The 57,111-nt window shown below is 63.6% G+C and carries 51 protein-coding genes, 1 other RNA gene and 1 pseudogene (2 of these 53 cut by a window edge); 19 read left to right on the top strand and 34 right to left on the bottom strand.

Going from position 1 to position 57,111, the window contains the following annotated elements; genetic code table 11:
* On the bottom strand, window positions 1-1,004 hold the 5' portion of the coding sequence (locus EV687_RS12725; protein ID WP_122228044.1) for an acyl-CoA dehydrogenase. 184 nt of this gene lie to the left of the window's left edge; 1,004 of the gene's 1,188 nt are visible here — the first part of the coding sequence; the start codon lies at window positions 1,002-1,004; the stop codon falls past the left edge of the window.
* A 145-nt stretch (window positions 1,005-1,149) separates the two neighbouring features.
* Here EV687_RS12725 and EV687_RS12720 point away from each other — a divergent pair, with 145 nt between their 5' ends.
* The gene (locus EV687_RS12720) at window positions 1,150-2,166 is read left to right on the top strand and encodes a LysR family transcriptional regulator (protein WP_122228961.1); all 1,017 of its coding nucleotides are present in this window, start codon (window positions 1,150-1,152) and stop codon (window positions 2,164-2,166) included.
* On the opposite strand, the gene EV687_RS12715 is transcribed toward EV687_RS12720, so the two are convergent.
* Together EV687_RS12715 and EV687_RS12710 are read right to left on the bottom strand one after the other, a co-directional pair.
* Window positions 2,097-2,924 carry an aspartate/glutamate racemase family protein gene (locus EV687_RS12715; protein WP_122228047.1) on the bottom strand — a complete coding sequence of 276 codons (828 nt, stop codon included), beginning with the start codon at window positions 2,922-2,924 and terminating at the stop codon, window positions 2,097-2,099. The two genes, EV687_RS12720 and EV687_RS12715, sit on opposite strands and share 70 nt — an antisense overlap.
* 278 nt (window positions 2,925-3,202) lie before the next feature.
* Entirely contained in the window at window positions 3,203-4,087 is an 885-nt protein-coding gene (locus EV687_RS12710; protein WP_122228050.1) for a transporter substrate-binding domain-containing protein, read from the bottom strand.
* 195 nt (window positions 4,088-4,282) lie between these two features.
* On the opposite strand from EV687_RS12710, the gene EV687_RS12705 reads away from it, so the two are divergent.
* On the top strand, window positions 4,283-5,506 hold the full coding sequence (locus tag EV687_RS12705; RefSeq protein WP_122228053.1) for a D-amino acid dehydrogenase: 1,224 nt from the start codon (window positions 4,283-4,285) through the stop codon (window positions 5,504-5,506).
* Between the two features lie 162 nt (window positions 5,507-5,668).
* Here EV687_RS12705 and EV687_RS12700 read toward each other — a convergent pair whose 3' ends face one another.
* The 7 genes from EV687_RS12700 to EV687_RS12670 form a co-directional block, all read right to left on the bottom strand.
* Entirely contained in the window at window positions 5,669-7,651 is a 1,983-nt protein-coding gene (locus EV687_RS12700) for a choice-of-anchor I family protein (RefSeq protein WP_122228055.1), read from the bottom strand.
* Window positions 7,652-7,859: 208 nt separating this feature from the next.
* Window positions 7,860-9,467, bottom strand: coding sequence for a bifunctional aspartate transaminase/aspartate 4-decarboxylase (locus EV687_RS12695; protein WP_122228058.1), 1,608 nt, complete (start codon window positions 9,465-9,467; stop codon window positions 7,860-7,862).
* A gap of 113 nt (window positions 9,468-9,580) precedes the next feature.
* Window positions 9,581-11,278: an aspartate-alanine antiporter gene (aspT, locus tag EV687_RS12690; RefSeq protein WP_122228061.1), complete on the bottom strand. Its 1,698-nt coding sequence runs from the start codon at window positions 11,276-11,278 to the stop codon at window positions 9,581-9,583.
* A 293-nt stretch (window positions 11,279-11,571) separates the two neighbouring features.
* Window positions 11,572-12,252, bottom strand: a complete 681-nt coding sequence (locus EV687_RS12685) for a LysE family transporter (protein ID WP_122228065.1) — start codon at window positions 12,250-12,252, stop codon at window positions 11,572-11,574.
* Between the two features lie 3 nt (window positions 12,253-12,255).
* Complete coding sequence (locus EV687_RS12680) at window positions 12,256-12,711, bottom strand: hypothetical protein (protein WP_122228067.1); 456 nt, start codon at window positions 12,709-12,711, stop codon at window positions 12,256-12,258.
* Window positions 12,712-12,719: 8 nt separating this feature from the next.
* Window positions 12,720-14,066 (bottom strand): amino-acid N-acetyltransferase, encoded by a 1,347-nt coding sequence (argA, locus tag EV687_RS12675; RefSeq protein WP_122228070.1) that lies wholly within the window; start codon window positions 14,064-14,066, stop codon window positions 12,720-12,722.
* 184 nt (window positions 14,067-14,250) lie between these two features.
* Window positions 14,251-15,411, bottom strand: a complete 1,161-nt coding sequence (locus tag EV687_RS12670; protein ID WP_165392826.1) for a hypothetical protein — start codon at window positions 15,409-15,411, stop codon at window positions 14,251-14,253.
* A gap of 44 nt (window positions 15,412-15,455) precedes the next feature.
* On the opposite strand from EV687_RS12670, the gene EV687_RS12665 reads away from it, so the two are divergent.
* Window positions 15,456-15,998: an MgtC/SapB family protein gene (locus EV687_RS12665; RefSeq protein WP_122228963.1), complete on the top strand. Its 543-nt coding sequence runs from the start codon at window positions 15,456-15,458 to the stop codon at window positions 15,996-15,998.
* 72 nt (window positions 15,999-16,070) lie between these two features.
* Here the strand turns inward: EV687_RS12665 and zapE are convergent, their stop codons facing one another.
* The 5 genes from zapE to EV687_RS12640 all read right to left on the bottom strand — a co-directional run bounded on the left by zapE (window position 16,071) and on the right by EV687_RS12640 (window position 23,665).
* Window positions 16,071-17,168 (bottom strand): cell division protein ZapE, encoded by a 1,098-nt coding sequence (zapE, locus tag EV687_RS12660; protein WP_122228073.1) that lies wholly within the window; start codon window positions 17,166-17,168, stop codon window positions 16,071-16,073.
* A 51-nt stretch (window positions 17,169-17,219) separates the two neighbouring features.
* Window positions 17,220-17,666, bottom strand: coding sequence for a hypothetical protein (locus tag EV687_RS12655; protein WP_130466509.1), 447 nt, complete (start codon window positions 17,664-17,666; stop codon window positions 17,220-17,222).
* 226 nt (window positions 17,667-17,892) lie between these two features.
* On the bottom strand, window positions 17,893-19,320 hold the full coding sequence (gene lpdA / locus EV687_RS12650; RefSeq protein ID WP_122228079.1) for a dihydrolipoyl dehydrogenase: 1,428 nt from the start codon (window positions 19,318-19,320) through the stop codon (window positions 17,893-17,895).
* A 142-nt stretch (window positions 19,321-19,462) separates the two neighbouring features.
* Window positions 19,463-20,677, bottom strand: coding sequence for a 2-oxoglutarate dehydrogenase complex dihydrolipoyllysine-residue succinyltransferase (odhB, locus tag EV687_RS12645; RefSeq protein ID WP_122228082.1), 1,215 nt, complete (start codon window positions 20,675-20,677; stop codon window positions 19,463-19,465).
* Window positions 20,678-20,782: 105 nt separating this feature from the next.
* Window positions 20,783-23,665, bottom strand: coding sequence for a 2-oxoglutarate dehydrogenase E1 component (locus EV687_RS12640; protein ID WP_122228085.1), 2,883 nt, complete (start codon window positions 23,663-23,665; stop codon window positions 20,783-20,785).
* Window positions 23,666-24,128: 463 nt separating this feature from the next.
* On the opposite strand from EV687_RS12640, the gene EV687_RS12635 reads away from it, so the two are divergent.
* The gene (locus tag EV687_RS12635; protein ID WP_122228088.1) at window positions 24,129-25,229 is read left to right on the top strand and encodes an AI-2E family transporter; all 1,101 of its coding nucleotides are present in this window, start codon (window positions 24,129-24,131) and stop codon (window positions 25,227-25,229) included.
* A gap of 103 nt (window positions 25,230-25,332) precedes the next feature.
* On the opposite strand, the gene EV687_RS12630 is transcribed toward EV687_RS12635, so the two are convergent.
* Both EV687_RS12630 and EV687_RS12625 read right to left on the bottom strand, forming a co-directional pair.
* On the bottom strand, window positions 25,333-25,974 hold the full coding sequence (locus EV687_RS12630; RefSeq protein ID WP_122228091.1) for a CoA transferase subunit B: 642 nt from the start codon (window positions 25,972-25,974) through the stop codon (window positions 25,333-25,335).
* 5 nt (window positions 25,975-25,979) lie between these two features.
* A complete protein-coding gene (locus EV687_RS12625) occupies window positions 25,980-26,687 on the bottom strand; it encodes a CoA transferase subunit A (RefSeq protein WP_122228094.1) in 708 nt (235 codons plus the stop codon).
* 174 nt (window positions 26,688-26,861) lie between these two features.
* Between EV687_RS12625 and EV687_RS12620 the strand changes: the two genes are divergently transcribed.
* The gene (locus tag EV687_RS12620; RefSeq protein WP_122228097.1) at window positions 26,862-27,464 is read left to right on the top strand and encodes a PAS and helix-turn-helix domain-containing protein; all 603 of its coding nucleotides are present in this window, start codon (window positions 26,862-26,864) and stop codon (window positions 27,462-27,464) included.
* A 30-nt stretch (window positions 27,465-27,494) separates the two neighbouring features.
* On the opposite strand, the gene lapB is transcribed toward EV687_RS12620, so the two are convergent.
* The 11 genes from lapB to gyrA form a co-directional block, all read right to left on the bottom strand.
* Complete coding sequence (gene lapB / locus EV687_RS12615; RefSeq protein WP_122228099.1) at window positions 27,495-28,643, bottom strand: lipopolysaccharide assembly protein LapB; 1,149 nt, start codon at window positions 28,641-28,643, stop codon at window positions 27,495-27,497.
* A gap of 2 nt (window positions 28,644-28,645) precedes the next feature.
* Window positions 28,646-28,915: a LapA family protein gene (locus tag EV687_RS12610; RefSeq protein ID WP_122228102.1), complete on the bottom strand. Its 270-nt coding sequence runs from the start codon at window positions 28,913-28,915 to the stop codon at window positions 28,646-28,648.
* A 125-nt stretch (window positions 28,916-29,040) separates the two neighbouring features.
* Window positions 29,041-29,340: an integration host factor subunit beta gene (locus tag EV687_RS12605; RefSeq protein ID WP_122228105.1), complete on the bottom strand. Its 300-nt coding sequence runs from the start codon at window positions 29,338-29,340 to the stop codon at window positions 29,041-29,043.
* 182 nt (window positions 29,341-29,522) lie between these two features.
* Window positions 29,523-31,253, bottom strand: coding sequence for a 30S ribosomal protein S1 (gene rpsA / locus EV687_RS12600; protein WP_122228108.1), 1,731 nt, complete (start codon window positions 31,251-31,253; stop codon window positions 29,523-29,525).
* Window positions 31,254-31,491: 238 nt separating this feature from the next.
* Window positions 31,492-33,558: a bifunctional 3-phosphoshikimate 1-carboxyvinyltransferase/cytidylate kinase gene (locus tag EV687_RS12595; RefSeq protein ID WP_122228111.1), complete on the bottom strand. Its 2,067-nt coding sequence runs from the start codon at window positions 33,556-33,558 to the stop codon at window positions 31,492-31,494.
* A gap of 37 nt (window positions 33,559-33,595) precedes the next feature.
* The gene (locus tag EV687_RS12590; protein ID WP_122228115.1) at window positions 33,596-34,468 is read right to left on the bottom strand and encodes a prephenate dehydrogenase; all 873 of its coding nucleotides are present in this window, start codon (window positions 34,466-34,468) and stop codon (window positions 33,596-33,598) included.
* Window positions 34,469-34,495: 27 nt separating this feature from the next.
* Complete coding sequence (gene pheA, locus EV687_RS12585; protein WP_122228118.1) at window positions 34,496-35,605, bottom strand: prephenate dehydratase; 1,110 nt, start codon at window positions 35,603-35,605, stop codon at window positions 34,496-34,498.
* Window positions 35,606-35,698: 93 nt separating this feature from the next.
* The gene (serC, locus tag EV687_RS12580) at window positions 35,699-36,817 is read right to left on the bottom strand and encodes a 3-phosphoserine/phosphohydroxythreonine transaminase (protein ID WP_122228121.1); all 1,119 of its coding nucleotides are present in this window, start codon (window positions 36,815-36,817) and stop codon (window positions 35,699-35,701) included.
* A gap of 9 nt (window positions 36,818-36,826) precedes the next feature.
* Window positions 36,827-37,624, bottom strand: a complete 798-nt coding sequence (locus tag EV687_RS12575) for an alpha/beta fold hydrolase (RefSeq protein ID WP_122228124.1) — start codon at window positions 37,622-37,624, stop codon at window positions 36,827-36,829.
* A 1-nt stretch (window position 37,625) separates the two neighbouring features.
* Window positions 37,626-38,249: an FMN-binding negative transcriptional regulator gene (locus EV687_RS12570; protein ID WP_122228126.1), complete on the bottom strand. Its 624-nt coding sequence runs from the start codon at window positions 38,247-38,249 to the stop codon at window positions 37,626-37,628.
* A gap of 16 nt (window positions 38,250-38,265) precedes the next feature.
* Entirely contained in the window at window positions 38,266-40,956 is a 2,691-nt protein-coding gene (gyrA, locus tag EV687_RS12565) for a DNA gyrase subunit A (protein ID WP_122228965.1), read from the bottom strand.
* 247 nt (window positions 40,957-41,203) lie between these two features.
* Here gyrA and ompA point away from each other — a divergent pair, with 247 nt between their 5' ends.
* The 4 genes from ompA (at window position 41,204) to ssrA (ending at window position 43,723) form a co-directional block, all read left to right on the top strand.
* Window positions 41,204-41,845, top strand: a complete 642-nt coding sequence (gene ompA, locus EV687_RS12560) for an outer membrane protein OmpA (RefSeq protein ID WP_122228129.1) — start codon at window positions 41,204-41,206, stop codon at window positions 41,843-41,845.
* Window positions 41,846-41,950: 105 nt separating this feature from the next.
* A complete protein-coding gene (gene ubiG, locus EV687_RS12555; protein WP_122228132.1) occupies window positions 41,951-42,661 on the top strand; it encodes a bifunctional 2-polyprenyl-6-hydroxyphenol methylase/3-demethylubiquinol 3-O-methyltransferase UbiG in 711 nt (236 codons plus the stop codon).
* Window positions 42,658-43,332, top strand: coding sequence for a phosphoglycolate phosphatase (gene gph / locus EV687_RS12550; RefSeq protein WP_122228135.1), 675 nt, complete (start codon window positions 42,658-42,660; stop codon window positions 43,330-43,332). Before ubiG ends, gph begins: the two co-directional genes overlap by 4 nt.
* Window positions 43,333-43,346: 14 nt before the next feature.
* Window positions 43,347-43,723, top strand: a transfer-messenger RNA (tmRNA) gene (ssrA, locus tag EV687_RS12545).
* A gap of 307 nt (window positions 43,724-44,030) precedes the next feature.
* Here ssrA and EV687_RS12540 read toward each other — a convergent pair.
* The 5 genes and pseudogenes from EV687_RS12540 to EV687_RS12520 form a co-directional block, all read right to left on the bottom strand.
* Window positions 44,031-44,504, bottom strand: coding sequence for a hypothetical protein (locus EV687_RS12540; protein WP_122228138.1), 474 nt, complete (start codon window positions 44,502-44,504; stop codon window positions 44,031-44,033).
* A complete protein-coding gene (locus EV687_RS12535) occupies window positions 44,501-44,872 on the bottom strand; it encodes a site-specific recombinase resolvase (RefSeq protein WP_122228141.1) in 372 nt (123 codons plus the stop codon). Before EV687_RS12535 ends, EV687_RS12540 begins: the two co-directional genes overlap by 4 nt.
* Window positions 44,872-46,250, bottom strand: a pseudogene (locus EV687_RS12530) (recombinase family protein). The gene EV687_RS12535 and the pseudogene EV687_RS12530 overlap by 1 nt, the downstream one beginning before the upstream one ends.
* On the bottom strand, window positions 46,247-46,696 hold the full coding sequence (locus tag EV687_RS12525) for a DUF2924 domain-containing protein (protein WP_049246955.1): 450 nt from the start codon (window positions 46,694-46,696) through the stop codon (window positions 46,247-46,249). The pseudogene EV687_RS12530 and the gene EV687_RS12525 overlap by 4 nt, the downstream one beginning before the upstream one ends.
* A complete protein-coding gene (locus EV687_RS12520; RefSeq protein WP_122228144.1) occupies window positions 46,696-46,887 on the bottom strand; it encodes a hypothetical protein in 192 nt (63 codons plus the stop codon). The genes EV687_RS12525 and EV687_RS12520 overlap by 1 nt, the downstream gene beginning before the upstream one ends.
* Window positions 46,888-47,066: 179 nt before the next feature.
* On the opposite strand from EV687_RS12520, the gene EV687_RS12515 reads away from it, so the two are divergent.
* The 10 genes from EV687_RS12515 to EV687_RS12470 all read left to right on the top strand — a co-directional run bounded on the left by EV687_RS12515 (window position 47,067) and on the right by EV687_RS12470 (window position 55,793).
* Window positions 47,067-47,345: a helix-turn-helix domain-containing protein gene (locus tag EV687_RS12515; RefSeq protein WP_122228147.1), complete on the top strand. Its 279-nt coding sequence runs from the start codon at window positions 47,067-47,069 to the stop codon at window positions 47,343-47,345.
* The gene (locus EV687_RS12510) at window positions 47,346-48,158 is read left to right on the top strand and encodes a M78 family metallopeptidase domain-containing protein (protein ID WP_122228150.1); all 813 of its coding nucleotides are present in this window, start codon (window positions 47,346-47,348) and stop codon (window positions 48,156-48,158) included.
* Window positions 48,159-48,260: 102 nt separating this feature from the next.
* Window positions 48,261-49,685, top strand: a complete 1,425-nt coding sequence (locus tag EV687_RS12505; RefSeq protein WP_122228153.1) for a hypothetical protein — start codon at window positions 48,261-48,263, stop codon at window positions 49,683-49,685.
* 11 nt (window positions 49,686-49,696) lie between these two features.
* Entirely contained in the window at window positions 49,697-50,629 is a 933-nt protein-coding gene (locus tag EV687_RS12500) for a hypothetical protein (protein ID WP_122228156.1), read from the top strand.
* The gene (locus EV687_RS12495) at window positions 50,626-52,848 is read left to right on the top strand and encodes a phage tail protein (protein WP_122228159.1); all 2,223 of its coding nucleotides are present in this window, start codon (window positions 50,626-50,628) and stop codon (window positions 52,846-52,848) included. The genes EV687_RS12500 and EV687_RS12495 overlap by 4 nt, the downstream gene beginning before the upstream one ends.
* A gap of 1 nt (window position 52,849) precedes the next feature.
* Window positions 52,850-53,203, top strand: a complete 354-nt coding sequence (locus EV687_RS12490; protein WP_122228162.1) for a DUF2793 domain-containing protein — start codon at window positions 52,850-52,852, stop codon at window positions 53,201-53,203.
* A 66-nt stretch (window positions 53,204-53,269) separates the two neighbouring features.
* Complete coding sequence (locus EV687_RS12485) at window positions 53,270-53,569, top strand: DUF6127 family protein (protein ID WP_122228165.1); 300 nt, start codon at window positions 53,270-53,272, stop codon at window positions 53,567-53,569.
* Window positions 53,566-54,042: a hypothetical protein gene (locus tag EV687_RS12480; protein ID WP_122228168.1), complete on the top strand. Its 477-nt coding sequence runs from the start codon at window positions 53,566-53,568 to the stop codon at window positions 54,040-54,042. The genes EV687_RS12485 and EV687_RS12480 overlap by 4 nt, the downstream gene beginning before the upstream one ends.
* Complete coding sequence (locus tag EV687_RS12475) at window positions 54,039-54,506, top strand: lysozyme (RefSeq protein ID WP_122228171.1); 468 nt, start codon at window positions 54,039-54,041, stop codon at window positions 54,504-54,506. The genes EV687_RS12480 and EV687_RS12475 overlap by 4 nt, the downstream gene beginning before the upstream one ends.
* A gap of 72 nt (window positions 54,507-54,578) precedes the next feature.
* Complete coding sequence (locus tag EV687_RS12470) at window positions 54,579-55,793, top strand: hypothetical protein (protein WP_130466508.1); 1,215 nt, start codon at window positions 54,579-54,581, stop codon at window positions 55,791-55,793.
* On the opposite strand, the gene EV687_RS12465 is transcribed toward EV687_RS12470, so the two are convergent.
* On the bottom strand, window positions 55,688-57,111 hold the 3' portion of the coding sequence (locus EV687_RS12465) for an Eco57I restriction-modification methylase domain-containing protein (RefSeq protein WP_130466507.1). It continues 1,180 nt past the right edge of the window; only the last 1,424 of its 2,604 coding nucleotides appear in the window; the start codon falls outside the window, past its right edge; it ends in the stop codon at window positions 55,688-55,690. The genes EV687_RS12470 and EV687_RS12465 overlap by 106 nt on opposite strands.

Below are 57,111 nucleotides of genomic sequence, written 5' to 3'. Positions count from 1 at the left end.
CCGCAGGAGTTGCGCTTGATGATGGAGGTGATCTCCACCGGCGCCTGCCCGGCGTCCTTGAGGCGTCCGACCTGCAGGCAGGCCTGCAGCCCCAGGCTGATCTCGGTGACCATGTCCGCGAGCTTCTTCTGGATGAGCTGGTTGGCTGCCAGCGGACGGCCGAACTGCTTGCGGTCCAGCGTGTACTGGCGCGCCGTGGCCAGGCAGTCCTCGGCGGCGCCCAGCGCGCCCCAGGCAATACCGTAGCGGGCCGAATTCAGGCAGGTGAACGGGCCCTTGAGGCCACGCACCTCGGGAAAAGCGTTTTCCTCGGGCACGAAGACTTCGTCCATGACGATCTCGCCGGTGATGGAGGCGCGCAGCCCCACCTTGCCGTGGATGGCCGGGCTCGACAAGCCCTTCCAGCCGCGCTCGAGCACGAAGCCGCGGATCTGGCCCTCGTCGTCCTTGGCCCAGACCACGAACACGTCGGCGATCGGGCTGTTGGTGATCCACATCTTGCTGCCGGTGAGGCTGTAGCCGCCCTCGACCTTGCGGGCGCGGGTGATCATGCTGCCGGGGTCGGAGCCGTGGTTGGGCTCGGTCAGGCCGAAGCAGCCGATCCACTCGCCGGTGGCCAGCCTGGGCAGGTACTTCTGCTTGGTGGCCTCGTTGCCGAACGCGTTGATCGGCACCATCACCAGCGAAGACTGCACGCTCATCATCGAACGGTAGCCCGAGTCGACGCGCTCAACCTCGCGGGCGATGAGGCCGTAAGAGACATAGTTGAGACCTGCGCCGCCGTACTGCTCGGGGATGGTCGCACCCAGCAGGCCCAGTTCGCCCATTTCGCGGAAGATGGCCGGATCGGTGGCCTCGTTGCGGAACGCCAGCTGCACGCGCGGCCGCAGCTTGTCCTGGCAATAGGCCCGCGCGGCGTCGCGGATCTGACGCTCGTCCTCGGTGAGCTGACCTTCGAGGAACAGCGGATCTTCCCAATTGAATGCAGCTTTGCTGGTAGCCATGCGGTGTCTCCTTGGATGCGATGAATGCATGAAAAGTGAATATTTGGCATTTTAGAAAGCCAAAAACACCATATCAATCGCTTTTTATGCACTTCATTGTGCGAAAAACACACTCCGAAATGCAATGCTGTTTAAGATGCACGGCATGCGACGCAAGATTCCCAGCACCAGCGGCCTGCTGGCCTTCGAGGCCGCCGCGCGCCATGAGAGCTTCACCCGCGCGGCCGATGAACTGGCGCTGACGCAAAGCGCCATCTGCCGGCAGATCGCCACGCTGGAACACTACCTGGGCGTGCCGCTGTTTCGCCGCACCCGGCGCGGCGTGCAGCTGACCGAGGCCGGCCAGCACTATTACCGCCAGATCAGCCCCCGGCTCGATGCGCTGGCGCGCGACACGCTCAACCTGATGGCCCAGCAAGGCAGCGGCAGCGAGCTGGAACTGGCCGTGGTACCCACCTTCGCCACGCGCTGGCTGCTGCCGCGCCTGCCCGACTTCCAGCGCCGGCACCCGGACGTGCTGGTGCACATGAACACGCAGACGCGCCCTTTCCTCTTCGACCAGACCGATTTCGATGCCGCGATCTACTTCGGCGATGCTGGCTGGCCCGGCACGGTGGCGCATTTCCTGATGCACGAATACCCGGTGCCGGTGTGCAGTCCGCGGTTGCCGGGCGCGGCGGCGCAGATGACCCCTGAGACCATCGCCCGCCTGCCGCTGCTGCAGCAGGCCACCCGGCCCTATGCGTGGCGGCAATGGTTCGAAGCGCAAGGCCAGCGCGTCGCGCACGACATGTCGGGCATGCGGCTGGAACTCTTCTCGATGCTGGCGCAGGCAGCCACCCTGCGCATGGGCGTGGCGCTGATCCCGCCGTTCCTGATCCAGCAGGAGCTGCAGTCAGGCCAGCTCATCATGCCCTGCCGGCAGGCGCTCACCACCGAGCGAGCCTATTGGCTGATCGTGCCCGAGCGCAAGGCCGAGCGGCCGGCGCTGGCAGCCTTCCGCCAGTGGCTGCAGCAGCAGGCCAATGACAGCATCGGTGGCACTGGCGATGCCGGCAGTGATGTCGGCAGTGAGGCCTGTAGCGGTGTCGATCAATGCGCCGCGCCGGCAGCCTCGCCAGTCGCGACAGTCGCCACGCCATCGCTGCCGGCATCGCCATAGGCCCGCCGTGCCAGCGCCTGCGCCAGCACCCGGGCCGGGTCGATCAGGCGCAGCCCCCGGGCCTCTGGCGCCTGCGGCAACGCCAGCGGAATCTCGGTGCAGGCCATCACCACCGGGCAGTCGCCGTGGCGCGCGCGCAGCGCCTGCAGCACCGGTCCGAAGAAGTGATTGGCCACCGCCATGTCGCCGCGCTTGACGCCATCGAAGATGCCGCGCATCAACTGTTCGCGCTCCTCGGGCGTGGGTTTGTGCACGGTGATGCCGGCCTGCGCCAGCGCCCCGTCGTAAAGGCCGCTGCGGTAGGTGCCCTGGGTGGCCAGCAGCAGCACCTGGTTGGCTGGCCCGCCCGCATCGTCCGGCTGGCGCAATGCTGCCACCACCTCCTCGACGATGTGCAGCAACCGCACGCCGGGACAGCGCTGCTGCAGCGCCGCATGCCAGTAATGCGCGGTGTTGCAGGCGATGGCCACGCTGGTCGCGCCCAGCGCCTGCAACTGGCCCAGGCCTTTGGCCAGCGGCTCCAGCGGGCTGATCGCGGCATTGTCCGGCGCGGCAATGGCGGCGGTGCGATCGGGCACCGGCAACTGCGCCAGCCAGTGCTCTGGATAGGCCTGATCGACCACCGGCAGCCGGTGGTGCTTGAGGTATTCGTCACAGGCATGCACGAAAAGGCGCACGAAATCGGCCCCGGCAGCCGGGCCCATGCCGCCGAGGATGCCAACGATTTGCGTGGAAGGAAGAGATTGCTTGCTTGCCATTGGAATGCCATGCGCGCAGCGCGCGATCACGTAAAAAAGGCAGTGTAGCGGCGCCGCGGCGCCCCTGCACTGCCGTCCCACTCAGGACCTGCTTACGATCTTTTCATGGGTCACGTTGTCCCGAAGGGCAGGAGGTCAAAAACGCACCGGACGGCGTTGCCCGCCTTGCACAGACGCCCAGTCTGGACTGCGACGGGCGTCTTGCCCACTGCGTTTTTGACCTCCTGCGTGAACCACGGAAAGATCGTCAACAGGTTCTCAAAGCGGGAACAATGTCATCAATTGGCCGGCTGGTCGCTGTGGGCCTTCAGGTTGTCCTTGAGATCCTGGCTCATCTCCAGGCCCAGCGCCACATTGCGCGGCGGGATCGGTTGCAGGAACCACTTGTCGTACAGCGTGGTGAACTCGCCCGAATCCATCAGCCCGTTGATCACGCCATCGACCAGCGTCTTGAACTTCGGATCGTCCTTGCGCAGCATGCAGGCGTAGGGCTCGACCTGCAGCGATTCACCCACCACCTCGAAGTCCTGCGGGTTGCGTGCGTTGCCGATCAGGCCAAACAGCAGGATGTCATCCATGCCGAAGGCCGCCGCACGGTCCGATTCGACCAGCAGGAAAGCATCGGCATGGTCCTTGGCAGAGACCAGGTTCCAGCCCATCTCGTTGTCACGGTCGTACTTGCGCAGCACCTGGAGGTTGGTGGTGCCGGTCGTCGAGGTGATGGTCTTGCCCTTGGTGTCCGCGTAGCCGGTGATGCCGGTGGACTTCTTCACCAGCAGGCGCGTGCCGGTATAGAAGTGGTTGGTGGCGAAGGCCACGTCCTTGCCACGGGCGCTGTTGTTGGTGGTGGAGCCGCACTCGAGGTCGATGGTGCCATTGACCAGCAGCGGAATGCGGTTTTGCGAGGTGACGGCCTGCCACTTGATCTTGATGTCGGGCTTGTTCAGATCCTTCTTGAGCTGCTCGACCACGGCCTTGGCGAGGTCCACCGAGAAACCGATCGGGTCATTGGGGCCTTCGAGGTAGCTGAACGGCACGGAGGATTCGCGGTAGGCCAGCGTGATCTCGCCGGAAGACGCCACCTTGGCCAGCGTATCGGCATGGGCCATGACAGGGATGGTGGCAGCGACCGCCAGGGAAATGCAGGACAGGACTTTTTTCATGGGGACAACTCTCCGAAATGAATGAACAGGGGATGCTTGGCATTGTGCTTGCTTGAGCACCAGTTTGCCATGGTGTTAACACCTGTCAAAGAGGCAAGCAAAAAACAGGCCTATCATCTGCCATCCATTCGGACGGTGCCTGCGGCATGCCACCACGGCGGCTGCCACGCACCGCCCCTCACGCAAGGAATCGACATGCATGCATGCATTTTGGGCTCGGGCATCATCGGCCTGGCTACGGCCTATGAACTGCACCAGCGCGGTTGCAGCGTCACGGTGATCGACGCGCGCCCGGGCCCCGGCGAAGGCGCCAGCGCCGGCAATGGCGCGCAACTGAGTTACTCCTATGTACAGCCGCTGGCCGACCCCGCCATCTGGAAGCAATTGCCCAAACTGTTCCTGGAGCCCGATTCACCGCTGAAATTCCGCCTGCAGGCCGACCCGCGGCAATGGCGCTGGGGCCTGGAGTTCCTCGCCGCCTGCAATGCCGGCAGATCCCACGCCACCACGCGCGCGCTGCTGGAGCTGGCCGCGCACAGTCGCGCCGGCTATGACGCCATGCTCGCAGCCACCGGCATGTCCTGCGACTTTGCGCAGCCTGGCAAGCTGGTGCTGTACCTGAGCGAGGCCGGCGTGGCCGGTGCGCGCCAACAGGTGGCGCTGCAGGCGCAGATGGGCGGCAGTCCGCAGAGCGTGCTCGGCCGCGACGAGACACTGGCCATCGAGCCGGCGCTGACCGCCTATGGCCCGCGCATTGCCGGCGCCGTGCACACCCCGAGCGAATGCGTGGCCGACTGCCACCTGGTGTGCACCGGACTGGCTGCCTGGCTGGCCGAACGCGGCGTGCGCTTTCTGTACGGCACCGAGGTGCAGGGCATCGTCAGCGCCGGCGGCCGGGCGCGAGCCGTTCGCACCAGCGCCGGCGAGATCGAGGCCGACCAGTTCGTCGTCAGCCTGGGCTGGCAAAGCCCGCAGTTGCTGCGGCCACTGGGCGAGCATTTGCCGGTCTATCCGCTCAAGGGCTACAGCATCACGCTCGATGTGGCAGAGGCACCAGACGCGGCCGCACCACGGGTGAGCATCACCGACACCAGCCGCAAGGTGGTGTTCGCGCGCGTCGGCCAGCGCCTGCGCGTGGCCGGCATGGTCGAGCTGGTGGGGCCCGACACCCGCCTCGATCCGACCAAGATCGCCAGCCTGCGCAATTCCACCCGGGCGGTCTTTCCGTCCCTGCAGAACACCTTGACCGGCGACTGCGCGGCATGGACGGGCATGCGGCCCGCCACGCCCACGGGCCTGCCCATCACCCGCGCCGCGCAGGGCACGGGCAATCTGTGGATCAACACCGGCCACGGCGCGCTGGGCTTCACGCTGGCCTTTGGCTCGGCCGCGCAACTGGCAGATGCCATCGTCCCCTGACGACGCTCTGGCCATTCCAGCCGCACGCATCGCAGCCACTGCCCGGCAGTCAGCGCGAGTCCTGGAAATGAAACGGGGCGGCGGGCGGTGCATGTGCACCGCGCCTGCCGCCCCGTGACCCGGCCCAATGATACGGAAGATGGCCGGAACCGGCCATCAGTCTCAATAGCTGAGGTTGAGCTGGTACACCGTGGTGGTGCCGCTGACCTCATGGCCCACCAGCAGCAACGGCTGGCCATTGGGCGAATCGGCCGCAGCCACGAAGTGCAGTCCTTCGGGGCCGAGGTCGCCCACGGCTGCGCCTTCGGTCGGCCAGTCCAGTTTGTCCAGCGCGGCCGTGGTCCAGTCGGTGCGGGTGTTGATGTAGTCCTCCAGCGTGGGGGCCTGCGGGTTGGTCACGTCATAGACCAGCACGCCACCAAAGCGCTCCAGGCCGACGAAGGCAAAGGTTTTCTCGCCGATCGTGCCCAGCGCCAGACCTTCGGGCTCGGGGCCCTTGTTGTCGCTGCGGTTGTCGAAGCCCTGGCCTTCCTCGTGGTTGGAGTTGAAGAACTCCTTGCAAGGCACGGTCTGGCCCTCCGAGGTCAGCTCGCAGGACTTGCCATTGCGGGTCTCGATCAGATTGGCCGTGAACTTCTCGAAATCGGCGCCCGAATCCCAGACCTGCGCGCCATTCTCGTCCCGGATCGAGATCGAGCGCGCGCCATACGCATAGAGCGCGTCATACATCAGGCGGTCGCCGGCAGGATCCTCGACGCCGCTGGCGTTGAACAGCACCGGCAGGCCGTTGGCATCCTTGCGGAAGCCTTCGGTCCAGGTCACCGTCAAGCGGCCCAGGTTCTGGTCGGCGCGGCAGTCGCCGGGATTGCCGGCCACGGCACCGCAATAGCCGAACACATCCGGGCTGAGCAACCCACCGGCGGCCAGTGCACGCAGTTGGGGCGGCAGGTCGTCACCGGCACGGCGATCGAAACCGTCCTTGTGCACCAGATGCTTGACGCGGAACTCCTCGACGAAGCCCTTCTTGGCATCGCCAGCCCAGTAGGCGTCATCGTCCTCACCCCAGGCACGGGCATCGCCCTCGTTGGCCGTCACCAGGTAGGTCTTGCCATCGGCAGCGCCATAAGCCGCGATGCTGTCGGGCAGGTAGAGGCCGCGCAGTCCCGGCCAGGTGCGGATGTCCACACCCATCAGCGCAGGCTTGCCGTCACCGTCGGAGGCGTCGATTTCATTGCCGGCGCTGCCATGGTCCTTGTAGCCCAGCGGCAGGATGTCGGTGACACGCGCCGCGGCGATGTCGATCTTCGCCAGCGCGTTGTTTTCCTGCAGGGTGACCCAGGCCGTGCTGCCATCGGCCGAGACGGCGATGTATTCAGGCTCGAAATCCTGCTCGGCGCTCGCGCCCGGGCCATAGATGCGCACGCCCTGGTTGCGCAACTCGGCCTCGCGGCCATTGAAGGCACTGAAGTCGGCCGTACGCACCACCGGCTGGGCGGGCTCGCTGACGTCGATGATGCTGACCGAGCCCTTCGGGTCGATCTGATAGTCATCGCTGGGCTCGCCTTCGTTGGCGGTCAGCAGCGTCTTGCCATCGGGGGTGAAGACGATGTTGTCGGGCAAGGCGCCCACCGTCACGCTGCTCAGCAGCGTCAGGTCGGCCGCGCTGTAAATGGCGACCCGGCCCGGATCGGTCTTGTCGGCCGCCTGGATGGCCAGCGCCACGAGCCCGTCCTTGACCGCCACGCTGTTGACCTCGGAGCCGGCCAGGATGCCCTCGGTCCGCAGGGTCTGCAGCAGCCTGGGGGCGGCGGGATCGGTCAGGTCGAGCACATCCAGCGCGCCTTCCCTGGCGTTGACCACAAAGGCCCGCTGGCTCTGCGGGTCGAAGCCGACGATCTCCGCCGCGCTCTGGCCGAACACGCCGGAGGCATAGCCACCGATCTTCTCCAGCACGAGGCTGGACGGGGTGAGCTCGGGCTCCGGAGTGGGCTCCGGTGCCGGTGCCGGGGCAGGCGTGGGTGCCGGGGTTGCGCTGTTGTCATCGTCATTGCCGCCACAGGCGGCCAGCATGGCGGCGGCCATGAGGACACTCAGGGCTTGCAGACGGTAGCGGCGTGGCGCGTGCTCGGAATTTCGCGGGCTCATGTCGGGCTTTCCTTGGGTGGGTCGAAAAGCCGCTTTTGTAACCATGGTTCATTGCGGTTTCATGACACCCCTTCCGAGGCACAGCTCAACGCGACGAACCCGCCGGCACCTCGCGATTCCAGCAGGCTTGCAGGAGATCCGGCCGCCGGACGGCGCATGGCAAGCGCGCCGTCTCGGCCTCATCGGCGCGCGGGGTGCGGCGTCAGCTTCAGGCCTTGCTGCCGCCCTCGCCGGCCTGGTACTGCGCGTAGAGCTTTTGCGCCAGCGCATGCAGGGCCGTGCCGATGCGCGCGTACTCGAACTCGTTGAGGTTGGCCAGCGAGATACGACCAGCCGGCTTTCTGACCCCGAAGCCACTGCCCGGCAGCATCACGATGCCGGTTTCCTCCGCGATCTGGAACAGGAAGGCGGTCGGATCCACATGCGTTCGCACCCAGGCGGCGAAATCGCCGCCATGGAGCTGGTCAGCGATGCGCTCCAGATCCAGCAGCGTGTAGTAGTCGACCGAATCGCCATCCTGCACGGCCGGCACGCCCAGTTCACGGTAGAGCGCGGCCTCGCGGCGGCGGATCAGTTTCTTGAGTTCGGCCTTGTAGCCGTCGCGCTCATCCATCAGCGCAAACAGCGCGAACAGCGTCATCTGCACCTGCTGCGGCGTGGAGAGACCGGCCGTGTGGTTGAGCGCCACCGCGCGGCTGTCGGCCACCAGCCGGTCGATGAAACGCAGTGCGTTCGCATCGGGCACCAGCGAGGCATAACGCGCCTGCAGCAAGGCTTTCTGCTCCCGCGGTTGCTCCGCCAGCAGCTGGTCGACGATGTTGCCGCGCTGCGCCGCGATGACGCCCAGGCGCCAGCCGGTGGCGCCGAAGTACTTGGAGAACGAATACACCAGCAGCGTGTTGGCAGGGCAGATCGCGAACAGCGAGCGGAAATCGTCGGCAAAGGTGCCATAGACGTCGTCGGTGAGGATGATCAGGTCCGGACGTTTGTCGCGCACGATGTCGGCGATGCGCTGCAGGCCATGCGCGTTGATCTTGACCGAAGGCGGATTGCTCGGATTGGTACAGAAAAACACCTTGACGGCCGGGTCGAGCAGCTTGTCGATCTCGGCATCCGGATACTGCCAGGCGATATCCGGATCGGCGTTGACCGCCACTTCCTCCAGCCCGTATTCGCGCAGATGCGGAATCTCCAGGTACGGCGTGAAGGCCGGCATGCCGATGGCCACCTTGTCGCCCGGCTGGATGAGGCCGTTGGCGCGCAGCGACTCGAACACATAGGTCATGGCCGCCGTGCCGCCCTCGGTGGCGAACAGATCGACCGGCCCGCTCGAGAGGCGCCCGCCCGCCATTTCCTTGACCACGTACTCGCGCACGATCTGCTCGGACATCCTCAGCATGCGCGGCGGCACTGGATAGTTGCAGCCGAGCACGCCCTCGACCATCTCGTGCAGGAAGTCCGAGGCCGAGAGGCCGAGCTGGTCGCGCACGTAGCTCAGCGCTCGCCCCAGAAAGGCCACGCCCGGATGGCGGCGATGCTCGGAGACGAAGCGCTCGAAGCGCCCTTCGATGCCCTCGATGCGCGGCAGCCCGCCAATCCCTTCGGGCATGTACGAGAACGACAGTTCCGCCTCGTCGGCGGCGAACAGGCCCAGCCGGAAGAAGGCGCGCCGCGGCAGCGTCGCCAGAAAGTTGGGGTTGCCGCGCCCGGCATTGAGCATCAGCCGGTTCTCGCGGCTGCTGGCCACCGAGATCAGCGCATCCTTGAGCTCGAACGGGCTCAGCCTGGCCAGTTGGGCATAGTCGATTGCAGACATTTTTTCTCCTTCTTGACATCGGGTGGCGCCAAACCGGCAGCCTCCCGGGAATGGCCGGACCCGCCGGGCCCGGCACGGATGGAACACGGCGCCGGCGCGGTGCGTCCGGACGCTCAGGCCAGCGCCACCACCAGCGGGCCCAGCAGCGTCAGGAACACATTGGCCAGCGCATAGGTGATGGCAAACGGCACGGTCGGAATGGCATTACCCGCCTTGTTGAGTACCTCGCCAAAGGCCGGATTGGCACTGCGCGCGCCGGAGAGCGCGCCGGCCAACACCGCCGTGTTGTCGTAGTGCAGCACGTAGCGGCCGAACAGCATCGTCACCACCAGCGGGATGATGGTCACCGCCACGCCGATCAAGAAGATCGAAACGCCGCTGGCGCGCACCGTCTCGACCGCCTGCAGACCCGACTGCAGGCCGACCGCCGCGACGAAGCCGGCAAGACCAAAATCGCGCAGGAAGGCCCCGGCTCCCGAGGGCAGGTTGCCCACGTTCTGGTGGCGGGCGCGCCACCAGCCGAACAGCAGGCCCGAGAGCAGCGCACCGCCGCCACTGCCAAGCGTCAGCGGCACCGAACCCACGCGCACCACGGCCAGGCCGATCACCAGCCCCACCGCGATGCCCAGGCCATGGAACACGAAGTCGGTCTTGTCGCTCGGCTGCAGCGAGACGCCCACGATCTGGGCCACCCGCTGCACGTCCTCGGCCGTGCCGAACAGGGTTACCACATCACCGGCAGCCGCCTTGGTGCCGGCCTTGAGCGGCACCGCCTGGCCCATGCGGGTGAAATGGGTCACATAAATGCCGTGGCGGATGCGCTGCTGCATGCCCGCCTGGATCTCGCCGAAAGTCTTGCCCACCAGCGCATGGTTGCCAATCGTCACATCGCGCGAAACCAGCACCAGATCCATGTCCGGCGTGGCCGGCTGCTCCGGCCCCAGTTGCCGGGCCGCAGCCAGCACACCGGCGCGACGGCCGACGATCAGCACCACATCGCCGCTTGACAGCACCAGGTCCGGCTGGGCAAGCATGACCTGTTTGTCGCGCCGGATGCGCTCGACCGTGATCGGCCCGGTTGCCTGCGTGCCGGCCTCCAGCTCGCTGACCGTGCGTCCCGCGCCAGCGCCTTCGCCAATGCGGAACAGGCGCCCCACCAGGTCCGGCAGCGCAGGCGCCTCGCCCTCGGCCAGCAGGTGCAGGCCGGCATTCTGCGCCGCCTCGGCCTTGAGGGCATCGTCGCGGATGCTGCGCCCCATGAATTTCGGCAGCACATTCACGCAGAGGATGATGGCCCCGAGCGAGCCGAAGATGTAGGTCACCGCATAACCGATGGCCACATTGCCCTGCAGGCGCTGCAACTCGCCCGGCGCCAGCCCCAGCTTGGCCAGCGCCGCGCCGGCCGTGCCGATGACGGCCGACTGCGTCAGCGCCCCGGCCGCCACGCCGGCGGCCAGGCCCTTGTCGAGCCCGGCCAGCCGCGCCAGAACCACCACCGTCGCCAGGCCGCTGAGCGCCAGCACCGCCGCCATGGCGATCTCCCTGAGCGACTGGCGTCCCAGCGAACGAAAGAACTGCGGGCCGCTGTCGAAGCCCACCGCATAGATGAAAAGCGCGAACAGTACGGCCTTGATGCCATTGTCGATGTGCACGCCCAGCTGGCTCAGCACCACCGCCACCAGCAGCGAGCCAGCGACGCCGCCGAGCTGGAACTTGCCGAACGGAATCTTGCCGATCGCGTAACCGAGTGCCACGGAGAGAAACAACAGGATCTCGGGCGAGGTATTCAGTGCTTCCTTGATTGCATTCATCACTTATCCCTTCCGGTCGCTGATCCGCCCCTCGCTCCTCCCTTTTCCTGGAAGTGCGCCGGCGCACCCTGGCGGCCTGTGTGTCGGGGCCCAGTATGAACCTGCCACGGCGGCCTGCCAATTACCGAAGCGGCCCGCGGTGTTTTCGCCACATGGCCTTGAATGTCATCGAAGAGGGGTATAGGAAAAGCAGTCCGGCGGACCGGCAGGCTGCCAGCGCAAGCGCGCCAAGGTTCTGCCGCCTGGTGCGTCACCGCGGCCTGCGCACAGGAGCCGGTGCTCAGGACCTGTTCTCAGGAAGCGCTGCTGCGCCGCACCGCCAGCAGGCCGGCGCCGATGAGCACCAGCAGACCGCCGAAGATGCGGTTTTGCCAAAGCTGGGCCCGGTAGCCCCTGAGCCAGCGGCTGAGCAGGCTGGCGCTGGCGGCATAGCCGTTCATCACGATCACGTCGACGCAGCACAGCGTGCCGCCGAGGATCAGCAATTGCAGCAGCAGCGGCCGGTTCGGATCAATGAAGGGTGGCAGCACGGCCACCATGAAGAGAATCCCCTTGGGATTGGTCGCATTGGTCAGGAAACCCGCCAGCATGCGTTGCTGCCAGCGCAGGCCGCCGTCACGCCGTATCCGATGATGGGCGGGATCGGCCGTCAGCGCGGATTCCGCCTCGGCGATCGCCTGCGGCGAGGCTGGGCGCATGCGCATCTGTCGGACGCCCAGGTACATCAGGTAGGCCGCGCCCACCAGCTTGACGGCCAGGAACGCGGTCTCGGAAGCGACCAGCAGCGAGCCGACGCCCGCACCGGCAATGATGAAGATCAGCGCCAGGCCGAGCTGCAGCCCGGCGATGGTGGCGCTGCTGCGCTTCCAGCCGTAACTGAGGCCATGGCTCATCGACAGCACGGCCCCCGAGCCCGGCGAGATCGCAATCACCCAGCAGGCCGCGAAGAACGTCAGCCAGACATGCCACTGCATGGTTCACACTCCCTTGGAATCAAGCCCGGTCACCGCCTGCACGGCGGCCCGCATGCGGTGCACATCGCGGCGTGCCAGCAGGTGCAGGATGACACCCACCACCGGGCCGAAGATCAGGAACAGTCGCGCCATCTCGGTGCCATTGGCAAACATCACGGCACCAGGCACCGCGCCCACCAGCGCCGCGCTGAGCACGTTGGCCCAGCCACGGCTGGCCAGCCAGGCATAGACCGGCACGCCCACCAGCAGCGCGGGCAGCATGCCGATGACCACTGCGCCGCCCGCCAGCAACAGCACGTAGGGCAGCATATCGACGAACGATGCCGTTGCGGCCTCCCGCCATGCACCGTCCATGAAGGCGGGGCCCAACATCAGCGCGGAGACCAGCAACCCGCCCAGCGGCACCGCCAGCACGCCAGGCCACAGCAGGTTGCGCAGGAAATACCAATAGACCCGCATCCCCGGCCTCACAGGTGCTTGACCAGCACGCGGCTCTTGCGGTCCCAGTTGTACTTTTCCTTGCGGGCCTTGGGCAGCCATTCCGGATCGACCTGCTCGAAACCACGCTTGATGAACCAGTGCATGGTCCGCGTGGTCAGCACGAAGATGCTGGTCAGGCCCATGGCACGGGCGCGCTGCTCGATGCGCTTGAGCAGCTTCTCGCCGTCGCCCTGCCCCTGCGAGTGCGGCGAGACGGTGACGGCCGCCATCTCGCCGGTGCTTTTCTCCAGGTAGGGATAGAGCGCCGCGCAGCCGAAGATCACGCCATCATGCTCGATGATGGTGTACTTGGCGATGTCGCGCTCGATCTCGGTGCGGCTGCGCTTGACCAGCGTGCCATCGCGCTCGAACGGCTCGATCAGCTGCAGGATGCCACCCACATCGTCGGCACCGGCCTGGCGCACTTCCTCGAGGCGCTCGTCCACCACCATGGTACCGATGCCATCGTGCACGTAGATTTCGAGCAGCAACGAGCCGTCCACCGCGAACGGGATGATGTGGCTGCGCTCGACACCGCCCTCGCAGGCCTTGATGCAGTACTTCAGGTAGAAGCCGGTGTCGGTCGGCTCCTCGGCCTCCGGCGAGCTGGCAAAAATGGCCTTGGCATCGGCCAGCGTCATCTCGGTGATGATCGGGTTGTCCTCGCTGGCCGGTGCCTGGGGCTGCCGGCGAATGCCCGGTACCTCGCAAACGTAGAGCAGCTTGTCGGCCTTGAGCGCAATGGCGATTGAACTGGCCACCTCCTCCATCGCCAGGTTGAAGGCCTCGCCCGTGGGCGAATAGCCGAACGGCGAGAGCAGCACGATGGAGTCCATCTCCAGCGCGTGGCGGATGCCCTCGACATCGACCTTGCGCACCTTGCCGGTGTGCTGGAAGTCCACGCCATCGAGAATGCCCATCGGCCGCGCAGTGATGAAGTTGCCCGAGACCACGCGAATCTTGGAGCCCGCCATCGGCGTGTTGGGCAGGCCCTGGCTGAAACTCGCCTCGATCTCGTAGCGCAACTGGCCGGCCGCTTCCTGCGCCGAGTCTAGCGCCACCGGATCGGTGATGCGGTTGCCCTTGTAGTACTGCGGCTCGTGGCCCTTGGCCAGCAGCTGCTCATTGACCTGCGGGCGAAAGCCATGCACCAGCACGATCTTGACGCCCATGCTGTGCACCAGCGCCAGATCCTGCACCAGGTTCTGCAGCTTGCCCGCCGCAATCGCCTCGCCGCAGACGCCGACCACAAAGGTCTGGTGGCGGAACTTGTGGATGTATGGCGCCACCGAGCGGAACCACGGCACGAAGGTGAAGTTGAAGACAGCGGACATGGTTCCGGCAGATCGAAGGAATGTAAAAGACAAGACCTCTATTGTGCGGCAAATCGTCACACCAAAGTTACTAGGAACGCAATCATTAGATTCAACCCACTTATCATCCGCATTCCCAAAATATCACAAGCCATATAAATAATTTATACACATTAATAAAAACTTCGAACAGCCAATCAATAAATTATGAACACGTGAAAGAAACGGATCGATATGCAACTTGCTGCTGTTGATAAGTAATTGCAGGAAGAAATAATGGATTCAATCCCATATTCTGACAATACTTCCTCCCTATCTCCAAGAATTTCACAGGATTTCCAGAAAACTCTTGTTCTCCGTCGCTGGGAACAGCAAGAATAAATCCAAACCAGCCGCGAGACACATAGAAATCCTGCAACATAAGTTCATCCGACATCTTTGCCATATGGTGCTTACCATCACTTTTAGATACACATGTGAAGCCAACATTTGCAGAGTATTTGCTATAAGATAGAAAAATCCCCACCGAATGTGATGAAGCACTCATATCACTTATAAATGCCGCAGCTCCCTTATTCTTACAATATTCTTCAGCCAAACGAGAGCCACTCGAAATGGCAATCAATTCTGATGAATATAAATTCTTTGTTGTTAGTACAAGTAATCCATTTGAAATAGATACATCCGCATCTTCTATATGGACATCCCCATCGGCCTGGGGAATTCGATGTTCACTCTGTCCTGCTGTCATAGCTGGAAGCACGGAATCGCCAGAACCAAAGGAATGACCACAAATCCTTTCTACAAACCTCCATAGAGGCGTTCCATAAGAGATTGTCAATTGCTTTCCATTACCTTGGAAATCAATAGTAGAAATTATCGTATCGTAAATTTTCCCATAATTATCTCCACGCCCCATGGTAGCGCATTGATATGTCCTAATTGCATAAAAATCAACATTATCAGAACCTTTTTGATAGACAAGAGAATAATCTTCGGTAATCAAAGATGGAGAAAATGCAACAACTTCAGAATTACTCAAAGGCATCACAAGAAAATCATTAGGGATACCTTGCCCATAAGCAAGGGGGCCAATTAACAAAGCCATTACAAAAAACAAAAACCGTTTTATCATAGAATCCCCCATCTTCTTGCCCACCAACAATGGATATACTAATGTCACATGTACTTGCAAATGCAATATATTTTCAATGATAAGATATCTATTCCTTAAACGCAAAATCCCATGATTTAAATCTGAAATAGACCTGCGGAATGGATGACTCCATCTGCGCTGCAGCATAAATATATGCATATCACTAACCGCTACTACTAATGACCACAATACCACACTTTCGTCGGGCACTTCTCCGACAGGGCCGGTAGCAGCGTAACGCTAGCATGTCGATCATGGACACCAACAACCTCTCCTGGCTGAGCCGCTTCATCGGCGCCGAATTCGCCGACATCAAGGACTGGCCGCAACTGGTGCGGCTGGTGCTGCGCGTGGGTCTGGCCATGCTGCTGGGCTGCATCCTCGGCTATGAACGCGAACGCCAGGGCAAGGCAGCGGGCCTGCGCACCCACATGCTGGTGGCCATGGGGTCGGCCCTGTTCGTGCTGACGGCGCAGCAGGCGGACATCGCCACCACCGACATGAGCCGCGTGATCCAGGGTCTGGTGGCCGGTCTGGGTTTCCTCTGCGCCGGCACCATCATGAAGCAGGGCGAAGCCACCATCAAGGGCCTGACCAGCGCCGCGGGCCTGTGGCTGACGGCCGCCATCGGCATGGCCTGCGGCCTGGGTCAGCAGCTCACGGCCATCTTCACCACCGTCATGGTGATGGCGGTGCTGACGCTGATTCCGCCATCCTGGCGGCATGACGGCGACCAGGAGAGGGAAGAGGAAGACATGAGACCTGGTCGAACACGCCCGCCCGGCGAAGGGGAATGAACCAGGCGCAGCCACCGCGGCAAACGGCAAACGGCAATCAGCAAGTGGCCTGGGCCACGACCCATGCTTGCCTCAGGTCAGGCCGGTATCCACCACCCGCTTGGGCAGCGCCAGGTATTCCTCGGACTGCATCTCGCCCAGGCGCGAGACGGTGCGGGGGAACTCGTGCGCCAGCGGCCCCTGCAGGTACAACTGCTCGGGTGGCACCTCGGCCGAGACGATCAGCTTGACGGCGCGGTCGTAGAGCACATCCACCAGCCAGGTGAAGCGCCGCGCCTCCGAGGCCAGGTTGACCGACATCTGCGGAATGTCCGAGACCAGCACGGTGTGGAACTGGTTGGCGATTTCCAGATAATCGTTCTGCGAACGCGGGCCGCCGCACAGCTGCTTGAAATCGAACCAGATCACCCCTCCGGCACGGCGGCGCGCCGGGATCTGGCGCGACTCGATGCGCATCACCGGCTCCTCGTCGGCCACCTCGGTCAGGCGCTCGAAGGCCTCGGTCATCTGCGCGTCGGCCTCCGGGCCATTGGGGCAATGGTAGAGCTGCACGTGCTGCAGCGTGCGGCGCCGGTAGTCGGTGCCGTTGTCGACGTTGATGACCTCCATGCGCGCATTCAGCAGCGCAATGGCCGGCAGGATGCGGTCGCGATGCAGGCCGTTGGGGTACAGGTCATCGGGACGGAAGTTGGAGGTGGTGACAAAGCCCACGCCGTTGTCGAACAGCGCCAGCAGCAGGCGATAGAGGATCATCGCGTCGGTGATGTCGGCGACGTGGAACTCGTCGAAGCAGATCAGCTTGTAGCGCTTGGCGATCCGCGCACCCAGCGCATCGAGCGGATCGCGCGTGCCCTGCAGCGCATGCAGCTCGCGGTGCACCTCGCGCATGAACTCATGGAAGTGCAGGCGCACCTTGCGCTGGATCGGCACCTCCTGGAAGAAGCACTCCATCAGAAAGCTCTTGCCGCGCCCCACCCCGCCATACATGTAGACGCCCTTGGGAATGTCCGGGCGGTTGACGAGCTTCTTGAGCCGGCTCGACCGCTTGCTCTTGTAGACGCCCCACTCATCGGCGCAGCGCTGCAGCGCGGCGACCGCGCGCAGTTGGGCCGGGTCGGCCTTGAATCCTTTGTCCTGCAAGGCTGCCTGGTAGGCCGCTTCCACACTCATGCGTCGTTCCTCTCCGCTTTGCCGGCTCCCCGGCACACCCGGTCATCGGCTTCAGAAGTCCCAGGCGAAATGCCAGCGCAGCCGCGCCGCCTGGGCCTGCTCGAGCACCTGCAGGTAGTCCCGCAGATCGGCCAGCACGCCATCGAGGTCCTCGAGGCCATCGGCATTCTCCTCGGCCAACTCGATCAGCGCCTGCACATAGGCCACCCCCTCGGAGGCCGCGAACCACTGGCCCGCAGGCTCGGCCGGTGCATCCTCGTCGTCATCGGGCGAGCCCTCCTCCCCGTCGAACGGATCGGCCTCGTCCTCATCCTCATCCTCATCCTCGTCCCACTCATCGAGCTCATCGGCTGCCTGCCCGACGAATTCGTCCGGCAAGGGCAACCCCGCCACCTCGCACAGGCCGGTGAGATCGTCGATGGCCTGGGCCACCGCCCGGCCCTCGACGAAAGTGTCGAAACCGGGCTCCTCCGCATTCAGCACGATATACAAGGCCATGGACATCTTGTCGCCCCCGCAATGCAGCCAATGATTGCAAAACCATGGCAGGACGGCGAACCAGGCCCCACCACGCCAGACAGCGCGCTATTTTCACACAAGCACACCCAGCCGGCATGACGTGTGCAAGAACAAGGGCCATGCCGGCACTGCCGTCATGGCCCTGGCATGCGGGGGCAAGCACACAGCCTGCGCCCGGCACGATGGATCCGGAGATCCCTTTCGGTCAGAAGTTCAGCGCACGCTTGTCGACAGCCAGTGCCGCTTCCTTGGTCGCTTCCGAGAGCGACGGATGGGCGTGGCAGGTGCGGGCGATATCCTCGGCGCTGGCCTTGAACTCCATCGCCAGCACGGCCTCGGCGATCAGCTCGGAAGCCAGTGGGCCGATGATGTGCACGCCCAGCACCTCGTCGGTGGCGGCGTCGGCCAGCACCTTCACGAAGCCGGTCGTATCACCCAGCGCGCGCGCGCGGCCATTGGCCAGGAACGGGAACTGGCCGGCCTTGTAGGCCACGCCCTCTTTCTTGAGCTGCTGCTCGGTGCGGCCCACCCAGGCGATCTCGGGGCTGGTGTAGATCACATACGGGATGGTGTCGAAGTTGACATGACCATGCTGGCCGGCAATGCGCTCGGCCACCGCCACGCCTTCTTCCTCGGCCTTGTGCGCCAGCATCGGGCCGCGCACCACGTCACCGACGGCCCAGATGCCGGGCACGCTGGTGCGGCAATCGCCATCGACCACGATGGCACCACGCTCGTCGAGCGCCACGCCCACAGCCTCGGGATTGAGACCCTCGGTGTTGGCGACCCGGCCGATCGAGACGATCAGCTTGTCCACCTTGAGCGCCTGGGCCTCGCCCTTGGCATCGGTGTAATTCACCGTCACCGCCGTCTTGGTGGCCTTGACTTCGCTGATCTTGGCGCCCAGCTCGATCTTCAGGCCCTGCTTGTCGAACACCTTCTTGGCTTCCTTGGCCACGGCGACATCGGCCGCCGGCAGGAATTCCGGCAGGCCTTCGAGGATGGTGACATCCGCACCGAGGCGCCGCCAGACCGAGCCCAACTCCAGGCCGATCACGCCCGAGCCGATCACGCCCAGCTTTTTGGGCACGCTCGCCAGCGCCAGCGCGCCGTCGTTGGAGAGGATCTGCTGCTCGTCGAAGGCGGTGCCCGGCAGCGCGCGCGGACGCGAGCCAGTGGCGATGATGACCTGCTTGGCCACCAGGGTCTCGGCGCTGTCGCCCGCGACCTGCACCTCGAAGCCGCCGTCAACCGCCTTGCCGAACGAGCCGCGGCCGGAGAAGAAGCTGACCTTGTTCTTCTTGAAGAGGTAGAGGATGCCCTCGTTGTTCTGCTTGACCACGGTGCTCTTGCGCGCTTGCATCTGGCCGACGTCCATGGCCAGCTTGCCGGTGGAGATGCCGTGCTCGGCGAAATGCTCGCGGGCATGCTCGAAGTGCTCCGACGACTGCAGCAGCGCCTTGGACGGAATGCAGCCCACGTTGGTGCAGGTGCCTCCCGGCGCCGGCTTGCCTTCGGCCGTCTTCCATTCATCGATGCAGGCCACGGAAAGGCCCAACTGGGCAGCGCGGATCGCGGCCACGTAGCCGCCGGGGCCGGCACCGATCACCACCACGTCAAAATTCTTGTTCATTGCGTATTGCTCCACTGTCTGGATGGGCCGCGCCCGCTTGTACGGGTACGGCAGCCATCGTGTTTCCAATCAAAAAACGCACACGCCGCCATGACTGGAGGACGTGTGCGCATGCATGCCGTCAAACCTGCGGAAAAACGGTTTACAGATCGAACAGCAGGCGGGCCGGATCTTCCAGCGCGTCCTTCATGGCCACCAGCGACAGCACTGCTTCGCGCCCGTCAATGATGCGGTGGTCGTACGACAGCGCCAGGTAGTTGATCGGGCGGATGACGACCTGCCCGTTCTCGACCACGGCACGCTCCTTGGTGGCGTGGATGCCCAGGATGGCCGATTGCGGAGGATTGATGATGGGCGTCGAGAGCATCGAGCCGAACACCCCGCCGTTGGAGATCGAGAAGGTGCCGCCGGTCATTTCCTCGATGGTCAGCTTGCCGTCCTTGGCCTTGGCGCCGAACTCGGCGATCTTCTTTTCGATCTCGGCGAACGAGAGCTGGTCGGCATCGCGCAGGATGGGTACCACCAGGCCGCGCGGCGAACCGACGGCAATGCCGATGTCGAAGTAGCCGTGGTAGATGATGTCGTTGCCATCCACGCTGGCATTGACAATCGGGTACTGCTTGAGGGCATGCACGGCCGCCTTGACGAAGAAGCTCATGAAGCCCAGGCGCACGCCGTGCTGCTTCTCGAACTTTTCCTGATACTTCTTGCGCAGCGCCATCACCGGGCCCATGTTGACCTCGTTGAAGGTCGTCAGGATGGCGTTGGTCGATTGCGACTGCAGCAGGCGTTCGGCGATGCGCGCGCGCAGGCGGCTCATCGGCACGCGCTGTTCTGGGCGCTCGCCGGCCACGGCCTGCGCCACGGGGGCGGCAGCCGGGGTGGGCGCTGGCGCGGCGGCCTTGGCGCCACCGGCAACCGCGGCCAGCAGCGCATCACCCTTGGTCACGCGGCCGTCCTTGCCGGTGCCGGCCACGGCGCTGGCGCTGAGCTGGTTCTCGGCCAGGATCTTGGCGGCGGCGGGCATGGCCACACCAGCCTTGCTGGCCGATGCGGGCGCGGCGGCGGCGGCAGCCGCCGGTGCCTCGGCAGGCGCCGGCGCAGCAGCGGCCTGGGCGGCGGTATCGATGCGGGCGATCACCTGGCCCGAGGTGACAGTGGCGCCGTCGTCTTCGACGATCTCGGCGATCACGCCGGCCGACGGTGCCGGCACTTCAAGCACGACCTTGTCGGTTTCGATCTCGATCAGGATTTCATCGGTGGCAACGGCTTCGCCGGCCTTTTTCTTCCATTGCAGCAGCGTGGCCTCGGCAACGGATTCGGACAGTTCGGGGACCTTGACTTCAATGATGGCCATGGGGAGTTCTCTCGGAATGTTGGGAAGAATGGATGTCTGTGTCTGTCTTATAGGCCATGCCGCCGGACTGGCCCAGAGGGACATCCCGGCGGCATGGCTGCGGCGTCACTTGGTCAGCACGAAGCCCTTGAGCTTGCCGAAGGCGGCATTGACCAGGCCCTTCTGCTGTTCCTGATGCAGGTGCGCGTAACCCACCGCCGGCGAGGCGGAGGGGGCGCGGCCGGCGTAGCCCAGCTTCTGGCCGTCGAGCATGTTCTCGTGGATGTAGTGCTGCACGAAGAACCAGGCGCCCTGGTTCTGCGGCTCGTCCTGGCACCAGACCAGCTCCTTGGCATTGGCAAAGCGCTTGATCTCGGCGGCGAAGGCCTTGTGCGGGAACGGATAGAGCTGCTCGACGCGGATGATGGCCACATCGTCGGCGCCCAATTCCTCGCGCTTCTTGACCAGGTCGTAATAGACCTTGCCGGAGCAGGCGACCAGGCGCTTGACCTTGTCGGCGCGCTCGAGCACGGCATCCTTTTGCTCGCCGATGACGGTGCGGAACTCGCCTTCGGTGAACTCGATGATCGGCGAGGTCGCGTCCTTGTTGCGCAGCAGCGACTTGGGCGTGAAGATGATCAGCGGCTTGCGCAGCGGACGCAGGACCTGGCGGCGCAGCAGGTGGAAGATCTGGCTGGCGGTGGTGGGCTGCACGACCTGGATGTTGGTGTCGGCCGACAGCTGCATGAAGCGCTCGATGCGCGCCGAGCTGTGCTCGGGGCCCTGGCCTTCGTAGCCGTGCGGCAGCATCAGCGTCAGGCCGTTGAGGCGCCCCCACTTGACCTCGCCGGAAGCGATGAACTGGTCCACCACCACCTGCGCGCCGTTGAGGAAGTCGCCGAACTGCGCCTCCCAGATGACCAGCGAATGCGGGTCATTGGAGGCATAGCCGTATTCGAAGCCGAGCACCGCCTCTTCCGAGAGGATGGAGTCGATCACCACGAACGGTGCCTGGTTCTCGGCGATGTTCTGCAGCGGAATGTAGATGCCTTCGTTGTACTTCTCGCGCTTCTGATCGTGGATCACCGAATGGCGGTGGCTGAAGGTACCACGGCCGCTGTCCTCGCCGGAGAGGCGGATCGGGTAGCCGCTGGCGACCAGCGACGCAAAGGCCATGGATTCGCCCATACCCCAGTCGACCGGGATTTCGCCACGGCCCATCGCGGCGCGATCGGCATAGACCTTCTTGACCAGTTGGTGCGGGGTGACGGACTCGGGGATGGTGGTCAACCGCTCGGCCAGTCGCTTCCATTCGGACAGCGGAATGGCGGTTTCGGCTTCGTCGGTCCACTTGCGGTTGAGGTAGGGCGACCAGTCCACGGCATACTGGCGCTTGAAGTTGGTCAGCACCGGATCGACCGTGTGCTTGCCCTGCTCCAGCGCGGCGCGGTAGGCCTGGGCCATCTCGTCGAGGCCCTGCGGCGGCAGCACGCCCTGGGCAACCAGCTTCTCGCCATAGAGCTTGCGGGTGCCGGGGTGGGCGGCGATCTTCTTGTACATCAGCGGCTGCGTCAGCGCCGGGGTGTCCTGCTCGTTGTGGCCAAGTTTGCGGTAGCAGACGATGTCCACCACCACGTCGTGACTGAAGGTCTGGCGGTATTCCAGCGCCAGCTGGGTAGCCAGCACCACGGCTTCCGGATCGTCGCCGTTGACGTGCAGCACCGGCGCCTCGATCATCTTGACCACGTCGGTACAGTACAGCGTCGAGCGGGTGTCGCGCGGATCCGAGGTGGTGAAACCGATCTGGTTGTTGATGACGAAGTGCACCGTGCCGCCGGTGCTGTAGCCGCGCGTCTGCGCCAGCGCCAGCGTCTCCTGCACCACGCCCTGGCCGGCAATCGCGGCATCGCCATGCACCAGCACCGGCAGCACTTGCTTGCCATGCGGGTCGTTGCGGCGGTCCATGCGCGAGCGCACCGAACCTTCGACCACGGGGTTGACGATTTCCAGGTGCGAGGGGTTGAAGGCCAGCGTCAGGTGGATCGGGCCGCCCGAGGTCGGCACGTCCGAACTGAAGCCCTGGTGATACTTGACGTCACCGGAAGGCAGGTCCTCGGGGGCGGTGTGTTCGAACTCGGCGAACAAGTCCTTGGGCATCTTTCCCAGGGTATTGACCAGCACGTTCAGGCGGCCGCGGTGGGCCATGCCGATGACCACTTCCTGCACGCCGGCCTCGCCAGCGGCATTGACCAGCGCATCCATCGCGACAATGAAGCTCTCGCCACCTTCGAGCGAAAAGCGCTTTTGGCCCACGTACTTGGTGTGCAGGAAGCGCTCCAGGCCCTCGGCCGCCGTCAGGCGCTCAAACACGTGCACCTTCTCCTCGGGCGTCAGCTTGGGATTGGTGCGGGCGCTTTCGAGCTTTTCCTGCCACCAGCGCTTTTGCGCCTGGTCGGTCAGGTACATGTACTCAGCACCGATGGTGGTGGTGTAGGTTTCGCGCAGCGCGTTCATCAGCTCGCGCAGCGGCATGGTCTCATGGCCGAAGAAGGTGTTGCTGGTATTGAACACCGTTTCCTGGTCGGCACTGGTGAGGCCGTAGAAGGCCGGGTCCAGTTCGGGGATGTCCGGGCGTGGCTGGCGCTTGAGCGGATCGAGATCGGCCCAGCGCTGCCCGACGTTGCGATAGGCGGCAATGATCTGCTGCACCGCGGTGCGCTTGCGCCCCAGTTCGGTATCCGCACCGCTGGCCACCACCACCTGCGTGTGGCCCTGGCGGGCACGCTCGGCAAAGGCTTCGATGACGGGCTGGTGGGGAATGTCGCGGCTGCTGCTGCCATCGACGGCCGGCGTGTTCTGCAGCGCGTCGAAATAGGAACGCCAGCTCTCGGGAATGCCGCTGGGGTTGCTCAGGTAGCTCTCGTACATCTCTTCGACGTAGGGAGCATTGCTGCCAAAAAGATAAGTATTACCCTGGTATTGATTGAACAGGGATGATGATTCGCTCATGATCCGCAGGACCTCCGCACTTCTTGAAAGTGCATTAGCTGGTTTAAGAAACCTTCCGCGACACGGCTTGACCGGATGGCGGATGCGACAGTGGCGTGGGGAAGGCGCCTTTGTTTGCAGTCGGCCATTGTGCCAGCGATCGGTCTGCACCGGGGCAGCGCTTCAGCTTATCACACCCGTAGAACAGGTTTATTGCGGGTTTTGCCTCCTAATCGCAACACGCTGCACTGCAGCATGGCGCACCGGGCCACCGCCCCGGCGCTGCTCGAGCCGCTTCATATACATTACGAGTCTGAAGAACTGTTCACGGTCTTCGCGAAGTCATGCGGCTGGTCGACGACACGCGCAGGCGAACCGCCCGGCGCGGTGTTGACCGCTGGCACTGCGGGTTGCCCCTGGCGAAGACCGTGAACAGGTTCCAAGACTTCCGGCCACCCGCGGCCCGCCACCTGCCCTTCAGACCATGAACAGCGCCACCTTGCAAAGCCGTGCCTTCATCGGCATCTTGCTTGCCGTCACCGCAGCCTTCTTCGTGCTGCTCAAGCCCTTCTACGCGGCGATCTTCTGGGCCGCCACGCTGGCGGTGCTGTTCTGGCCGATCCATCAGCGGGTGCTCGCACGCATGCCCGGCCGGACCAATCTGGCGGCCGTGCTGACGCTGCTGATCTGCCTGCTGATCGTCATCATCCCGCTGCTGCTGGTAACCACCTCGCTGGTGCAGGAGATCGTGGCGTTCTACAACCGCATCAACCGCGAGGAAAACAGCCTGCAGGGCTATTACGAACAGATCGTGGCGGCCATTCCGCCCCAGGTCTGGTCGCTGGCGCACCGATTCGGCCTCGATAGCTTCGCCGAGCTGCAGCCCAAGCTGTTCGACGCCATCAACCAAGCTGCACGCATTGCCACCACGCATGCGCTCAGCGTGGGCCAGAACACCCTGCAGTTCGGCCTGGCATTCGCGCTGATGCTGTACCTGCTGTTCTTCTTCTTCCGCGACGGCGCGTCACTGATGGCGCAACTGCGCCGCGCCATTCCGCTGGACAAGCGCCACCTCAACGACCTTTCGAGCAAGTTCAGCGCCGTGGTCAAGGCCACCGTCAAGGGCAGCATCGTGGTCGCCGCAGTGCAGGGCGCGCTGGGCGGGCTGATGTTCTGGGCGCTGGGCATCCAGGGCGCCATCCTGTGGGGCGTGGTGATGGCCATCCTGTCGCTGCTGCCTGCCGTCGGCGCCGGCCTGGTGTGGGCACCGGTGGCAATCTACCTGCTGGCCACCGGCTCCATCGCCAAGGGCGTCATCATGATTGTCATCGGGGTGGGCGTGATCGGCCTGGTCGACAACATCCTGCGACCGATTCTGGTCGGCAAGGAAACCAAGATGCCGGATTACCTGGTCTTGCTCTCGACGCTGGGCGGCATCTCGCTGTTCGGCCTCACGGGCTTCGTCGCCGGCCCGGTGATCGCCGCACTGTTTATCGCAATCTGGGCCATCTTCACGGCGCAGCGTCATCAGCACGACAACGATGCTGCCGGCCCTGGCGAAGCCGGCAGCACCGCGCCCGACTGAGCCATCGCGGCGACACACCACCGCACACCATGACCTGACAAAGGCCACGGCCGCTACTCGCGGCCGTGGCCTTTGTCATAGCCGGATGCGCTACCCCGGGGAGTCAGCGCAGCAGCGGCACTCCGGTCTTGGCCTGAATCTCCTCGAATCCGACCCCCTCCGCCAGTTCCACCAGGCGCAGGCCCTCGGGCGTCACGTCCATCACGCCCAGGTCGGTGATGATGCGGTTGACCACCCCCACGCCGGTCAACGGCAGCGTGCACTCGGGCAGAATCTTCAGATCGGTCGTGCCATCCTTCTTGCGGGCCACGTGCTCCATCAGCACGATGACGCGCTTGACGCCGGCGACCAAGTCCATCGCCCCCCCCATGCCCTTGACCATCTTGCCCGGAATCATCCAGTTGGCCAGGTCGCCACGGGCATTGACCTGCATGGCGCCGAGGATGGACAGATTGATTTTGCCGCCACGGATCATCGCGAAGCTCTGGTCGCTGCTGAAGATCGAGGAGCCTTGCAGCGTGGTCACGGTCTGCTTGCCGGCGTTGATGAGGTCGGCATCGACCTCATCCTCGGTCGGGAACGGGCCGATACCCAGCATGCCGTTCTCGCTTTGCAGCCAGACCTCGATGTCCTTGGGCACATGATTGGCCACGAGGGTCGGGATGCCGATGCCCAGGTTGACGTAGAAGCCGTCCTGCAGTTCTTTGGCGGCGCGTGCCGCCATCTGGTCTTTGGTCCATGCCATGGTGTTCAGTCTCCTGCCTTCGGGCTCACGGTGCGTTGTTCGATGCGCTTTTCCGGGTTCGGGTTGTGCACGATGCGGTGCACGTAGATGCCCGGCAGGTGCACGTCGTCCGGGGCCAGCGCGCCGTTTTCAACGACCTCCTCGACCTCGACGACGGTGATCTTGCCGGCCGTCGCCGCAGCGGGGTTGAAATTGCGCGCGGTGTAGCGAAAGCGCAGATTGCCCGAATGGTCGGCCTGGTAGGCCTTGACCAGCGCGATGTCGGCCACCAGGGCCCGCTCCATCACGTAGGTTTCGCCATCGAACTCGCGCGTTTCCTTGCCCTCGGCCACCAGCGTGCCCACGCCGGTCTTGGTGAAGAAGGCCGGGATGCCGGCGCCACCGGCGCGCAGCTTCTCGGCCAACGTGCCCTGCGGCGTGAACTCCAGCTCCAGTTCGCCGGCCAGATACTGGCGTTCGAACTCCTTGTTCTCGCCCACATAGGACGAGATCATCTTTTTGATCTGGCGGGTCTCGAGCAATTTGCCCAAGCCGAAACCATCGACGCCAGCGTTGTTGGAGATCACTGTCAGGTTTTTCACACCTGTGTCGCGCAACGCCTCGATCAGCGCTTCCGGGATGCCGCAAAGGCCAAAGCCGCCAACGGCCAGTGTCTGGCCATCGGCGACCACTCCCTTGAGCGCCTCAGCAGCCGAAGGATAGATTTTGTTCAAGGTCAGTCTCCCTGTTTTGAACCGTGTTTGAACCGTGGAATGGGAACCTGGCCCCGGCATCGCGGGGCACAAGAGATCGGGAATCCGCTTGCAACCCTTTTGATGATGGGCCCGTGAGCGGCTTCCGAGGATACTACGTAAAAAGATACGTAGTTTTTCTTAAAGGAAACCCCTATGTCGGCCCCATTGGCCCCATCCACCGACACCTCCAAGCCATTGCCGCACCTGGAGAATCTGGAGGACTACCGGCTCGCTTTCGAGATGGCTCCGGTCGGACTGGTGATCTCGCGCCACCGCCGCATCATCGACTGCAACCAATGGCTGTGCGAGATCTTCCAGACCTCCCGGGAACTGCTGCTGGGCCGCTCCTTCCTCGACCTCTACCCCAGCGCCGACGAGTTCGAGCGCCTGGGCGAACGCATCGCGCCCATCCTCAATGCACGCGGCCATTACTCGGACAGCCGCATCATGAAGCGCGCCAACGGCCAGTTCTTCTGGTGCCATGTGAGTGGCCGTGCCTTCGACCGCCGCAACCCCCATGCCGCCGGCATCTGGAGCTTCGAAGATATCAGTGCCCAGCGCCCGGTGGCGCAGCACAGTCTGACCGGCCGAGAGCGCGAAGTGGCAGCGCGGCTGCTCGAAGGCAAGACCTCCAAGCTCATCGGCAAGGAATTGCAGATCAGCCACCGCACAGTGGAAATCTACCGGGCCCGGCTGATGCGCAAGTTCGGCGCGAGCGGCACGACCGACCTGGTGCAGCGCATGCTGACCCAGTAGTCGCCGCCCGCCATCACCGCTTTACCGGCCCTACAGTTCCTCGATGCGGCGCGGCGGGAAGCTCTCCCAGCTCTGGCAACCTGGGCATTGCCAGAAATAGTGGCGGGTCTCGAAGCCGCATTGCACGCAACGGTAGCGCAGCAGCGGTTGGGCGGCTTTCTCCAGCATGGGCTGCAGGTCGGCGTGCGCCGGCTGATCCTCCAGCCAGCGTGCGGCCGCCACCAGCGATGGATGCTGGTGTAGATGGGCGATGTACCAATCGCTCGCACGCGGGTTGCCCTGCTGCTGCTCCAGCGCCACCAGCGCCAGCAGCACATCCAGGCTGGCCTGCTGCGCATAGTGCTGCTGCAGCATGGCGTGCGCGCGCGTGCGCTGATCGGCATCGAGCGACAGATTCACCAGCTTGCCGGCGAGCAGCGCCAGCGTCTCGGGTTCGGCATCGGCCAGATGCAGAATGGCTTCGATGCCATCGCGCTCGCACCCCTGCAGCAACAGCAGGTCCACTTGCTCGATGCGCGGTCGCACACCGGCCTGCGGCGTGGCCAGGGCCACATCGAGCAGGCGCTGTGCTTCGGCGTAATCCTTGCGCTGCATGGCGGTGCGGGCCTGCTCGCACAGGTAGTGCACCAACCGGCCCTGCAGCGCAGGCGGCAGCGGCTGCCCGTCCAGCGGGGTCATCTTATCGAGCAGCTGACAGGCCTGCGGCCAATCATGCACCCGCTCATAGATGTATAGCAAAGCGAGCCGCGCCTGCGACTCCAGCGCCGTGCCATCGAGTTTTTGCAGCGCCGCCTCGGCCCGGTCGAGCAGGCCGGCCTTGAGGAAGTCCTGCGCTAGGTCGAACTGTGCTCGGGCGCGGTCGGCGCCGCTCAGGTCGGCCCTGGCCAGCAGATGTTCGTGCACGCGCACGGCGCGGTCGTATTCGCCGCGACGCCTGAACAGGTTGCCCAGCGCGAAATGCAGCTCGACGGTGTCAGGATCGCTCTGCACCGCCTCGACGAACACGTCGATGGCCTTGTCCTGCTGCTCGTTGAGCAGGTAGGTCAGGCCCTGGAAATAGGTGCGCGGCGAACTGCGCTGCAGCATGCGCATCTGGCGCCAATCCAGCCGCGAGGCCAGCCAGCCCAGCACGAAGGCAATGGGCAGCCCCAACAGCAGCCAGCTCCATTCAAGTTCCATGGTCAGTCATGCTCCGCAATTTGAGTGGATGGAGTGCGCGCTGCGCCATCCAGCGCGGCGCGCCGGCGGCCATGCCGCCACCAGCGCGGCAGCACGGTCAGCAGGCCAACCGCCAGCCCCAGCGCAAAGGCGGCGAGCATGGCCAGTACCATCGGCCCGCGCCATTGCATGCCGAAGAACCAGTGCACCGTCACGTCGTGCTGGTTGTTCAGCGAGAAGGCGAACAACAGAAAGAAAATGGCTGCACGCAGCAGCCATACCAGGTATTTCATTTGGCAATCGTCCTGCCCGGCGAGGCCCCGCTCGAGATGCAGCGCATCATAGCCGAGTCCGGCTCAGCGCCGGTTCAAAGAACAGGCCAGAGGGGCCACAGTGCCGCCGAGGCATGCCATCGGGGTCAGTCGGCCGGCTGGCCGCCGGAGCGGTCCACGGCTTCGCGCAGGGCCTTGCCCGGCTTGAAGTGCAGCACGCGCTTCTCGGGCACTTCGACGATCTGGCCATTGCGCGGGTTGCGGCCAATGCGCGGCGCGCGGCGAGCGACGGAGAAGCTGCCAAAGCCACGGATCTCGATGCGGTGGCCCTGCTCCAGCGACTGTCCCATGCGCTCGAGGATGGCCTTGACGGCGTATTCGGCATCCGACTGGGTCAGCTGGTTGAAGCTGGCGGCAAGTTCCTCGACGAGGTCAGAACGTGTCATGGTATTTGGGGGAGCCCAAGGGCTCGGATGGGAGGTCGATCGGTCGGAAGCGCAGATGAAAAGGGCCACCCTCTCGGGCGGCCCTTTTCATGCGGGAGATGCCGGCAGGCCACATGGTTTGCAGCAACGCCTGCCGGCGCTCGTCACGCAGGCCTGTTCAAAGGCCTGCGCGGCAGGGCCGCTTACTTCTCTTCGGCTGCGTTGCTGTCGAGCTTGGCCTTGAGCAGTGCGCCCAGGCTGGTCGTGCCGGCATGGGCCACGGATTGCTGCGACAGGTGCTCCATGGCTTCATGCTGATCGGCGGCATCCTTGGCCTTGATCGACAGCTGGATGCCACGGTTCTTGCGGTCGATGCTGGTGATCACGGCAGTGACCTCATCACCTTCCTTGAGCACGTTGCGGGCATCTTCGACGCGGTCGCTGGAGATGTCCGAAGCGCGCAGGTAGCCGACGATGTCCTCGCCCAGATCGATCTCGGCACCCTTGGCATCGACCGACTTGACCTTGCCGGTCACGCTCTGGCCACGGTCATTGACCGAGGCGAAGGTCGTGAACGGATCGGCGTCGAGCTGCTTGATGCCCAGGCTGATGCGCTCGCGGTCCACGTCCACGGCCAGCACCACGGCCTCGACTTCCTGGCCCTTCTTGTAGTTGCGCACGGCGGCTTCGCCGGGCTCGTTCCAGGACAGGTCCGACAGGTGCACCAGGCCGTCGATGCCGGAAGGCAGACCGACGAACACGCCGAAGTCGGTGATGGACTTGATCGGGCCCTTGACGCGGTCGCCGCGGTTGGTGCTCTGTGCAAAGTCCTGCCACGGGTTGAGCTTGGTCTGCTTCATGCCCAGGCTGATGCGGCGCTTGTCCTCGTCGATGTCGAGCACCATGACCTCGACTTCGTCGCCCAGCGAGACGATCTTCGAGGGCGCGACGTTCTTGTTGGTCCAGTCCATCTCGGAGACGTGCACCAGGCCTTCGATGCCGGGCTCGAGCTCGACGAAGGCACCGTAGTCGGCGATGTTGGTGACCTTGCCGAACAGGCGGGTGTTGGCCGGGTAGCGGCGCGAGACACCGACCCACGGATCTTCGCCCAGCTGCTTGAGGCCCAGCGAAACGCGGTTCTTCTCGGCGTCGAACTTGAGGACCTTGGCGGTAATTTCCTGGCCGGCCTGTACCACTTCGCTGGGGTGGCGCACGCGGCGCCAGGCCATGTCGGTGATGTGCAGCAGGCCGTCGATGCCGCCCAGGTCGACGAAGGCACCGTATTCGGTGATGTTCTTGACCACGCCGTTGACGATGGCACCTTCATGCAGCGTCGCCAGCAGTTTCTCGCGCTCTTCGCCCATCGAGGCTTCCACCACGGCGCGGCGGCTCAGCACCACGTTGTTGCGCTTGCGGTCGAGCTTGATGACCTTGAATTCCAGGGTCTGGTTCTCGTACGGCGTCAGGTCCTTGACCGGACGGGTATCGACCAGCGAGCCCGGCAGGAAGGCGCGGATGCCGTTGACCAGCACCGTCAGGCCGCCCTTGACGCGGCCGGAGGTCGTGCCGGTGACGAATTCGCCCGATTCCAGGGCCTTTTCCAGTGCCAGCCACGAAGCCAGGCGCTTGGCGGTGTCACGCGAGAGGATGGTGTCGCCGTAACCGTTCTCGATCGAGCCGATGGCCACCGACACGAAGTCGCCAACCTGGACTTCGATCTCGCCTTGGTCGTTCTTGAACTCATCGAGCGGGATGAAGGATTCGGACTTCAGGCCGGCATTGACGACCACGAAGCTGTGCTCGATGCGCACCACTTCGGCAGTGATGACTTCCCCCGGGCGCATCTCGGTGCGCTGCAGGGACTCTTCGAACAAGGCGGCAAAAGATTCAGACATGTGTTTCCTTTTCCGATGACCGGTTTCCGCCAGCACCATTGCTGGACGTTTCTATCTCGATCACCGGGGGGCTTGCGCTTCGCTGCCGGCCATGCATTGGCGCAGGCGCTGGGCGCGGGTTGCTTGGGTGAAAAACCAGCCGAGGAACAAGGCCGCGAGCTGGGCGGGCTTCGCCAGGAAACAGCCAGCAGCACAACCGGCCTCACCTCTCCAATCCATCATCCATCGGCGCGCTGCGGCGGCACAGGCTGCCAAGGCAGCTGCGGCGCCCGCAGGTTCACGGACGGGAAGATTCGGAGAAGGGCCTGCGCTCCTCCCACCAGGAAAGCACCTGGCGGGCTGCCGCCTCGATGCCGATGTCCGAGTTGTCCAGGGACAGGGCATCCACGGCGGGCTGCAAGGGAGCGACGGCGCGGGTGGAATCCCGCAGGTCGCGCGCGTGGAGTTCTTCGCGAAGGGTCGTCATATTAGCGGACAACCCTTGCGAAATCAACTGTTTATAGCGGCGCTCGGCCCTTTTTTCGGCACTGGCCGTCAAAAACACCTTCAGCGGCGCTTGCGGGAACACCACGGTGCCCATGTCGCGCCCGTCGGCCACCAGCCCGGGCAGGCGCGCGCGGTCGCGCTGGAACTGCAGCAGCGCATCGCGCACGGCCGGAATGGCCGAGATCAGCGAGGCATTGCGGCTGCCTGTGTCGGAGCGGATCTTCAGGCTGATGTCCTCGCCGCCGAGCAGAATGGTCTCGCCCACGAAGGCCACGTCCATCTCCTGCACCACCTGCGCCAGTTCCGGCGCATGATCGGCATGTAGCGGTATGCCACGCGCACAGGCGGCATAGCCGGCAATGCGGTAGAGCGCGCCCGAATCGAGCACCGCGTAACCGAGCTGCGCAGCCACCGCCGCGGCCAGCGAACCCTTGCCCGAGGCGCTCGGGCCATCGATGCAGATCACCGGTACCTGCCCCGGCAGGGCCTGGACCACGCCGAACAGCGTCTCGAAGTAATCCGGGAAGGTCTTGCCCACGCAACGCGGATCCTCGATGCGCACCGGCAGGCCGGCGGGATTGAAGGCCGCCAGCGAAAAACACATCGCCATGCGGTGGTCGTCATAGGTGGCGATGGAGGCGGCGCGCCAGCCGCCGCGGCCCGCGCCTTCGCCCGCGTTCACGCCCGCCGCCGGCGGTGTGATGGCAATCCAGTCCGGGCCGCTCTCCACGCGGGCACCGAGCTTGGCGCATTCGGCCGCCATGGCGTCGATGCGGTCGGTCTCCTTGACCCGCCAGCTGCCAATGTTGGTCAGGCGCGTCGTGCCCTCGGCATACAAGGCCATAACCGCCAGCGTCATGGCGGCGTCGGGGATGTGGTTGCAATCCAGCTCGATGGCCTGCAGTGGCCAGCGGCCGCGCTGCACGCGCAGCCAGTTGGGACCGCTCTCGATTTGCACACCCATTTGCGCCGCCGCCTGGGCAAAACGGATATCGCCCTGGATCGAGTCGGCCCCCACGCCCTCGATGGTAATGCTGTGGCCCTGCCCCGCATCGCTGGCGATGCCGCCGAGCGCCAGGAAGTAGCTGGCCGACGAGGCATCGGCCTCGACATGGATCTGTCCCGGCGAGCGATAGGCACTGCCAGCCGGGATGGTAAAGCGCTGCCATTGCTCGTTGTCCACCTGCACCCCAAAGCGCGCCAGCAGTTCGAGGGTGATGGCGATGTAGGGCTTGGAGATCAGCTCGCCTTCCACCTCGATGGTGTAGGCGCGCTCGGCGGCCAGCAACGGCAGCGCCATCAGCATGGCGGTGAGGAACTGACTGGAGACATCGCCACGGATGGCCAGCCGCGTGTGGCCTGCTCGCCGTGCCGGATCGGCCGCGCGCAGGCGCAGCGGCGGAAAGCCTTCATTGCGCAGGTATTCGATCTCGCAGCCAAGCTGACGCAGCGCCTCGACCAGATCGCCAATGGGACGCTCCTGCATGCGCGCCACGCCGGTGAGTTCGTACACCTGCCCATCGCCGAGCAGCAGGGCCAGTGCCGCCGTCAGCGGTCGCATCGCGGTACCGGCATTGCCCAGGTGCAGGCTGGCCTGCGCAGGCATGGCGTCGGGCTGCAGGCCGGTGATGCGCAGCACGCTGCCTTCGCGCTCGATGCGGCAACCCAGCATCTGCAGCGCCCCCAGCATGGCGTCGGTGTCGTCGGAGGCAAGCACATCGCACACCTCGGTGGTCGCTCCCTGGCACAGCGCCGCCAGCAGCAGCACGCGGTTGGAAATGCTCTTGGAGCCGGGCAGACGCACCACGCCATGGGCGCCTTGCAGCGGCGGGATGTCCAGAAAGGGAATGGTGTACATGAATGAGACTGGGTAGCGGTAATGGCAGCCGGCTGGATCAGGCGCCCGGCTTCCACTGCGCGCGGGCATCGCTGGCGCGGGTGATCAGCTTTTCGAGTGCCTCGGCATCCTCGGCGTGCAGCACGCGCTGGAAATCCTGCAATGCCAGCACCAGCTGCCGCAGTTGCCCGGCCACCTCGCTGCGATTGGCCAGCAGCACATCGCGCCAGAGGTGCGGGTCGCCGCCGGCAATACGGGTGAAATCACGGAACCCCGGCCCCGCCAGGCTCAGCAGACGGGCCGCCTCGGGCTGGCCCAGCAGACCATTCATGTAGGCGAAAGCCACCATGTGCGGCAAATGGCTGACGGCCGCCATGGCGGCGTCGTGTTCGGCAGGCGTCATCACGCTCACGCGACCGCCCAGCGCCTCCCAGAGCTGCTGGGCCTGGCGCAGCTTGTCGACACTGGTGGCCTCGGTGGGCGTGAGCACCACGCGTGCGTCCCGGTAAAGCTGCGCATCGGCAGCATCGACGCCGGCCTTCTCCTTGCCGGCGATGGGGTGCGCCGGCACGAAGTACTGGGCGTTCCAGCCCAGCGCCTTGGCCGCCGCATCCACCACGTCCTGCTTGGTCGAGCCGACATCCATCGTCAGCACATCGGGCCGCACGAACTCGCGGATGGTCTTGAGCATCGCACCGGTGGCCGCCACCGGCACCGCCAGCAGGATCAGGTCGGAGCCGGCGCAGGCCTGCAAGGCCGACTTGGCCTCGGTATCGATCACGCCACGCTGACGCGCGCGCAGCGTGGTCGAGGGCGACTTGCTATAGCCCACCACCTGCTTGACCAGCCCGGCCTTCTTCATGGCGAGCGCGAACGAGCCGCCCATCAGCCCGCAGCCGATCAATCCCAGTTGCTTGAATACAGTGACCATGCCCTCCCCCTCTTGAATCGGCCGGTATCAGTCCTTGACCGGATAGGCGCCCAGCAGCTTGAAGAACGCACTGAGCTGGCGCAGCTCCTTGAGCGCCTCGGCCACATGCGGCTGCGATGGATGGCCGTCGATGTCGATATAAAAGTAATACTCCCACTGGCCGGTGCGTGCCGGCCGCGACTCGAAGCGCGTCATCGACACGCCATGCTTCTTCAGCGGCGTCAGCAGGTCATGCACGGCGCCCGGGCGGTTCGGCACCGACAGCACGAGGCTGGTGCAGTCACGGCCCGTGGCATCCGGCATGGCCATGGTCTGCGGCAGGCAGATGATGTCGAAACGGGTGCGGTTGTAGGCGTCGTCCTGGATGGCGGGTGCGACGATGTGCAGGCCGAACTGCGTGGCCGCGCGCTCGCTGGCCAGACCCGCCCAGGCCGGATTGGTGGCCGCCAGACGCGCGCCCTCGGCGTTGCTGGAGACCGGACGGCGCTCGGCATGCGGCAGGTGCTTGGCCAGCCAAGCATGGCATTGGGCCAGCGCCTGCGGGTGCGCCAGCACCGCTTCGATGCCTTCGAGGTCGTTCTGCAGCCGCAGCAAATTGTGGCGCACCTGCAGGCTGACCTCGCCGACCACGTGCACCGGCGAGTGCAGCAGCAGATCGAGCGAGCGCGTCACCACGCCCTCATTAGAGTTCTCCACGCCCACCACGCCGAATTGGGCATTGCCGGAGGTGGTGACATGGAACACCTCGTCGAAGCTGTTGCAGTAGACGATGTCGGCCGCGCCGCCGAAGTATTCGACCGCCGCTTGCTCGCAGAACGTGCCGGCCGGCCCCAGCACCGCCACGCGCTGTGGCGACTCCAGCGCCAGACAGGCCGACATGATCTCGCGCCAGATCGCCGAGACATGGCCTGCCCGCAGCGGCCCATGGTTGGCGCGCTGCATCTTCTCGATGACTTGTGCGACGCGGTCAGGCCGAAAATAGGTGCTGCCCTCCTGCTTCTTGAGCTCGCCCACCTCCTGCGCGACCCGGGCGCGCTGGTTCAGCGTATCGAGCAACTGGCGGTCCAGCGCGTCGATGCGATCGCGCAGGACCAGCAATTCGGGAGTGGCGGCGGGCTCGGTGGATGGCGTATTCATGGGGCAATCGGATTCTGAGATCGGGGCGGGGAGGACGGACCATCCTGGCTGCCGACCCGGTGCAAGGGGCCGCACGGCTCGATGGCAGCGGGATCAGGCGGCGCTCTTCTCGAACTCCCGCAGGTAGTCGATCAGCGCATCCACGCCCGCCTCCGGCATGGCGTTGTAAATACTGGCGCGCATGCCGCCGACGGACTTGTGGCCCTTGAGTTGCAGCAGCCCACGCGCCTTGGCGCCGGTGAGAAAGTCGGCGTTGCGGCTTTCGTCGGCCAGGAAGAACGGCACGTTCATGCGCGAGCGCGCCGTCGGCGCGACCGTGTTGCGGTAGAAACCGCTGCCGTCCAGATAGGCGTAGAGCTTGGCGGCCTTGCGGATGTTGCGCGCCTCGATCGCGGCCAGGCCCGTGAGATCACCTTCCTGCTGGCGCAGCACCCAGTCGAACACCAGCCCCGCGACGTAGATGCCCCAGGTCGGAGGGGTGTTGTACATGGACTGGTTCTTGGCCACCAGTTCGTAGTTGAAGGCGCTCGGGCAGATCGCCAGCGCGTGCCCGACCAGGTCCTCGCGCACGATGACGATGGTCAACCCCGAAGGCCCCAGGTTTTTCTGCGCGCCAGCAAAAGCCAGCCCCACGCGGCTCCAGTCAATCGAACGCGAGGCGATGTGCGAGGAACAATCGATCACCAGCGGGATGTCGGCGCCCAGGGCCTTGAGATCGGGCAGTTGCTGGTATTCGATGCCGTGGATGGTCTCGTTGCTGCATATATGCAGGTAGGCCGCATCCCGGTCGATCTGCCAGCTGGCCGGGTTGGGAATCTCTGTGAAGCCACTGGCCTCGGCACTGGCGGCCACGCGGGAAGTGGCGTACTTGCCGGCCTCCTTCTGCGACTTCTGGCTCCAGCTTCCGGTGAGCACGAAATCGACCACACCGGCGCGCGAGAGGTTCAGCGGCACGATGGCGTTTTCGCCAATGCCGCCACCCTGCATGAAAAGGATCCGGTAATTCTGCGGCACCGCCAGCAGCCTGCGCAGGTCGCGTTCGGCCTTCTCGTAGATCGAGATGAATTCGGCACCGCGGTGACTCATCTCCATCACGCTCATGCCACTGCCGTGCCAATCGAGCATTTCGGCGGCAGCAGTCTGCAGCACCTCTTCAGGCAGCGCGGCCGGGCCGGCGGAGAAATTGAAGGGCCGTGGAGTCGGTGTGGTCATGGTCAGGTTTCAATGGCCGTCCGCACGGCGGACGGGATCGTTCAGGAAAGCGTTGACGGCGGCCAGGAACACCGCCGTCGCCTCGTCGTGGGCCGCATGGCCGACGAATGGAATGTTGAGAAAGCCGCTGTCGGCGATGCGCGCGCGCAAGGCCACCGCTTCGTCCAGCGACAGGAAGGGATCGGCATCGCCACGCACCAGCAGCGTCGGCGCGCTGATCTGCCGCACCGTCTCACCGGGATAGCCGGCATCGGACCAGTCCAGCCAAACTGCCTTGACGGCTGCGAGCAGCGCATCGAAATCAGGCTCTGGATTGTGCGCCTCGTAGCTGGCAACGGCATCGGGAAACAGGGACTGCCAGCCCTCGCGCGTCAGCCCTTGCAGCAGCGGAATGGAGGGGTCATCGGCACCGCGCAGGCGCCATTGCGAGCCCAGCGTCACCAGCAGGCGCACACGCTCGGGTGAGGCCGCCGCAAGTCGGTAACCGACGATGCCGCCATCGCTGAAGCCCAGCACGCCGGCACTGACAATGCCGATCTGGTCCAGCACGGCCAGCACGTCGGCCTGGTACTGCGCATAGCACAGCGGCGCGCTGCCACGGGTGGAACGGCCATGGCCGCGCAGCTCCAGCCCGATCAGCCGCAGTGACTGCGGCAGGCCATCGATGATGGCATCGAAGTCCTGCACACCGCCCAGCCCGCCATGCAACAGCAACAGCGGCGCACCGGCAGGATTGCCGGCCTCCACCACGAACAGCCGGGCGTCGCCCACCGCCAGATGGCGGCCCTGGTTCAGGTCGAATGGCATGTCAGAACGCTCCCTTGCTTTGAACCAATGCCGCCATGTCCTGGGCAGCGGCCTGCCCGGTCGCCCGCAACCCTTGGTAGACGCCCGCCTGGTTCTTCTCCGGCTGGTTCTGGCTGACTTTGTATTTGCCGATCAATCGACGGATCGGAATTTCGATACCAACGATCGCCCGCAACTGCTTTTCAACGTAGTCCTGCGGCGCATCGGCCACCTGCCAGCGCTCGGCGAAGGCGGTTTCACTGTGGTCGGTCAACGACTCCAGCTGCTGCAACAACCAGGCCGGATCGTGGATGGTGCGCAGCGGGCCATAAGCGTGCGCCACGGCATAGTTCCACGTCGGCACGGCCTTGGTTGGATACCAGGACGGCGTGATGTAGGCCTGTGGGCCATGAAAAATGGCCAGCACCTCGGCTTCTTGCGGATGCTCGTGCCAGAGCGGGTTCGCCTTGGCCACATGGCCGCGCAGAACGCCCGACCCATCTCCCTCCTGCGACAGGTGCAGCGGAATATGGTTGGCCTCGATACCGCCCGGCGACAGCGTCACCAAGGTCGCCAAAGGCTGCGCACGCATCAACTGGTGGAGCACATCCACCTCGGACTCATCGAACTTCGCTGGTACGTGCATGCCCCCCCCTGTCCGATCACTCGTCCTGCGCGGGCGCCGGACCATCGGCGCCGGGCACCTCGGGAGCAGCGGCGACATCCCCAACCACGTCGGCTTCACCGGCGGCACCATTCGCGTCGTTCTCGACGATGCGTTGCAGGCCGATCAGCTTGGCGCCTTCATCCAGCGCGATCAGCGTCACGCCCTGAGTGGCACGGCCAAGCTCGCGAATCTCGGCCACGCGGGTCCGTACCAGCACACCGGTGTCGGTGATCAGCATGATCTCGTCATCGGGGCTGACCAGCGTGGCGGCCACCACCTTGCCGTTGCGCTCGGACTGCTGGATGGCGATCATGCCCTTGGTGCCGCGGCCGTGGCGGGTGTACTCGGCAATCGCCGTGCGCTTGCCATAGCCGTTCTCGGTGGCGGTGAGCACGCTCTGGCTGCTCGGGTCGCCCTCGGCCTCGGCCACCAGCATGGCGATCACGCTTTGCGTGTCTTCCAGGTTCATGCCGCGCACGCCACGCGCGTTGCGGCCCATCGGACGCACGTCGTTTTCGTCGAAACGCACGGCCTTGCCATTGTCGGCAAACAGCATCACGTCGTGCTTGCCGTCGGTCAGCGCCGCGCCGATCAGGTAATCACCATCATCCAGGCCGACGGCGATGATGCCGGCCTTGCGCGGGTTGCTGAATTCATTCAGCGCGGTTTTCTTCACCGTGCCCTTGGCAGTGGCCATGAAGATGTACTGGTCCTGCGGAAAGGTGCGGGCCTCGCCGGTCAGCGGCAGCACCACGGTGATCTTCTCGCCCTCGGCCAGCGGGAACATGTTGACGATGGGGCGTCCGCGCGAGCCGCGCGAGCCCGCCGGCACTTCCCAGACCTTGAGCCAGTACAGGCGGCCGCGATCGGAGAAACACAGGATGTAGTCGTGCGTGTTGGCGATGAAGAGCTGATCGATCCAGTCGTCTTCCTTGGTCGCCGTGGCCTGCTTGCCGCGTCCGCCGCGCTTTTGCGAGCGGTATTCGCTCAAGGGCTGGCTCTTGATGTAGCCGGTGTGGCTGAGCGTGACGACCATGTCGGTGGGCGTGATCAGGTCCTCGGTGGAGAGATCCTGCGCGCTGTACTCGATCTCGCTGCGGCGCGCGCCCAGCTTGGTGTCGCCATATTCGGTCTTGATGGCCGTCAGTTCCTCGCCGATGATGGTGGCCACGCGCGCAGGCCGCGCCAGGATGTCCAGCAGATCCTCGATCTGCGTCATCACGTCCTTGTACTCGGAGACGATCTTGTCCTGCTCCAGCCCCGTCAGGCGCGAGAGGCGCATGGCCAGGATCTCGGTCGCCTGCGTATCCGAGAGGCGGTAGAGGCCGTCGTGGCCCAGGCCGTACTGCTTGCCCAGCGTCTCGGGGCGGTAGTCGTCGGCATTGACCACGCTGCCGTCCTCGCGGGCGCGGGTGAGCATCTGGCGCACGATCTGGCTGTCCCAGCTGCGCGCCATCAACTCGGCCTTGGCAACCGGCGGCGTGGGCGATTCGCGAATGATGCGGATGAATTCGTCGATGTTGGCCAGCGCCACCGCCAGGCCTTCGAGCACGTGGCCACGCTCGCGGGCCTTGCGCAATTCGAAGATGGTGCGGCGGGTCACCACCTCGCGGCGGTGCTGCAGGAACACCACCAGCAGGTCCTTCAGATTGCACAGGCGCGGCTGGCCGTCGATCAGCGCCACCATGTTGACGCCAAAGGTGTCTTGCAGCTGCGTCTGCTTGTAGAGGTTGTTGAGTACCACCTCGGCCACTTCGCCGCGCTTGAGCTCGATCACCAGGCGCATGCCGGACTTGTCCGATTCGTCCTGGATGTGGCTGATGCCTTCGAGCTTCTTCTCGTGCACCAGCTCGGCCATGCGCTCCTGCAGCGTCTTCTTGTTGACCTGGTAGGGCAGCTCATCAACGATGATGGCCTGGCGCTGGCCCCGGTCGATGTCCTCGAAGTGCACCTTGGCGCGCATCACCACCCGACCGCGTCCGGTGCGGTAGCCATCCTTGACGCCGTTCATGCCGTAAATGATGCCGCCGGTAGGAAAGTCCGGCGCCGGGATGAACTCCATCAGCTCGTCGATGTCCGCATCGGGCTTGTGCAGCAGGTGCAGGCAGGCGTTGATGGTCTCCGTCAGGTTGTGCGGCGGGATATTGGTGGCCATGCCCACCGCGATGCCCGCCGAGCCATTGACCAGCAAGTTCGGAAAGCGCGCTGGCAACACCAGCGGCTCCTGCTCGGAGCCGTCGTAGTTCGGCCCGAAATCCACTGTTTCCTTGTCGATGTCGGCCAGCAGCTCATGCGCTATTTTCGTGAGGCGCACCTCGGTATAGCGCATCGCCGCCGCGTTGTCGCCATCGACCGAGCCGAAGTTGCCTTGGCCATCGACCAGCATGTGACGCAGCGAAAACGGCTGCGCCATGCGCACGATGGTGTCGTAGATCGCACTGTCGCCATGCGGGTGGTACTTACCCATGACGTCACCGACGATACGCGCGCTCTTGCGGAACGGCCGGTTCCAGTCGTTGTTCTGCTCATGCATGCCGTACATCACGCGCCGGTGCACGGGCTTGAGGCCATCACGCGCATCCGGCAGCGCCCGCCCGACGATCACGCTCATCGCATAATCGAGGTAGCTGCGGCGCATCTCCTCCTCGAGGCTGACGGGCAGGGTTTCTTTCGCGAATTCGGTCATGGCATTCATGGCCCCGCTCAATGGGCATGCATAAGATGGAATCGCACATTGTATCGCTGCCGCAGGATGTCGCTATCTAGCAACAACCGGCCCCAGATTCTCGCAATGCGGAACTGTCCGACAAGGTTCCGGTGGCAATCCGCCCATTCGCTATGGCACAATGAGTCCAGCGTTTTTAGTGATGGTCACTGATAGCGTCCCTTTTTTCGCAGCGCGGCTGCGGCCCTTTTCCCCAAAGAGGAGAACCATGAAGAAACTCAACAAAGTGGCGGTTTTGTTTGCCTCTGCTGCACTCGCAACAGCCGCTAGCGCTCAAATCAAGGCTGCCGACGGTGGCAACAAGATCGACAACTGGCAAAACGGCACCAGCGAGCTGGTCTGGAAGAACGGCACCAACGAACTGTGCTGGCGCAATGCCACCTGGACGCCTGCCACTGCAGCCGAAAACTGCGACGGCGCCCTGCAAAAGGTTGCCGAAGTCGCTCCTCCGGCCCCGCCTGCTGCCGTCGTCCCCGAAGCACCTCCTGTCGTCCCGACCAAGGAAACCTTCTCCGCCGACGCATTCTTCGACTTCGACAAGGCTGTGCTGAAGCCCGAAGGCCGCGCCAAGCTGGACGAACTGGCCAGCCGCGTCCAGAACATCGACCTGGAAGTCATCATCGCCGTCGGCCATACCGACTCCACCGGTCCTGAAGCCTACAACCAAGGCCTGTCCGAGCGTCGTGCTCAGGCCGTCAAGGCCTATCTGGTCAACAAGGGCATCGACCAGAACCGTATCTACACCGAAGGCAAGGGCGAACTCGAGCCCGTCGCTTCGAACGCCACTCGTGCAGGCCGCGCGCAAAACCGTCGCGTGGAAATCGAAGTGGTTGGCACCGCCAAGCGCTGATCGATTGCTCGGCTCCATCCGGAGCCATCTGCACAAAGCCCCTCTCGAGGGGCTTTTTTGTTGCCTTCGCCATGACCTACGGGCGGCTCTTGCCATAATCCCTCCATGAACGACAAACTCAACGCCGACCACGCCGAACTCAAGAAGTTCTCCGACCTAGCCCACAAGTGGTGGGACAGGAACAGCGAGTTTCGCCCGCTGCACGAGATCAATCCACTGCGTCTGGAGTGGGTCGACCAACACTGCGGGCTGCTGGGCAAGAAGGTGGTGGACGTCGGCTGCGGCGGTGGCATCCTGGCTGACGCCATGGCCCGCAAGGGTACCGCGCAGGTGCTCGGCATTGACCTGGCCGAGAAGTCGCTCAAGGTCGCGCAGCTGCACGCACTGGAAGCCCAGACCCCGAACATCGGCTACCGTGCCATCAGCGTCGAGGCGCTGGCCAGCGAGCAGCCCGCCAGTTTCGACGTGGTGACCTGCATGGAGATGCTCGAGCACGTGCCTGACCCTGCCTCGGTCGTGCAGGCTTGCCAGCGCCTGGTGCGCCCCGGCGGCTGGGTGTTCTTCTCGACCATCAACCGCAATCCGAAATCCTGGCTGCTGGCCATCGTTGGCGCCGAGTACATGCTGCGCATGTTGCCTCGCGGAACCCATGAGTTCGCCAAGTTCATCACCCCCAGCGAACTGGCCCACTTCATCCGCGACGCGGGGCTGGAACTACAGGACAGCCGCGGCCTGCACTACAACCCCATCAGCCGACGCTACTGGCTCAGCGCCAATACCGACGTCAACTACATGCTGGCCGCGCGCAGACCATGAAGCCTCCTTTCTGGCCACCCCGGGCGGTTCTGTTCGACCTCGACGGCACCCTCATCGACAGCGCGGCCGAACTGGCCCTGGCGGTCAACCGCATGCGTCAGGCACGTGGTCAAGCCGCACTGCCCATCTCCGAATACCGGCCGTTCGTCGGCAGCGGCGCTCGCGGCCTGCTGCCCATCGGCTTGGGCGTCCGTCCCGAGGACGCCACCTTCCCGGCCTTGCGCGAGGAGTTCTTCGACACCTACGAAGCCTGCATCGGCTCCGCCACGCAACCGTTCGATGGCGTCGCCACCACGCTGCAACAGTTGGAGACGCAAGGCATTCGCTGGGGCATCGTCACCAACAAGATCGAACGCTTTGCCAGGCCGATCGCCGCCCGGACCCCGGCCTTTGCCGGTTGCGGCGCCCTGGTCGGCGGCGACACCACCGCCCACGCCAAACCGCATCCCGAACCCCTGCTGGAAGCCGCCCGTCGCTTGGGAATCGCGCCGGAGCACTGTATCTACGTGGGTGACGACCGGCGCGACATGCAGGCCGGTCGGAGCGCCGGCATGGGAACCGTGGCCGCACTGTACGGATACATTGCCACCGACGAGGATGTCGGCACTTGGCCAGCCGACTGGCGCATTCAATCACCGCTGGAACTATCCCGATTGTTGGGAATCGAATAGAATGTTCAATCTTTGGGGCTGTCCTGGTTTCGACGTGGGTACGGATCTGGAGTGGCGCATGCCGAGCTTGAATCACGCTCGTAAATCTCGGTTCGAAAAACTAACTGCAAACGACGATCGTTTCGCACTCGCCGCTTAAACCCGGTGAGACTTGCAACAGCACGCTAATGGGCTGGGCAACAAGGCCGCAAGGTCATGAAGCTGCAAGTTAATTCACATTAGCTGGTTGGCTGTCGGGCATCTTGACCGCCAATGAGATCCAAGGGTGCTGGCCTTCGATGCAGCGTGTGGCTGCGCGGCATCAAGGGCGAGATCAAAACAGACCACTAAGCATGTAGAACTGCCTGGCAAAGGCTTGCGGACGCGGGTTCAACTCCCGCCAGCTCCACCAATACCTAAAATCCCAACCCTTATCGGTTGGGATTTTTTTTGCCCATTCCCCCAGCGTTGGTGCGGCTCCCGGGCTTGGTCTCGCGAGCGCCACCCCTGCGAAGTCGGCGTTTTCGCCCTCGCTGACGCCTCTCTGTTCTCCGTTTTCTCTGGTGGCCACGCGAGCGTTCTCGAGGCCACTTCCTTTGCTGGCGCGGGTTTAGAGGCGGTCGGTTGTGGTTGGCAACTCCTGTAGCGGTGGCGACCGAGCGCTGCGCGGGCACAAAAAAACCGCCCACAGGCGGTTGCTGGCGCTGGGCGCGACGCGCTCACCCGGGTGGCGCGAGCACCCGCATCTGGTCGCCCCACGCGTTGGGCCAGGGGCGGCGCATCACCTTCTCCAGCACGGCGTCAGGCGAACCCGCCAGCCGTTCCACGACCTCCGGGGCCAGGAGTGTCAACCGCATGACCCGGCGCACCTGCGTCACGTCCATGCCTTCGGCCTCGGCAATCTCGGCCACCGACGCCGCCCGCTGCTCGTCCAGCAGGCGTTGCCAGTGGTGCGCCAGTCCGAGCGCCCGCATCAACGCGGTGTCCTGCGCAGCCGACCGCACCTCGCGCTCTCGGGTGGCCTCGGACAGGAATTCCTGCGGCGCGTCCAAGGGCGTTATGACCTGCTTCTTCAACCCCCGCTTCACCAATGTCCAGGGAACGAAGGTTTCAAGCTGCACGCCGCCTGCCGGGCTCGGCAGTTGATAAGTGACCGGATCACCCTTGAACCGGCCACGGTGCTTCTTGCTCATGCGTCCTCCTCAAAGCGCTTCACGATCTGGCGTTGCGCCTCCCAATCCACCGGCAGCGGGTTGCGTTGGAACCAGATAAGGTTCATCCGGCGCGGCTGCCGCCCATTCATCAGCATTTCGAGGATGTCGGGTGCGAGCAGGCTAAGGCGCATCAGTTCGTTGGTGACCGAGGGGTGTAAGCCTTCGGCCCGGGCGATCTCCGAGCCACTCTTCATCTCGCCGGTGTCCACGAGGTGCTGCCAGTAGAAACCGCGTGCCACCCCCTCCAGCAGCGTCACATCGTGGACGAGGCGGTCGTCGGCGGCCACGCGCCGCGCGCCCCGGCGGCGGAATGTCAGTGGCACGAAGGTTTCCAGGGTGTCGTCCATCAGGCCTCAACCTCCACCAGTTCCGCGCCGATGCCTCTCGGGGCGAACTCACCGATCAGGGCGTCCCAGCCCAACTCCCGCCACTTCACCTTGATGCCCTGCACCTCGCCAACGTGGACGAGATCGACGCGCTCGATCATCAGGTTGGCGATGCGGTGGCGCTCGACCGGGAACAACTGATCCCACACGTCGTTGAGCCGTCCCATCGCCATCACCGTGGTGGCTTCATCGACTTGTCCCCCGTTGCGCTGGATGTGGCGCACCACCGATGCGATGGACTCCGGGCTGGTCAGTACCGTGCGGATCTGGGCCACCACTGCCGCCTCAATCTCCGGTGCCGGCAGGCGTTCATAGCTCTTGCCCGGTGCGCCGAAACGGCTTTCCGACTTGGACACGTAGTAGTGGTACTTGCGCCCGTTCTTGCGCGAGTAGGTCGGGTACATCCGTTCCCCCGAGGGGGCGTACAGCAGGCCGCGCAGCAAAGCGTCGGTGCGCGATCGGATCTTGGTTTCCACCGACCGGGCGTGCCCATCCCTGGCCAGCACCGCGTGAACCTTGTCCCACAGTTCACGGTCGATGATCGGCGGGTGAGCGCCGGGGTACCAGTTCCCCTTGTGCGACAACTCCCCCAGGTAGATGCGGTTGCGCAGCAGCTTGTGCAGGTACTTCTTGTCAATGCGCGTGCCGCTGCGGGTCTGGCCCTCCTGCGTCGTCCAGGCCTTGGTCGTGATGCCGTCGGCGGTCAGATTGACGGCGATCTGCGTCGGAGAGCCGATGGTCAGCATCTCCTCGAAGATGCTGCGCACCACCGCCGCCTCGGTTTCATTGATGACCAGCAGGCGGTTGTCGACGTCGTAGCCCAGGGGCGGGACCCCGCCCATCCACATCCCCTTGCGCTTGGCGGCGGCGATCTTGTCGCGGATGCGCTCGCCGGTGACCTCGCGCTCAAACTGGGCGAAGGACAGCAGGACGTTGAGCATCAACCGACCCATCGAAGTGGTGGTGTTGAACTGCTGGGTGACCGACACAAGGACACCCCGTGGCGTTCGAACACTTCGACCATCTTGGAGAAGTCGGCCAAGCTACGCGTCAGGCGGTCGATCTTGTAGACCACCACGATGTCGATCTGGCCGCGCTCGATGTCCGCCATTAGGCGTTTCAGACCGGGCCGATCCGTGTTGCCGCCGGAGAAGCCAGGGTCGTCGTAGTCGTCAGCCACCGGAATCTAACCCTCGGATCGCTGGCTGGCGACGTAGGCGTGGCCAGCCTCCTTCTGGGCGTCGATAGAGTTGAACTCCTGGTCAAGCCGTTCATCCGAGGACACCCGGCAGTAGACGGCGCAACGCTTGCGGGCCTTGGTGCTGGCGATCTCGCTCATCGCGCACCTCCCTTGCTCAGGCCAAAGAACAGCGGCCCAGACCAGTGCGCGCCCGTGATGTGGCGGGCCACCGCCGTCAGGCTCTTAAAGTTGCGCCCCTGGTACTCGAACAGCCCCTCGGCGGTGACCGTCACCCGGTGCTCGCGCTCGCCCCATTCGCGCAGCAGGATCGTGCCCGGCGCGAAATCGAACTCGCGCGGCTTGGCCCGCAGCTTGATCTTGGAGTGCTTCGCGCCGATGGCTTCCAGGCGCTGCTTGGTCTCAGGCGCGAGGCCACCGAAGGCCTCCTCCTGCAGCTTGTAGGCGATCCGGGACTCGACGTGGGTGCGGTTGGGGTAGTCCGGACGGCGTGGGAAATACCGATCCCAGACTGTCCAGAGCTCGGACATCGGCAGGCAGGCCAGCTCCGCGATCCGCGCGGCGACGGATGCTTGTTTCTCGTTCATCACAACTTCTCCTCTTGATAGGGGGTTGTATGAACGCGCTGGTCGGGCAGGAAGCCAAGGCCAACTGCTCTCTGTTTTGGCTCATCCGCGACGAGTGTGCGAACGATGCCGGCCGCAAGGATGGCGGTGATTTCACCAGCGCGGGCGCTGGCGCTCATCTCCGTGGGAGATGCGAGTTCGAGGTTCTTCATGACGGCTCCGAGGAATTGCAACCGTCAGGGATAGTGAGCCTGATCTTCCGAAGCGGATGGCAACGCAGGGTAATCAAGCCCGCCCGCAATGTATTTTTTGCGCGTTAACGAAACGGTTGACAGCATGACCCTTGGCTCTTACCATCCTCGTTAACTAATCACGCAATCAGGTCACCGTCATGCCCTTTGGAGCATTCATCCGCAAGACGCGCGAAGAGAAAGGCATTCAGATGAATGACTTTGCGCGTCAGCTGGAAATATCACCCGCCTACTGGTCTCGCATCGAGCGCGACATGGAGAAGCCGCCCAAGGACGAGCTGATCCGCAAGGCGGCAGAGATCCTCGGTATCAGTGCCGACGACGCCTTCGTTGAGGCCAGTCGTCTGCCCCCCGACATCCGCGATGATGTTGGCAACCTGGTTCGGATGTACCGCCGGAACGTGACGGAGAAAAAGTGAATGGCGGTACTGACTCTCGACTACCGGTGCTGCGACCGGAAACGCCCCCTGTACATCAAGCACACTGAGGTCGAGCGCATCGCCGCGACGGCGCGCCAGCAGCTGGTCGCGGACAGCATCGACGCCGTTTCTTTCGACGCGCTGCGGCAGATCTCCGGCCTGAAGATCAACGGCATCGACTTCGCGCTGGAGGTCAGCACCGACTACGCCGTGCATGACGAGCAAGGCAACCACGTCTTCGGTGTCTGTGAATTTGACCCCGCAATGCCCGACGCCGCGATGGTGTCCGTCTCGCCCGTGGGTGAAAGTCTCAGCGAACTGCTGGCCCTCAGCACCTTGGCCCACGAACTGGGCCACGCCGTGTTCGACGCCCCCGGCTGGGTTGTTCAGGGCAGCAAGGGCCCTGGGTTGTTCGATGACTTCGAACCAACGCTGCAACGTGCCTACCGCACCACGACGCCGGACAGCGACCACCTGTCCAAGTCACTATCTGCGAAGCCAACGACGGAAGAACACTTCGCCGAGCTGCGTGCCAACGAGTTCATGGGCTCCTTGCTCGTGCCGCGCCAGCGCATCATCGCCGCCGTAGAAGAGCTTGCGCCCGAGCACGACATCACCATCCATCGCCATCCCTCCACAGATCCCGACCACCCCGGCACGGCTCTACACATCCAAGCGGACGGCGACATGGGCGTCTTCGACATGGAACGCTTCGAGAAAGCCTTGGCCGCGCGCTTCGGCGTCAATCGCCGGTTCATCCAAGTTCGCCTCAATCGCTACGGCCTCACGGGTCAGGAGGCCTCGATGCGCTGACCACCATCCAACCCCCCCGTCGAGCCGACTTCGCGTCGGCATTTTTTGAATCATCCGATTAACTGTTCGCGCAATCGCGCACTTTGTCAAAGGAACTTGCCCATGCCAGCAGACCAAGCCTCAACCACAAAGAAAAACACCAACGCGGCGGCGAGCCAGCCTGCGCCGAAACGTGCGCGCGAGCATCGATCTGATGACGGCGCAAAAATCCTCCCGAACGCAGAGAACTTCGTCAGCCTCGTGCGTAAGGTCGCGCGCCCCGGGCTCCTGGTTGATCTGCTCGAGCGCGCCAGCGCAACGGCATTGCCGGAGTTGCAGGCATTGGCGGAAGCGGCCAAGGGCAAGTTGCCAGTCGAGTCGCGTCAGGCGTTCTTTCATGCTGTTGGCAAATTGCCGGCGGCCGCCCAGTACAGCATCGAGTGTGCTGCCGAGCGAGTGATGCTCCTCGACGATGACTACGGGGCACAGGCCGTCCTCTCTGTGCTCAACGAGGATCGTGCTGACGATGCCGCTGTGCTGGCTGTGCCCAGCGATCGCTACAGCCGCGCGTTGTACCTACACATCTTGCAGGACTTCCCGGTGCAAGGCGCTCGACGCGACGAACGCTTCGACCAGGCAGAGCATCTGCAAGTCATGCATCGCCAGTGGAAAAGCGACCACTACTCTAGCCACTACCTGGGCCCCAAGGGCGTCGTGCCGAAGACTGGGGTCGACGTTCAAGAGGTGTTGCGCACACGAATTGCCGAACTGTTCCCGAAGGTGCCGAAGGATCAAATCCTGATCGAGCAATTCACACGCCGCGATCTTTCATGCGAACAGGGTGATGACGATGATTGCGAAGCCGGTCAGTCGGCGCTGTTGCACACGCTGACGGCGACCTTCAATGGCAAGACTGCGACGTTCCAGCAAGTGACGAATGGGCATGTCGTCGACCACGAGGAACCCGCCGCGATGTCGGCACGCTTTTCGTGGGAGCCGGAGACTGGATCACTCAGCGTGTTCTGCGAAGAACGGGAGGCGCGGCGCGAGCTGGCCACCGTCTTCCGCGACGTCGCGCTGGCGCACGAAGGCCAGATCGAGGACATGCCCATGCGGCAGTTCGACCTGCTCGGCTTTGCGACCTCCAAGATGCTCGATCGACTCAAACGTGACCGGGTCGCAGGTATCGACGACATCTCGATCCTGCAGATCACCGTGGCCAAGCCGTTCGAGCAGACCTCAGAGTACGGCGGACGTGATGTGGTGCGGCAACTCTCCAGCAAGATGCAAATCACCCGTGACCGGCGCGACGGCCGCAACATCTATCAGGTTGCTTATGAGGACTACTGCGCCGAAGACCTGAGCCAGTACGCGCTCGTGCAGGTGAAGTTGGTCATGAGGATGTCCAAGACGCCGCACCGCAAGGCGCACAACGTCGCTGTCCAGATCACCGCGCCGAACGGGCTGAACGACAAGAGCAGGACGGACGACGACCGCAAGCGCGTGCAGGAACAGCTCATCAAGATCGGCGTGCTGAGCCAGTTCTGAGGAGGACGCCGATGACGTCGCCGCATCTGAACTTCTTCCTCGCGCTGGACAACCTTCCGCGGCTCGATGCATCAGTGCTGGCCGACAGGCTCGGGCGGGACTATCGGCAGTTTCTTCAGCGGCGTTGGATCGTACCCGCAGGCTATCTCACCCATGTGATGGTGCCGTTTCTCGATTCCGAACAGGAAGTCGAGGTCGATGTCGATGAGGACGCCGGTCGCTACAGCTACTGCAGTCCGCTGAACGGCAGAACCGTAGTCCAACCGCTGGCGGGGATTGCCCTCTATTCCATCCAGATGGATTCGTGGCTGGCGGACCTGTCGGCGCTGATCGGAATTGAGGATAGGCGACGCTCCAGCAACATCTGCCGCACACCGAATCACCTGTGGCATCTCGGTGAGCTGCGTCTGGCTGGTACACACGAGTTCGCGCCGGTGTTCGTGGGCCGAGCATGGTCACGCGCGCCGCAGGACAAAACTTCCGCTGTCCTTTCCGACGCGGTATGGCCTCGTGGAGGAATCATTCTCTGCCCCCGGAGACTCGATGCCTTACTTCCCCTTGACCACGCCATTCGCGGCCTCGACGAGTTCGTGCGCATTGTCGATGGCGCAGATGCGTTCGACACCAATGCCTTTGATCGTGTCCTGCGCGGCTACGTCACCAACGTGGGTGAGGCCGAGCCAGTGCAGTTCTTCAATGGCAAGCGGCTCAAGCTCCCGCACATGACCTCGTCTATCGACCTCACCGAAGCGCGCGCCAAGATCATCAAGCTGATGTGGGGGACCGAAGGAAGTGCCCAGCCCGTGATGTCGTGGAAAGAGGTGAACGGTGCCGTCACCGTCAACACCGGCGTCCAATCCTTCGACGATGCCTTCGGCGACAAGGTTGCGCGTGAGGAGGTGATTGAGCTGGTTTCGCGCACGAATGAGGGAGCCAAGGCATGAGCGGCGGCGGCAAAGGCAGCAAGAGCGTCACGGTCGGCTACCGCTACTACGCAGGGATGCATCTGGCGCTGTGCCACGGGCCGGTCGATTCGCTGAACAGGATCGTGGTCGGCGAGCGCACGGCGTGGTCGGGATCGATGACGTCCAGCGGCCAGATCGCCATCAATCAGCCCGACCTGTTCGGCGGCGACGACCGCGAGGGCGGCATCGTCGGCGCCGTCGATCTGGTGATGGGCAATGCCGCGGACGGTCAGAACGACTACCTCGCCTCCAAGCTCGGCACCAACGTACCGGCCTTCCGGGGAGTGGTATCGCTGGTGTTGCGTCAGCCGCAACTGTCGGCGATGAACCCCTACATCAAGCCGTGGAGCGCCGAGCTCACGCGGATCATCCGGAGATCCGACGGTTCGCCGCAGTGGTATTCGGACAAGGCCGCCATTGCCGGTGACATGAATCCGGCGCACATCATTTACGAGTGCCTGACCGACAGGACCTGGGGCCGGGGCTACAGCTCGGCCGAGATCGACGACGCCTCATTCCGCGCCGCTGCCGACACGCTCTACGCCGAGAGCTTCGGCCTCTCGATCCTGTGGGATCAGCAGCAAGACATCGAGGCTTTCATCGAGCGCATCCTGCAGCACATCGACGGCTCGATCTACGTGAGCCCGCGCACGGGGCTATTCACGCTCAAGCTGACCCGCGACGACTACGATCCGGCGACGCTGCTGGAGCTGAACCAGACCAACGTGATCCGGCTGGAGTCTTTCGAGCGCACCTTGCCGGAGGAGCTGATCAATCAGGTCACGCTGTCCTATCACGACCGCACGACTGACAAGAGCGTCTCGATCTCTGTGCAGGACATCGCCGGCATCGAACGGTCCCTGGGCGAAATCAAGGATGCCAAGGTCAGCTACGAGGGCGTGGCCAATGGTGCTCTGGCTGCGCGCCTGGCGATGCGGGATTTGCGGCAGCTGTCGTCCACCCTGGCGAAGATCACGCTGGTCGCCAACCGCACGGCCGCCAGCCTCAACATCGGCGACGTGTTCAGGTTCTCCTGGCCCGAGCTGCGGATCGAGCAGTTGATCCTTCGGGTCGCGCAGATCAGCTACGGGACGCTGGCCGACGGCCGGGTGCGGATCACCTGCGTCGAGGACGTGTTCGGGTTGCCCGATACCGTCTATCTCGCACCCGCCGAGAGCGGCTGGGTCGATCCCCGGCAAGCGCCCATCGCTGCGAACTTCGTGTCGGTGAGCGAACTGCCGTACTGGACGATTGTTCATGAGATGACGGGCGAGTCGGCTGCCGCGTTGGCCGAGATCGATCCGAATGGCGGGTTCCTGTCCGTCTCAGCCGTTCGGCCCTCGGATGCGGCGATCAACTACGCGGTGCTGACGCGGCAGGGATCAGCGGCCTTCGAGAAGACCGGCGTTGGTGATTTCATCCCATCCTGCGTGCTGGCCAATGACATCGGACAAACCGAGACGGTGCTGAACGTGCTCTACGGGGTCGATCTCGACCTGGTCACGCTGGACACCTACGCGCTGCTCGATGGCGAGCTGGTCGCCGTGAAGTCGGTTAATGTGGCCGCCGGCACCGTGACGGTGGATCGGGGCGTGCTGGACACGGTGCCGGCGAAGCATTCGGGCGGCGCCCGGCTGTACTTCGTCGAGGGCGGACAGTTCTACAACACGACCCAGTACCTGAGCGGTGAGACGGTGCATTCCAAGGTACTGCCTGCCACCGGGGTGGGCGTTCTGGCAGAGGCTTCCGCGCCGACGATCAGCTACACGTTCGCCAAGCGGCAGATCCGTCCCTATCCGCCCGGCAAGTTCCGGGTCAACAACCTCGACTACAGCGCGAGCTACATCACCGGGGAGGTGACGGTCAGCTGGGCGCACCGCAGCCGGTTGCTGCAGACCGCCTATCTGGTGACGCAGGGGGAATCGAATATCGGTCCGGAGACCGGTACGACCTACACCGTGCGGATCTATGGCGAGGCGGGAACACTCAAGCACACGGAAACGGGGCTGACCGGCACGAGCTGGACCTATCCGATGGCCACCGAGATCGCCGAGAGCGGCCTGAATCGTCCGAACGAGAAACTGACTGTCAAGGTCGAGGCGGTACGCGACGGCTACACCAGCTGGCAGGCCCAGCAAATCGAGATCCCCGAGTGCCGGGGCTACGGCATGTTCTACGGTGCAACCTACGGAGAATGACATGGCTGCAATGCAAGGCCCGAACCTGGGCGTGAATTACGGGTGGACCGCCCGCGAATCGGGCTGGAATGCGGGGATGGATGCGAACTTGAAACTGCTCGATGCCGTACTGCAACTGTCGGTGAAGTCGCGTGCGCAAGCCACGCCGCCGGCCTCGCCCGCCAACGGCGACCGCTACATCGTGGCACCCGGACCCACTGGCGCCTGGGCCGGAAAGGCCGGCCAGATCGCCGTGCGCATCGAGGCGGGATGGTCTTTCTTCGTGCCGAAGGTTGGCTGGACCTGCTTCATCGAGGACGAGAGTGTGCTCTCGGCCTACAAAGCCGCGGGCTGGAGCCCTGGCCTCGCCATCTGACCATTTACTTTCGCCACCCCATGAAACCCGCCCTCGAGGCGGGTTTCGCGTTTCTGGAGATCGCCAATGACCGATTCCGAAAAACCTGCCTTCGTCGAGAACATGCTCCTGCTGCGCAAAGAGGACTTCGACGAGTTGCTCGCCCACGCCGCCGAACGTGGCGCCGAGCGTGTCCTGTCCCACCTGGGCCTGGAAAACGGCCACGCTGCACGGGATATCCGCGAACTGCGTGACCTGCTGGATGCGTGGCGCGATGCCCGCCGCACGGCGTGGCAGACCTTCGTGAGAGTGCTGACCACCGGCCTGCTGGCCGCGCTGCTGATTGGTGCCGCCATCAAGCTCAAGCTGATGGGAGGCCCGCAATGATCGAGACCTTGCTTGGTGGCCTCCTCGGCGGGGCCTTCCGTCTCGCGCCCGAAATCCTCAAGTGGCTCGACCGCAAGGGCGAGCGCGGCCATGAACTGGCGATGCAGGACAAGGCGCTGGAGTTCGAGAAAATTCGCGGCGCGCAACGGATGGCCGAAATCGGCGCGAGTGCCGAGGCCGCCTGGAACGTCGGTGCCGTCGAAGCGCTGCGCGACGCCGTCCGCACCCAAGGCGAAAAGACTGGCGTGCGCTGGGCCGATGCGCTGTCGTGCAGCGTGCGTCCCGTCATCACCTACTGGTTCATGGCGCTCTACTGCGCCGCCAAGACGGCAGCATTCGTGGCCGCCGTGATCGCTGGCGCGGGCTGGAGTGTAGCCATTCTGCACGCCTGGACGGAAGCCGATCAAGCGCTGTGGGCCGGGGTGCTGAACTTCTGGTTCCTCGGGCGCGTGTTTGACCGGGTGCGACCGTGATTGAGGTGCCGAAAACGGCCATCGAGCTGGCCAAACGCTTCGAGGGATTCGAGCGCAGGGTGAAACGCGGCAGCGAGATCACCGCCGTTCCCTACATCTGTCCTGCAGGCTTCTGGACGATTGGGTACGGCCATCTCTGCGACCCCAAGCACCCGCCGATCACGGAGGCAGAAGGCGAGGACTATCTGGCGCGCGATCTACAGGCGGCACTGGGGGCGACGCTGCGCTACTGCCCGGTGTTGGCCTCCGAGCCGGAGGGTCGGCTCGCAGCCATCGTGGACTTCACCTTCAACCTCGGAGCTGGGCGGTTGCAGACCTCGACGCTGCGGCGGCGAGTCAATCAACGGGACTGGATCGCGGCCGGGCAAGAGCTGCGGCGTTGGGTCTATGGGGGTGGAAAAGTGTTACGGGGGCTTGTTACCCGACGCCAAGTTGAGGCTTGGGCTCTTCTCAGTTCGACGTAGTTCTGGTAAGCAATAGACACTCCTGAGATAATTCTGTCAAGCAAACCAGATGCACCCAGGAGTAGCGCAAGCATGAGAAAAGAATATGGACGAATCAACAATCTCTCTGAGGAGTTTTGGTATCACGTTGCCCAGCAAAACGAGCTACCACTTGCTGTTAATCAGACAGCAGATCAGGAAATTGGCACTCTAAACATTCTTGCCGATTCAGTAAAAACAAAAACGGTAGATGAGCTTGCAGATCAACTCGCAAGCGAAATTATTAGAGACTCACGACTTGTCGAGCTTCTTAGGACACTCATAAGCGTCTCCGACAAGCGGCTATATTTGGATCTAAGCTACCAATTCTCCCGTCTACCGCACCCCAAAATACCTGGCAAGACATTGTGTGGTTGCGCACCGGAGGCATTAACCCGTCATTCGACTTCCTTTTTTCTAAATCAAATCAAGAAATCTCAGCACCGAGACGAAAATATTAGAGCGGCTGCTCAGGCATCCGCAGAAGCAGTTGCCAAATACTTCTTGGAAAAAGGTTTGGCCTCAATGCTTCAGTTCTATTCCGGACTGACGGAGAAAGATCGAGATCTTCTGGTGCGACATTTGATTATGCCTGGAGAAATCCAACAGGCAGAGGCAAAGCTCCGTGGTCACGGAATCGAGCAAAGTCTGGCTATGCTCCTGAAAGCAATAGGATGTCAAATGATTCCGGAGGGTAAAAGCGAGAACCCAATGGGATCGCATGACCCCAACATTGACCCTGAGACCATGCAGATAAACGAGAGAAATCCCGAAACGACATTTAGTACCGACTTAGTGCTTCTTGGCGAGAATGGGTTGCCTAGAGCCTTCGTTGTTGGTCTCATTCACACATCTGATCCAGGTCAATTTGGCGTCGATAAATCGAGCACCGTTGTGACCATCCGTAGGCAAGTGGAGGCTTTCAATGCTTCTCAGCAACAAAGAAGTGTAGAGCTGTGGGGCCTAGTGGATGGAGTTGGATACAGCGAGAACAAAACTGGCACCATAGACAAGATGATGCCAGCGCTGCACTGCATGGTGCAGAACCACTCACTATACAAGGCTGCCCTGCGTGCGCATTCGCTTGGACTGACAGAAATCAGAGGGATAGCATTGGATCCTGAGTTTTATTCAGCCCAAGCGATGGATTACATGCTGCGCAGCTACGTGCCGCAAGATGTCAAGACTATAGACTGGTCTTCGGCAGCTGCTGACGATGAAGTAGTAGTCATGGCGGGGCGAGCCAAGCTACTTGTTTCTGCGTCTTGAAGTCTGTCAACGAGAATGCCTAGCATTGCTGATCTTGCCTCAGTAAGCCCATCAGTGTAGTGGCCGTCTCTGCAGAGAGCGGCCATTTCTTGATGGATGGCATTAGCAGAATCAAAGCTTGGGATATGTATGTCCTCAATTACGTGAACCGAGACTTGAGTGCCCACAATTCGGCGCTCGATTTCTCGCTTCACTTTTGGGGAACTCAGGAACGCACACACAAAGTAGGCTTCGTTTTCGCTGGAAAAAGCAATCGAAATTAGTTTTTCTTGAAGCACCGTTGCTTTGCTTCCCCCGCAAATATCTGATGGTCCAATTACCGCACAGTAAAAGTCCTTTGAAATATATCGCCAAGCAACTTTGTAGGGGGCAAACGTATACTCGCCGACTCGCAGCATGGCGTAATAACCTTCTGCCACATTTGCTCTATCAAGTGCGGTAAGGCTTGCTCTCGTTCGTAGCATCTCCTCGTGCTGAGACAAGTACGAAATTGTCTTCGGCGCTTGGAGGGTAAGCACACTTGGCGATATCGGCTTGATGCGAGTTTCAACGGTGTGAGGTAACAGGATGCCTTGCTCTATAGGGCGACAGACTTTCCACTGCTTGACGTCGCGCCCCTTTGCAAACGGATAAAGGTGGTCGCGTTCAGCGAGAAAGCGTTGTTTATCAACTTTAATCTTCGCTCGCTCAGTATCATTCTCAAGGAGGACAAGATCCCCATCTTGACCCAGTACTCGAACGTAATAAACCGCATTTGCTCCACCGGTGAAAACCCCAGTACGTGCTCGGTACGTTCTACCTTCCCTCTTGAAGTGAGTGATTTCTTCTGACTCTTCAAAGAGCGCCCAATTGGATGTAGAGTCGGATTGATCAGATGGTGCCGCCCATAGATTTTTGTAGGTACCAAAGGATTCTCCCTTTCCCTTTTCTGGAACGAACCGCAGGTATCGAACCGGGTACTTTGTTGGTTCATCACTCAAGGTGCAGAAAAAGGCTGCGGTCCGGTTCTTTGCATCGCCAAAAGCCACGTAATCGCTAAAGTCTGTAGTTTTATCAACATGGAAGTAAATGCCGCTCTGGCCGAGTTGGAATCTACGGAAGCCCTTTGAGTTTTTCCTGGATTGGAACAACGCTTGAGGGAGTAATAGCCCTACCTTCGTTGCTTTTTTGCCGAACCTGAGGCATGCGGAGTAAGTTGCAAGGACGCTCAAATCCTCTTTGCTGAAGGCTCTATCTCTGCCTGACATCGCGAACAGCCCTAACGGCGGCCACGACGGAAGTATTAATTTCTTATATTCGGGATCAAGATTTTCCCAAT

It is taken from the genome of Corticibacter populi, assembly GCF_004217315.1.
Lineage (GTDB): Bacteria > Pseudomonadota > Gammaproteobacteria > Burkholderiales > Burkholderiaceae_C > Lampropedia > Lampropedia populi.
This window is presented reverse-complemented; position numbering and strand designations above follow the sequence as displayed.

Coding starts and splice junctions, on each gene's coding strand:
- EV687_RS12630 (WP_122228091.1), bottom strand. CDS start 25,974: ATGGCATGGACCAAAGACCAGATGGCGGCACGCGCCGCCAAAGAACTG.
- EV687_RS12640 (WP_122228085.1), bottom strand. CDS start 23,665: ATGAGCGAATCATCATCCCTGTTCAATCAATACCAGGGTAATACTTAT.
- ubiG (WP_122228132.1), top strand. CDS start 41,951: ATGAACGACAAACTCAACGCCGACCACGCCGAACTCAAGAAGTTCTCC.
- EV687_RS12480 (WP_122228168.1), top strand. CDS start 53,566: ATGATCGAGACCTTGCTTGGTGGCCTCCTCGGCGGGGCCTTCCGTCTC.
- EV687_RS12505 (WP_122228153.1), top strand. CDS start 48,261: ATGCCAGCAGACCAAGCCTCAACCACAAAGAAAAACACCAACGCGGCG.
- EV687_RS12510 (WP_122228150.1), top strand. CDS start 47,346: ATGGCGGTACTGACTCTCGACTACCGGTGCTGCGACCGGAAACGCCCC.
- EV687_RS12700 (WP_122228055.1), bottom strand. CDS start 7,651: ATGAGCCCGCGAAATTCCGAGCACGCGCCACGCCGCTACCGTCTGCAA.
- EV687_RS12705 (WP_122228053.1), top strand. CDS start 4,283: ATGCATGCATGCATTTTGGGCTCGGGCATCATCGGCCTGGCTACGGCC.
- EV687_RS12485 (WP_122228165.1), top strand. CDS start 53,270: ATGACCGATTCCGAAAAACCTGCCTTCGTCGAGAACATGCTCCTGCTG.
- EV687_RS12635 (WP_122228088.1), top strand. CDS start 24,129: ATGAACAGCGCCACCTTGCAAAGCCGTGCCTTCATCGGCATCTTGCTT.
- lapB (WP_122228099.1), bottom strand. CDS start 28,643: ATGGAACTTGAATGGAGCTGGCTGCTGTTGGGGCTGCCCATTGCCTTC.
- EV687_RS12590 (WP_122228115.1), bottom strand. CDS start 34,468: ATGGTCACTGTATTCAAGCAACTGGGATTGATCGGCTGCGGGCTGATG.
- EV687_RS12710 (WP_122228050.1), bottom strand. CDS start 4,087: ATGAAAAAAGTCCTGTCCTGCATTTCCCTGGCGGTCGCTGCCACCATC.
- pheA (WP_122228118.1), bottom strand. CDS start 35,605: ATGAATACGCCATCCACCGAGCCCGCCGCCACTCCCGAATTGCTGGTC.
- EV687_RS12535 (WP_122228141.1), bottom strand. CDS start 44,872: ATGGACGACACCCTGGAAACCTTCGTGCCACTGACATTCCGCCGCCGG.
- lpdA (WP_122228079.1), bottom strand. CDS start 19,320: ATGAACAAGAATTTTGACGTGGTGGTGATCGGTGCCGGCCCCGGCGGC.
- EV687_RS12570 (WP_122228126.1), bottom strand. CDS start 38,249: ATGCACGTACCAGCGAAGTTCGATGAGTCCGAGGTGGATGTGCTCCAC.
- EV687_RS12575 (WP_122228124.1), bottom strand. CDS start 37,624: ATGCCATTCGACCTGAACCAGGGCCGCCATCTGGCGGTGGGCGACGCC.
- odhB (WP_122228082.1), bottom strand. CDS start 20,677: ATGGCCATCATTGAAGTCAAGGTCCCCGAACTGTCCGAATCCGTTGCC.
- EV687_RS12680 (WP_122228067.1), bottom strand. CDS start 12,711: ATGCGGGTCTATTGGTATTTCCTGCGCAACCTGCTGTGGCCTGGCGTG.
- EV687_RS12515 (WP_122228147.1), top strand. CDS start 47,067: ATGCCCTTTGGAGCATTCATCCGCAAGACGCGCGAAGAGAAAGGCATT.
- EV687_RS12665 (WP_122228963.1), top strand. CDS start 15,456: ATGGACACCAACAACCTCTCCTGGCTGAGCCGCTTCATCGGCGCCGAA.
- serC (WP_122228121.1), bottom strand. CDS start 36,817: ATGACCACACCGACTCCACGGCCCTTCAATTTCTCCGCCGGCCCGGCC.
- EV687_RS12500 (WP_122228156.1), top strand. CDS start 49,697: ATGACGTCGCCGCATCTGAACTTCTTCCTCGCGCTGGACAACCTTCCG.
- rpsA (WP_122228108.1), bottom strand. CDS start 31,253: ATGGTGCTGGCGGAAACCGGTCATCGGAAAAGGAAACACATGTCTGAA.
- EV687_RS12540 (WP_122228138.1), bottom strand. CDS start 44,504: ATGAGCAAGAAGCACCGTGGCCGGTTCAAGGGTGATCCGGTCACTTAT.
- EV687_RS12470 (WP_130466508.1), top strand. CDS start 54,579: ATGAGAAAAGAATATGGACGAATCAACAATCTCTCTGAGGAGTTTTGG.
- gph (WP_122228135.1), top strand. CDS start 42,658: ATGAAGCCTCCTTTCTGGCCACCCCGGGCGGTTCTGTTCGACCTCGAC.
- EV687_RS12720 (WP_122228961.1), top strand. CDS start 1,150: ATGCGACGCAAGATTCCCAGCACCAGCGGCCTGCTGGCCTTCGAGGCC.
- EV687_RS12525 (WP_049246955.1), bottom strand. CDS start 46,696: ATGAACGAGAAACAAGCATCCGTCGCCGCGCGGATCGCGGAGCTGGCC.
- argA (WP_122228070.1), bottom strand. CDS start 14,066: ATGTCCGCTGTCTTCAACTTCACCTTCGTGCCGTGGTTCCGCTCGGTG.
- zapE (WP_122228073.1), bottom strand. CDS start 17,168: ATGAGTGTGGAAGCGGCCTACCAGGCAGCCTTGCAGGACAAAGGATTC.
- EV687_RS12595 (WP_122228111.1), bottom strand. CDS start 33,558: ATGTACACCATTCCCTTTCTGGACATCCCGCCGCTGCAAGGCGCCCAT.
- EV687_RS12610 (WP_122228102.1), bottom strand. CDS start 28,915: ATGAAATACCTGGTATGGCTGCTGCGTGCAGCCATTTTCTTTCTGTTG.
- EV687_RS12520 (WP_122228144.1), bottom strand. CDS start 46,887: ATGAAGAACCTCGAACTCGCATCTCCCACGGAGATGAGCGCCAGCGCC.
- EV687_RS12620 (WP_122228097.1), top strand. CDS start 26,862: ATGTCGGCCCCATTGGCCCCATCCACCGACACCTCCAAGCCATTGCCG.
- gyrA (WP_122228965.1), bottom strand. CDS start 40,956: ATGACCGAATTCGCGAAAGAAACCCTGCCCGTCAGCCTCGAGGAGGAG.
- EV687_RS12490 (WP_122228162.1), top strand. CDS start 52,850: ATGGCTGCAATGCAAGGCCCGAACCTGGGCGTGAATTACGGGTGGACC.
- aspT (WP_122228061.1), bottom strand. CDS start 11,278: ATGAATGCAATCAAGGAAGCACTGAATACCTCGCCCGAGATCCTGTTG.
- EV687_RS12655 (WP_130466509.1), bottom strand. CDS start 17,666: ATGGCCTTGTATATCGTGCTGAATGCGGAGGAGCCCGGTTTCGACACT.
- EV687_RS12495 (WP_122228159.1), top strand. CDS start 50,626: ATGAGCGGCGGCGGCAAAGGCAGCAAGAGCGTCACGGTCGGCTACCGC.
- EV687_RS12695 (WP_122228058.1), bottom strand. CDS start 9,467: ATGTCTGCAATCGACTATGCCCAACTGGCCAGGCTGAGCCCGTTCGAG.
- ompA (WP_122228129.1), top strand. CDS start 41,204: ATGAAGAAACTCAACAAAGTGGCGGTTTTGTTTGCCTCTGCTGCACTC.
- EV687_RS12685 (WP_122228065.1), bottom strand. CDS start 12,252: ATGCAGTGGCATGTCTGGCTGACGTTCTTCGCGGCCTGCTGGGTGATT.
- EV687_RS12605 (WP_122228105.1), bottom strand. CDS start 29,340: ATGACACGTTCTGACCTCGTCGAGGAACTTGCCGCCAGCTTCAACCAG.
- EV687_RS12715 (WP_122228047.1), bottom strand. CDS start 2,924: ATGGCAAGCAAGCAATCTCTTCCTTCCACGCAAATCGTTGGCATCCTC.